Origin of the sequence: Pseudoalteromonas peptidolytica (assembly GCF_012641745.1) — a bacterium.
Lineage (GTDB): Bacteria > Pseudomonadota > Gammaproteobacteria > Enterobacterales > Alteromonadaceae > Pseudoalteromonas > Pseudoalteromonas peptidolytica.
On sequence record NZ_WEHZ01000022.1, the window covers coordinates 1 to 57,671 of the forward strand.

The following is a 57,671-nucleotide window of genomic DNA, read 5'->3' on the forward strand; positions in this document are numbered from 1 at the left end:
TCTTCAAAAGCTGAATGAAGAGCTTGTTCTATATTCACAAAAAATCCGTAGTTAGTTGCCTAGCTACGGATTGTGCATGATCATTTTGATCGGTCAACCGATCAACTTCTTAACTGATCAGCATTAGGCTAGTGCCCGTTTTGCTAAATTTCAGCCAATTGGGTGGATTGTGCCTTTGCTTGTGAAGGAGATAATACCGCGGGTTTGTATGTGCGGTTTCTGGTTTTCTTCGGCATTTCCACTTTTTGTCCTAACTTGAACAAGATAGCAGCTCTGACTTCTGCGCTTTGGTAGCCGCTTTTGATCTTCATACGAATGTGCGGAATACCAGCTGACTCTAACGCGCCACTGACAAACCAATCCTTTTGCGCTTTATGGCCGTTTTTATTGGCGTTATTAACCAAGTCAACAGCGGCAACAATTTTCAGTGTTTCTTTATCTACAAGCACGTAATCAAGCTGCTTGTTTTTTGCTTTAGTCACCGCGGCACGGCGTGCTTTTTGTGAAATACCAGGTTTACATTCAATTACATCAATTAGCTTTATCCGACTTACAATTTTATACTTGTCGCCAACAGCACGTTCTAGTAAATGCAGAAACGACGCTTCGACAGTAGTAAAAACAGATTCTTTGCGGTTGAACGGATAAGGATTGCCACCCACATCGGTGTACTTAGAAGCGACAATGGAAGCAACGACCACTAGAGCCAAGATAGCAAGTAACGCAAATTCCATAAAAAACTCCAAATCAAAAAAATGACATCTGTGTTTTTATAAGCAATAGCTGTGCCAGAAAAGAGCCGAAATTCGTAGGTGATAAATATTTGGGCGGTGAGCAAGTCACTGAGAATAAGCAGCTATGGTGTCTTTCTGCTGATTTATGTGGCATAACATACACTGTATTAGCGCTATGTCGCTCAAATACATGATAAATTACTGTAAAACCAACCCGACTTTTAAAAATTAACGTACCTTAATAAGGTATTTTTTTATTAAGTTTCTGTATATCGCTAAGTCATGTAGGGTTGTCGTTTTTTCAGTTATGTTTTGAGAATATTATTTGGCGACAAAGTTACTTTTCAAGAAGTTCGATTCAACACACATACAATTATCAAAAAGTAAATAAAGTGTACGATAATAAGAAAGGATATTTATATGATAAAGCGTAAAGCAGTCGCTAAAATAGGGTTATTGATTTCCGCAATTTCTGTGCATTGGTCAGTACAAGCTGATGACAAGTTAGCTATGATTTTAAACAACCTAGAGCCAAGTTTATTTGCGCCAAACATCGTATCGACGAATCAATTTGAGTACGGCTCTAGTTTGTCTCCAGATGGTAAAAAGTTTGCGTTTGTTAGAGCGTTAGCCCAATTTTCACACAGTGCTCTAGTCATTTCTCATAAACAAGGGGGTGCTTGGCAAACCCCAACATTACTTCCTTTTAGTGGCGAATTTCACGATACTAATCCGTACTTCTCCAAAGACAGTAACACATTTTATTTTACTTCCAGAAGGCCGGTAGATAATGTGGAAAATGGCACCTTTCAGATGTGGCAAGTCAGCTATGATGGTGATAAATTTGGCCAACCCGAGTTAGTGCCTGGCAAAATTAACGGAGATCATACTGTGATCTACCCAACTGTACACACTAATAAAGATATCTACTTCTCATCTATTATAAAAGGAACGACGGGCAGCGTAGACCTTTTCCTTTCTAAGTACCACCCCGATGGATATCAAGCGCCAATTGAGATTTCAGAGCTCAATTCCACAGCAAGTGATGCTGACCCTGAGGTTTCAACGGACGGAAAACTACTATTTTTCACGTCAATGAGACCGGGGGGCTTTGGTCACTACGATTTACATGTATCGGTGAAACAAAAAGAGGGTAAGTGGGGAAAACCGATAAATCTAGGCGATAAAATCAATTCGCGCCGTATGGACTCAGATCCGATTCTATCAGCTGATGGTAATACTTTGTTTTTCTCCAGTGATAAAAACCCAGATGTGAAAGCTGTAAACAATTATGATGAATTGCTTCAGCGACAGGGAAGGATCCATAACGGCCTTATGAATATTTATAGCGTTGATATAACTGAGTTAAACCAACACCTTCGCGAGAAAGGCTAATTTGTTAGCGCAATTGCAGGAAAATGCTAAGCGCTACAAGCGCTAGGCTGCCGTGTCTTAGAACTGCGCTGCCTAGCACCATTATACCAACTAGCCTCGATACTTGCTCAACTTGAAGGAGTAAATCTGACGCTAACTGCGTTATAAATTTCTTATTGAGAACAAATAAATAGCATAGTTTTTGCCTTGCCTACATGGATGTAGGCACTTCAGCGATAGCAGGGCGCGATAGTGGTGTTATCAACGATACTTTCTCGCCTAAAAACAGATCAATTAATTAAGGTAATTAGTGGAATGGACTCTCTACTCCCCATCGGCGTCATGATGCGCCATATTAGTTTGGGGTAAGTTTTCGCATAAACAAAGCATAGAGAGTCACATGAATAAAGTAACAATAGACTTAGATATCGCCAAGGACATTTTCACCTAGCTTGGTTAGATAGTTATAATTATGCGCAGCCTCACGATGCACTATCTTGAGGCAACGTAATTCTACCAATGAGCTTTACAAAATCTGGGGTAGTTATAGATTAACTTGACTATTCAACAGTTAGATTTTGCCTCTCTACTATATAATCAAAGGTTATTCCGGATAAATTTTGTCCACCAACGGTTACATCCCAAGCGCCATGTCCAGCACCTTCTAAAGTAACAAGCACGTTATGAATACTTAAAGAATCATAGATTCCTTGTAATTCTATTGCTTCAGAATATGGTGTAGATGGATTCGCATCATTAGTACCATGCGCCATGAAAAGTTCAGGGTCGTCACTGTCATATAAATACGCTCCATACACATCTTCGAACAGGTCTAGTTTTACATTTGAACCCCAAAAATAAACCATGTTTTTTACGTCATAGGCCTCTTGTATGTTTGTTGTTGCAAGTGTAGGGTCGTTATTAATTGATATTTCGTCTCTAAAATCTTCTAGGTTTGATATACCTAGTGTAATTGCTGTAATTGCCCCTGCTGAGGCTCCGCCAACAGTGATGTAATCAGTGTTTATGTTGTAGATGCCCGCATTTGCTACTATCCAACGAAGAGCGGCTTTTGCGTCTCTTTGAGCCATATACATAGCGACAGCTTGTTCAAACTGTTTTATCGTTTCAACACCTTGGAGAGCATGTTCAATCCACTCTTGCGGTGCAAGGCCTTTAAAGTAAGAGAGTAACTCATCTTGAGGCATGCTTGTTCTCGTAATTAACGCTTCGGCTGTTCTATAATCTATTGAAATAAAAACCCACCCTCTTGAAGCATAGTAACTTGCCATGTCTACGATTTCTGGTTTAGTCTTTGTGCCCCCGGTAAATCCACCACCATGAATAAACATAAAAACAGGTCTGTTGGTAGAGCCATTACTAGGGTAATAGACATCTAATTTAAGCGGAGTTGCAACAGCTGTTGTACTTGAACTCTCGTGTCTAAGCCCTTCTGCATATGTAACATCTTCATCTACAAACGTTACATAAGTCGATTCAGCTTTAACGATAGGAATACTATTATCTGGTTCGGGAACAAATAAAAAAGGCGGAGAATCTATAGCATCGCTGCCTCCACTGCCGCAGGCAGTAAGTGCAGTTAAGAAGAAGAAACTACACACCAATAGTAAACGATTACTGAACATAAAGCCCCCCAACTCAACTACAGATTGATCAAATCATAGCTCATAATAATTAAAGCTGCTTGGGGGAAGGTTATTTACATAACTTTACTCGTCTCATTTTTTAGGTGCTCTTCCCCTGAAGAATATGAAATCTGATGTCAATCGGCTAGCAGGTGCCTAGTATTAGGGGAAGATCGCAACAGCGCAAAGTTTCCCCTTCATGGTCATAATTAAAATTAACGACAAACTTAATCAAACAAAAATGCAGCTGTTATCACATAGATTGATGCCCACCTTTTAGTGGGCACTTTTTATTGAAAGTTATTTCTTTTTGGCTTGCTCTTTCAGAATTTCATTTATGAAGCTCTTGCGGCCATATTGGCGAGTGATAATACATTTATCTAAGTCAAAGCCTCTTGCAGGGCAATATTCTCTGCCATAGTAAATGATTTGAAGATGAAGGTCGTTCCAACGTTCTTTTGGGAAAAGGCGTTTTCCATCTTTTTCTGTTTGCTCTACACTTTTGCCATTAGATAGGCCCCAACGATACATTAGACGATGAATGTGTGTATCGACTGGGAAAGCTGGCACGTTAAAGGCTTGTGCCATTACCACTGATGCCGTTTTGTGACCTACACCTGGCATTGCTTCGAGATCTTTAAAATTCTGCGGCACTTCACCATTATGCTGATTGATAATCATCTCAGAAAGGTGCCAGATACCTTTTGATTTCATTGGTGATAAACCACATGGCTTGATGATTTCTTTGATGTCATCGATACTCATTTTTATCATGTCATAAGGGTTATCAGCTTTCGCAAATAGTTTTGGCGTGATCTGATTTACACGTTCATCAGTACACTGAGCAGATAGTAATACTGCAACTAATAAGGTGTATGGATCTTTATGATCAAGAGGGATAGGAACTTCAGGATAAAGTTTGTCTAGAATTTCGATAATAGCCTGAACTTTTTCTTTTTTTGTTATTGACTCACTCATCATTTGTTTCCTGATTCGTATGTTACTTTATGAATATAGGTTTTTACTATTCAAGCAGTCTTGTTGCTTAACATTTACAGATTCTTCTTAGTTATTCCGTAATTTGGTTTTCTAAGCAGCTTTGTCTTTAAACTCACATAGATCTTCAATGAGGCATGAACCGCATTTCGGCTTGCGAGCTGTACATACGTATCGACCGTGAAGAATAAGCCAGTGATGGACATCGACTTTAAACTCTTTGGGAACGACCTTCTCTAGCTTTTGCTCTACTGCAACGACATCTTTACCCATCGCGAACTTGGTGCGGTTAGAGACGCGGAAGATATGGGTGTCTACGGCAATAGTTGGCCAGCCAAAAGCGCAGTTTAATACTACGTTTGCGGTTTTTCGGCCCACCCCTGGCAATGCCTCTAAGGCTTCTCGATTTTCAGGGACTTCGGAACCGTGTTTGTCGACAAGAATTTGACACATCTTATAGACGTTATTGGCTTTTGAATTAAATAAACCAATAGTTTTGATATAGTCTCGTAAGCCCTCAAGGCCCAGTTCCAAGATTTGTTCAGGCGTGTTGGCAACAGGAAAAAGCTTGCGAGTGGCTTTATTCACCCCAACATCTGTAGCTTGCGCTGAGAGGGTAACGGCCATGAGTAGCTCAAATGGTGATGAATACTCTAACTCAGTTTCAGGGTGCGGGTTTTCGTCCCTTAATCGCGTGAGTATTTCTATGCGTTTTTGTTTATTCATAAGATTTACTTGCTAAGCTCAATAACGGTTTTGCTAGCAGCGACAGTGACGGTGTCGCTGCGAACCTAGGGCTAATTTAGGTTTGTAACTCGTGCTCTCGGCCCTTTAACTTGCTCGGGAGCTGGCACCGCGTTTTTGGTTTTGATTTGGTGGTCGATGACATTTTTAGCGGCGATAAGCAACCCCAGACCTAAGAAGGCGCCTGGTGGTAAAATTGCAACCAAAAACTGGTGATCAAAAGAGAATACTTCGATACGTAGCACACTTGCCCAGTCACCAAGCAAAAGCTCTGCACCGTCAAATAAGGTACCTTGGCCTAAAAGTTCACGCATGGCGCCGAGCACAAACAATACCAATGCAAAGCCTAAGCCCATCATTAAACCATCCCATACTGACAATAGCGGTGTATTTTTTGAAGCAAAAGCCTCCGCTCGGCCAATGATTGCACAGTTAGTAACAATTAAGGGAATAAATATCCCAAGGGACTGATACAGACCAAAGGTATAAGCATTCATCAGGAGTTGGATCACGGTGACAAACGCTGCGATTATCATAACAAAAACTGGGATCCGAATGTCTTTGGGTACCCAGTTTCTGACAACAGAAACCGTTAAGTTAGAACCGACTAGAACCAACAATGTGGCAATACCAAGCCCCAGTGCGTTAGTCACAGTTGAAGTGACGGCAAGCAGCGGACATAGCCCTAATAGCTGCACTAATGCAGGGTTATTTTTCCATGTACCTTCCAGGTACAGTGATTTGAGTTGGCTCATTGTGATACCTCACAAGTATTTTTCGCATCAAATAAGGCGTCAAAGTGTGTTTTGGCGAACCAAGCCGCTTGATTTACTGACGTAACCACAGCGCGTGGGGTAATGGTTGCGCCAGTGAAGGCATCAAACTGACCACCATCTTTTTTCACATTCAAGTGTGGATCAGCTTCACTAGTAACGTTGACACCATTAAAAGTTGTTACCCAGGCAGACTTTGCCAGCTCAACCTTATCACCTAGCCCCGGGGTTTCCTCATGACGTGTTATACGCACACCAGAGATCACTCCTTCTCGGTTAACAGCGGTTAGAATATCGATATTACCGCTATAGCCTCTTGGCGTGATATGTCGTACCAGCAACGCCGAAGGCGCACCATTAAGTCTAGCGCGATAAATTGTATGCGGCCCTTGCGGTCCTAATTCAGGGGCGTTGCTGGTGGTACAATCAAGATAAAGTGTATTGTCATATTGATCTTTGGCAATCACTTGAGAAAGTAACTGCATAAGGTGTTGCTGCTCTTGATTTGCTATTTTATCTTTGGTGATGTCGTTGATCAGTGCTACTGCGCCCGTGGTTGCCAACGCAAATGCAGCTAAGATCAAACCGTTTTTCTGCATCGATTGAATTATCATGAATTTGCTCCGTGGCCATAGGTGCGTGGTTGAGTATAATGATCAATCAGTGGCACAGCCATATTCATTATCACGACGGCAAAAGCAACTGCGTCTGGATAACCACCAAATTGACGGATCACATAAACAGTTAAGCCAATCGCTGCGCCATAAATTAAGCGCCCAAGGTTAGTTGTTGAGGCTGAAACAGGATCGGTTGCAATAAAAAATGCGCCTAGCATAGTTGCACCGCTAAACAGGTGGAAGAGAGTACCAGGTTCTGATTGCGGCGCAATAATGTAGCCAACTCCGCTGGCAAGGCCAAGGCTAACGATAAAAGATACTGGGATGTGCCAATTGATCACTTTGGCCTTTAAAAGATAAAGCCCACCAAGTAAAAAGGCTAAGTTAACATATTGCCAGCCCAACCCCGCGATTTCACCAAAGCCGATATAGCTCATTGCTTCTGTTACCGTATACCCTTGCGATACAGAAGTTTTTACTGAATCTAGCGGTGTGGCACTAGTCGCGCCATCAATGACGCTTGTGCTCCACTTATCTAAAGTCACGCCTTGAGAAGTTGCTTCAGTGAATATCATCGCAAACTGATCAGCCAAGCTTAGTGTTTGGGTTACTATCTCTTGAATCGGAGACCAAGAGGTCATTTGTACAGGAAAAGAAATCAGCAATAGTACGTAGGCAGCCATGGCTGGGTTAAATAGGTTAAACCCGAGTCCACCGTATAATTGTTTTACGATGGCGATAGCAAAGAATGCACCTATTACTGTCACCCACCAAGGTGCCAGTGGTGGCACGCTGATGGCAAGTAGTAGTGCTGTCAGCCAAGCGCTACCATCACTCAAACTTGGCCATATTGCACGGCTTCTTAGTTTCAGTACGGCAGCCTCGGTAAGACTCACAGTAATCAGGGCTAACGCTAGCTGGATTAATACGCCAAAACCAAAAAAGTAGGTTTGCACTAGGATCCCAGGAATACAGGCAGCCATAACCGTCATCATAATTTTGCTGACTGACTTGTGGCTATGGTTATGCGGGGATGAAGCCATGGTTAATTTCATGACGGTTCATTTCCTTCTTGTTCTTTGGCTTGCTTTTTCGCTTTTGCTTTTGCAATTGCGGCTTTAACTGCGGCTTTTTTACGGGCCTCGGGAGTTTGGGTATCAAGCTGCGCCTGCTCTGTGTCCGTGCTTTGTTGCTCCTCTAACGGTTCAACCGTGCTGTCGTTTGCTTCTTCAGCTTGTTTAGCTGCTTTTTTCGCTTTAGCACGTGCAATGGCGGCGGCCACAGCGGCTTTACGAGGGTCAGCTACGTCATCAGTACTTTGCACAGCCTCGCTCGGTTCAAGCGTGTTGTCGTTTGTGTCTTCTGCCTGTTTAGCAGCTTTTTTCGCTTTAGCACGGGCAATGGCGGCGGCCACAGCGGCTTTACGAGGGTCAGCTACGTCATCAGTACTTTGCACAGCCTCGCTCGGTTCAAGCGTGTTGTCGTTTGTGTCTTCTACCTGTTTAGCAGCTTTTTTCGCTTTAGCACGGGCAATGGCAGCGGCCACCGCGGCTTTACGAGGGTCAGCTACGTCATCAGTACTTTGCACAGCCTCGCTCGATTCAAGTGTTTTGTCGTTTGCTTCTTCAGCTTGTTTAGCAGCTTTTTTCGCTTTAGCACGGGCAATGGCGGCGGCCACTGCGGCTTTACGAGGGTCAGCTACGTCATCAGTACTTTGCACAGCCTCGCTCGGCTCAACTGTGTTGTCGTTTGCTTCTTCTGCTTGTTTGGCAGCTTTTTTCGCTTTAGCACGGGCAATGGCGGCGGCCACAGCGGCTTTACGAGGGTCAGCTACGTCATCAGTACTTTGCACAGCCTCGCTCGGCTCAACTGTGTTGTCGTTTGCTTCTTCAGCTTGTTTAGCTGCTTTTTTCGCTTTAGCACGGGCAATGGCGGCGGCCACAGCGGCTTTACGAGGGTCAGCTACGTCACCAGTACTTTGCACAGCCTCGCTCGGCTCAGCTGTGTTGTCGTTTGCTTCTTCTGCCTGTTTAGCAGCTTTTTTCGCTTTAGCACGGGCAATGGCAGCGGCCACAGCGGTCTTTTTGTCTTCAGGTGCTTGATCAGAAGAAACCTGTTCTTGAGCGGCTGCTTTTTTCGCTTTGGCACGAGCGATAGCGGCGGCTACAGCATCCTTTTGGTCAACACTACTTACTTGCTCGGTTTTCGCTTCTTTATATTTACGTGCCTGTGCTTTACGTTTCTCTCGCTCCTGCATGATAGCGCTGTTATCAGGCTCAAGTTCGCCGTTTTCCCCACGCTTGGCTTTAGCACGTGCTATGGCAGCTTGTACTGCGGACTTGTCTGATTGTTTATCTTTTACACGAGCCAGTGCTTCTTGCACTTTTTCTTGCTCTGCTGCTTTTGCTGGTGAGCTGGGTGAGCGGCGTTTGTGTTTATTCTGTCGCTCTTCTTGTTCTCGCTCTAGTCGCGCTTTTCTTGCTTCAAAGCGCTCTTTAGCACGCTCAGCTTTAACCTGCTCAAGTTTTTGTTCGCGAATATCAGCTTTCGCTACTCGGTAATATTGCACCAAGGGAATTTCGCTTGGACAAACGTAAGAGCAAGCTCCGCATTCAATACAATCAAACAGGTTATACTCTTCTAACTTTTCATATTCTTTACCTTTGGCAAACCATTGTAGTTGCTGAGGTAGTAGGCTCTGTGGACAAGCATCGGCACAAGCACTGCAACGAATACAAGCTTTTTCTTCCCCAGGAATGGCCAACTCTTTATTGTCTGGTGCAAGAATACAGTTTGTTGTTTTTACGACAGGGATCCTAACCGAGGGGAGGGTAAAGCCCATCATGGGACCGCCCATAACTACCCGTTGTGCGTCAACAGGAGAGAAGCCTTGTGAGTCTAGAAGATGTTTTATTTCTGTTCCGAGTAAAGCCCAGACATTATTTGGCTGGCTGATAGTATTGCCTGTGACAGTAACAACACGCTCAATCAAGGGTTTCCCTTCAAAAACGGCTTGCCAAATAGCAAATAGTGTCCCCACATTTTGCACCAGTACCCCTATATCAGCTGGGATCCCTGTACTTGGCACTTCTTTTGATGTGAGTAGTTTAACCAGCTGTTTTTCACCGCCAGATGGATACTTTGTTGGAATGCTACGAACTAAAATATCTTGATTGTGCTTCGCTGCGGCTGATACGGCTGCAATGGCTTCAGGTTTATTATCTTCAATACCAAATAATATTTTTTGAGGCTTTAGGATCTGTTGTAAAACCTCTATCCCTGACACAATTTGTTGCGCATGGTCACGCATCAGGCGATCGTCAGCGGTAATATAAGGCTCACACTCAACACCATTAATAACCAAAAACTCGATTGGCTTGGGGCTATCGGCTTTTACATAGGTTGGAAAGCCTGCACCGCCCATTCCTGCAATACCGGCTTGGTGAATTATTTCAATAAGCTGGGCGTTATCGAGAGAGGAAATATCACGGATAGGTGTTAATTCTATCCATTTATCCGCACCGTCTGGACGTAAAATAATACTTAATTCAGGTATAGCTGAAGGGTGCGCAGATGGCATCGGCGTAATGGCTTCAACCACGCCCGACGTCGGCGCATGAACCGGCAAAGACCAATTGGTGCCTGGAGCAGTTAGCGCTTGTCCTTTTAATACGTGATCACCGACATTTACCAGCAAGCTGCCATTTGCCCCTATATGTTGCTTTAATGGCAAAATGAGTTTTTCAGGCAGGGGCAAGCGCGAAATAGGGTGTTGGTTAGATTGCGCTTTTTGCTCTGGTGGATGAATGCCGCCTGGGAACTGCCACAGTTTTCCGCTTTCTATTTGTTCAAGTAATGTTTCCACTTAAACCTCTTAATCAATCTGTGTCACAGGAATGGCATCAAGTTGCCACTTCCACGTTTGTTTGGTCTGTGCAACCGGTACCATGTCGATACAATCTACTGGGCAGGGTTCAACACACAGATCACACCCTGTGCACTCGTCAATTAGTACAGTGTGCATTTGCCTTGTTGCACCAACGATTGCATCGACAGGGCAGGCCTGAATACACTTGGTGCAGCCAATACATTCATCTTCGCGAATATATGCTACTTTCTTAACCGGCTCAGCTTCTTCGCCACCGGCCAGTGGTTTAGCTTCGACACCCATTAAGTCTGCAAGTTTCTTGACGGTTGCCTCGCCGCCTGGAGGGCATTTATTCACCTCATCGCCATTCGCAATCGCTTCAGCATAGGGGCGACACCCTGGATAACCGCATTGTCCACATTGTGTTTGCGGTAAAATCGCATCGATTTGTTCTACAATTGGGTTGCTTTCAACTCTATATTTTACCGCGGCGTAGCCCAGCACGATCCCAAATACCAATGCTAGCGCCCCTAGCGCAAGTAATGCATACATTAACGTCATATTTTAAAACTTAACTAATCCAGAGAATCCCATAAATGCAAGAGACATCAAACCTGCGGTGATCATCGCAATAGATGCGCCCTTAAATGGACTTGGTACGTCAGCCACCGCTAAACGTTCACGTAAAGCGGCAAATAATACTAACACCATAGAGAAACCAACCGCCGCACCAAAGCCATACACTGCTGATTCCAAAAAGGTATGATCTCGCTTGATGTTGAGTAAGGCAACACCAAGCACTGCACAGTTTGTGGTGATAAGGGGTAAGAAGATCCCGAGTAAACGGTACAAAGTTGGGCTAGTTTTTCTCACAACCATTTCAGTAAACTGCACCACTACGGCGATAACAAGAATAAAACTCATGGTTCTTAAAAAAGTTAAATCGAGCGGTAGCAAAATATATTGATTTACAAGGTAGCTGGTAACTGAGGCAAGTGTAAGCACAAAGGTTGTCGCCAAAGACATACCCACAGCAGTATCTAACTTACCAGAGACCCCCATAAATGGGCACAATCCCAAAAATTGAACTAAAACGAAGTTATTCACTAGCACGGTGCCAATGAGCAACAAAATGTACTCGGTCATTCTTGCCTCTATAACTTACTCACGATTCAAAGCTTTTTGCACTATGATATTGCCGTGATAGTTAATCATAAAAAGAACCAGCTTGATGTAATACCAATGAGTCTTAATACTTGCTCAATTTGAAGGAGTAAATCTGACGCTAATTACGTTAAAAGTTTCTTATCTAAAACAACTAAATAAGAAGTTTTCTCACCTCAAAATAGTCACTTAATCAAGCGAATTGGTATAAGTGCAGACTCTGTTAGTGTTTTAGGTATATTCCTTAGAACAATACCACCTCTACTCAATATCATTGCTGTGTTTATCGCTGCCAGTTCGCACTACAGCACCATATCTTAGTCTACGTCTATTGCCACCCTTGGGTTTAGCTGGTTTACCAAAACTGTGGTAAGACCTAGTTTTAAAAAGTGTAGCTAAAAGTTAAAAGCTATTAAAATCATGGTGTTATTTTCTGCACTTGCTGACAATCTAGTATTAAACACATTGCTTTATCTTCCATGTTTATCTTGTTGATTTAAAAACATGCGAGGATAAATTGAAATGATAATCCTTGCCAATAATAACACAGAATGTATCTGCTTTGGCAAATTGTCGCTCATTAGAGGGGAGGGCAAATGTTGCCCTCATAATTTGAAGACAGTAGAGTCTAAATTTCTTTTGGCTTTTCTATATAATAGCCTTGCACACCATCGAGACACAATGTTTCAACAATATGCTTTTCTTCTTGACTTTCAATACCTTCCGCGAACACATTAACACCAATTCGGTGGGCAAGATCGACCATCAGGCGCATAAAGTATTGGTTGTTTTTATCTTCTTCAAGTCCTCGAGTATAGCTAGCATCCATTTTTATATAATCAGGTTTCAAGTCTCTGAAGAATTTAAATGATGTCAAACCGACACCAAAGCGTTCGACTGTGATCCGAGCGCCTGCTCGATGTACCATGTCAATGAAGCGCTTACTGGCTTTGATATTTTGTTGCAAACCAAATTCACTGACCTCAAATACCAATTTGGAAGCAAGATTTGTTTCTTTAAGGAGACGACGCTCTAACCAGATCACAAATTGATCGTTATGGGCGCTTGATGCAGTTACATTGATACCAAAGTATTTTTCATTGAAGTTTCGGGTCTTTATCGTTTCCAAAGAGGTATCAATGATCAACTGATCAATCTCGATAGCCATTTCTAGTTTTTCTGCCATGGCAAGAAAGGAGGCCGTCGGTAGCATTTGACCTTCCTCCGTTTTAAAGCGAGATTGTATTTCAGCATAAGCTTTTGAATTTTTGCCAATTGGCATAATGTTCTGCATCATCAAACTGACACGTTTGCTGGCTATTACATCACGGATCACACGACGCCAGTTTTGGTTGCCAAATCCAGCGCTAACATTATTCACCAGATCCGACTCTCGTTGTATATGCCACGCGTTGGCTTGCTTGCTTTGTGCCATACTCATGGCGTTATCAACAACAGACAGAAGTTCACCTAATGGTTTACCGTTTTCGTATGGAACAATTCCTGTATTTGCAACCGAAGACAGTTCTTGATTTTGTTGGAATTGAGTGAATCGTGATTGTAACGTGTCGCCAAACTCTTCTGCTTCTTTACTTGGCACATTGGGTAAGATAACGGCAAAGTCAGAGCTATTTAGTCGAAAGACTTGGCTGCCAGCATAAGTACCAGTGACATGCTTGATAATATCCGAGACTGACTTAATGTATTCATCGCCTTTTTGATAGCCACGAGTTTGGTTTATGACTTGTAATTCGGAGCAGCGTATCATTGCTAACGATCCAAACGCTTTTTTGGATGAAGACTCTATATATTGCTCATAATACTCAACAAACATGTTACGGTTACCAAGCTCTGTAACCACATCTTTATAAGCTTCTTGCTTGATTGAATGTGCTGCATTTTTGATGTCTTCTTGTTTCGACTTTAAAAAGCTCGCCAGACGCTTAAAAGAAGGGGTTAGCTCTTGGCCAAGTTCTGCTACTTTGCCATCATTAAAATCAAACTCTATGTTGTCAGTGGCTTGATTTTGCGTGATATACGAGTCAACAGCACTCGCCACTGTCATACTGACATTTCGGTTGAGCTTTTTGTACACACCTTGCATGAAAAAGACAGGAATAAAAGCAAGCAAAGCTGAAATAACGAGAAGCAGCAAAAGTGCTTGTTGCAATAACTGCGCCTGGCTCTGTGCATTTATTAAAAATTCAATCTTAATGTCTTTACTATCATTGACTGCAAATTGTGGACGGATCGCATTGATGTAGGTTTCTATAAAGTCAGCAACGAAAGGAAGGTTCGTCGGTGTATTAACTTGTAGAACGGTATTACCATCAAAATCTCGTACAATGAAGGTTGAAAATACCTCGCCGCTGTTTAGGGCCTGGCTAATGTGCTCTGGTGTTACTTCTGATAGCTTTTTGTCTTTTATGTATTCTGTCACCATGGCATGTGCACTTTGTTGTGCTTTACTAATTGCTGAGTCGAAACTAGTGGCGAAAAAAAAGCTACTAATCAAAGAGAGTAATAACCATGAGGTGACTTGGAGTATGATGAGTTTTCTAAAACCAGCCATAGTACGCTTCTTAAAGAGGATTATTCTGATAGTATCGGGTGTAGTGCCAAATTCTTTATCAAATTCATCAATTTAATTATATATTTTTGATGTGTTTAGAGAGTTATTGTTATATAAGATAAAGCACTGAAAATAATGATTGTAGGGTAGTGTAATTAGGCAGAAAAGTCTAATAATTTATTGGAAGTGGCTCCCCCTCCCCGACTCGAACGGGGGACCTGCGGATTAACAGTCCGTCGCTCTAACCAACTGAGCTAAGGGGGAATCTTAAGTAGATAATTATTGTATGGCTCCCCCTCCCCGACTCGAACGGGGGACCTGCGGATTAACAGTCCGTCGCTCTAACCAACTGAGCTAAGGGGGAAATACAATACAGACTAACCAAGTTTAATTTGGCTCCCCCTCCCCGACTCGAACGGGGGACCTGCGGATTAACAGTCCGTCGCTCTAACCAACTGAGCTAAGGGGGAATAGTCAAAAATGCGAGAAATTGGCTCCCCCTCCCCGACTCGAACGGGGGACCTGCGGATTAACAGTCCGTCGCTCTAACCAACTGAGCTAAGGGGGAAGCGTGTCTCTCAACGGGGCGAAATATTAATGACGACATTGCAAGGTGTCAACTACTAAAATCACAGAAACGTAAAAAACTCTATTAAGCGATGAATTTATGCACTATTTGAGGTCTTTTTGTGACTTTATGACATTGCAACGTACAAATTTGCGCTATGAGTTTAACGCTATTAGCAGTGAAACTGTTAAATTATCACGCGCCCGTATTTAGCTCTTCATATCTCTTAGGTCATTTCTTGTTCTGTGGCTTCAATTTTACGATAGAATTTATGAGTGAAGAAAATTAACATATCTCAACGGTGTTGTATGTATATACAGTATCGAGTGGGGTTTTATGTATTTTTTGAGCGTTTTGCTTGAATAATACGCTTAACAGCTTATTTTATGATGTTTACTTACGATCTGTGGTTGTAGTCAGGAAGCCAAAGTTGTGATCATAATAATCTATGTGAGGCGCGGTATTGGCCAAGGTAATGAATGCAACCATATGTAGTTTGTTATCCCCACCTTGTGAGATTAAAAATCAAAGGGTTACACTTAATCCTATAAAAAACAATGTGTTGTGTGGGTTTCCCTTCAAGTTTTTGCTGAATATTCAATAATGTTGAATCAAGGTTAGTATAGAGATCCAATTTGATCCAGTTACGATTTTAAATGCGATCATTTGGGAGAGTGGTAGGATCGCATTTTGGATAGGCTGGATGCCTTTATTCTATTGGCTTAGCGAGACTTATCCACGGAATCTGTGGATAACATTGTTTATTATTATTTGAGAAGTATTGCAAGACTATGAAATTAGGGCGCTATAGAGGTTGCAAGTAAATTTTGAAAAATATTTAATATTTTAAATATCAATGGGTTATATTTATTTGGAAGTTTTTGTTTATTTGTTGTTCAGTATGAAGCTTTTATGAACTTTCAAGCCATAGGGCTGTGCAAAAAACATGCTGCTTTAGCGCTGGTATTGTAACTTTTTTGTCAAAACTAGTGGATTCGTAATTCTTAGCAAGAAAAATCACTCCCTTAATATTTATTTAGGTTTTAATGGCAAATATTCGCTATTTTTATTTTGCAGAACCATGTTGACGTATCCTGCATAGCGTCAACGTGTTGAATAGCATACAATGAGCCGCTTAACATATCAGAAATAGGTTGTTATGACTCAAGCTAAGTCTAATTTCAATGGTAATGATATCCTTCATGGTGATATTGGGGCAACGTTAAAGCGCATGACGATCCCAATGATATTCGGCATGATCACCTTAATGACCTTCAATCTTGTTGATACCTTTTTCATTAGTATGCTCGGCACCGAGCCGCTAGCCGCTATTAGTTTTACGTTTCCGGTCACTTTTACCGTAATTAGTTTGGCCATCGGATTAGGAATAGGCACTTCCGCTGTTATTGCTAAAGCGCTGGGTAGCAACTTGCTAGAGGAGGCTAAGTTTGACGCTGCCGTTGCAATCATCATTTCGGCGTGTTTTGTTTCGATGCTTTCACTGTTGGGTTTCACCTTTGTTGACGAAATATTTATCTTGCTAGGTGCAAGTCCGGTCGTCATGCCTTTTATTCATGATTACATGTCGGTGTGGTTTATCGGCTCTATTTTGCTAATTACGCCAATGATTGGTAATTCGGTTTTACGTGCCAGTGGCGATACCAAGACACCGAGCCTCATCATGGCTCTTGGCGGCTTAGTAAATGCAGTGCTGGACCCGATATTAATCTTTGGCCTTGGGCCTATTGAGCCGATGGGGGTTAAGGGGGCAGCGGTTGCAAGTGTGTTGTCGTGGAGCTTGGGCGTTAGTATTATTCTATACTTACTGATTGTTAAAAAGCGCTTGATTTCTTTATCTGCAAAATACGCGAGTTTTTTTGCTGTGGCGCAAAAAATTCTAAAAATAGGATTACCAGCAGCGGGGGCGAACATGTTAACGCCATTAGCGATGGCGGTGATGACGGCGGTGATAGCCAGTTATGGGCCTGAAGCGGTTGCAGCTTTTGGTGTGGGCAGTCGTATCGAGTCGATAGCAAGCCTTGTAGTGTTAGCGTTATCAATGACGTTACCCCCTTTTATCAGCCAGAACTTTGGCGCTAAGCACTATCAACGTGTTCGCGATGCGTATACACACACGCTTAAATTCGTACTCGGTTTTCAATTTTTTGTGTATATCTTATTGGTATTGAGCGCCTACTATATTAGCCATACTTTTGGCAATGAGCCCGCTGTCGTTGAAACTATCCAGTTATTCATTTACATCATGCCATTAGGATATGGCTTACAAGGGGTGATCATTTTAACCAACTCATCGTTTAATGCTTTGCACAAACCAATGAATGCACTCATGCTTAGTATTATTCGATTGTTTGTGTTTTATGTACCTATTGCCTATCTAGGCTCCCAGCTCGCGGGCTTACCTGGGCTATTTGCAGGGGCTGCTTTAGGTAATCTGTTTACGGCAGTGATAGCTTATAACTGGTTTAAAAAAGCAATTGATGAGATTGTGCAAAGTGAGCTTCAAAAGGAGGCGTAATGGAAGATAAATTTCAGCTGGTTTCTGAGTTTAAGCCAAACGGCGACCAACCAACGGCGATAGCTCAGCTTTGCGATGGTCTAGAGAGTGGGCTTGCGCATCAAACTCTGCTAGGTGCCACAGGAACTGGTAAAACGTTTACCATGGCTAATGTGATTAATAATCTCAATCGCCCGACGATTATAATGGCGCATAACAAAACTTTGGCTGCACAGTTATATGGCGAAATGAAAGAGTTTTTTCCTCATAATGCCGTTGAATACTTTGTCTCTTATTATGACTACTACCAGCCAGAAGCCTATGTGGTTGCGAGTGATACGTTTATTGAGAAAGATGCTTCGATTAATGAACATATTGAGCAAATGCGACTTTCGGCAACGAAGGCACTACTTGAGCGCAGAGATACTATTATAGTGGCGTCTGTTTCAGCTATTTACGGCCTTGGCGACCCCGACTCATATATGAAGATGATGTTGTTACTCAAAGTCGGGGAGACGATTGATCAGCGTGATATGCTCAGAAGGCTTGCTGAACTACAGTACACACGAAATGATATGGATTTTAGTCGAGGCACATATCGTGTTCGTGGAGAGGTCATTGATATTTTCCCTGCTGAATCAGAAACCATTGCCGTTAGAGTGGAAATGTTTGATGATGAAATTGAGCGGATCAGTCTATTTGACCCGTTAACAGGTGCTGTTGAAAAGCATTTGATCCGAGCAACTATTTACCCGAAAACACACTATGTGACACCGAGAGAAAAGATCCTTGATGCCATTGAACGGATCAAGCTTGAGTTAAAAGAACGTCGAGCGCAACTACTGGATAAAAATCGCTTAGTAGAAGAGCAGAGAGTTGCTCAGCGTACTCAGTACGATATTGAAATGATGACCGAGCTTGGCTATTGTTCTGGTATTGAAAACTACAGTCGTTATTTATCGGGACGAGCTCCGGGTGAACCACCACCGACACTTCTAGATTATTTGCCGGACGATGCGTTGATGATAATTGATGAATCTCATGTTACCGTCTCGCAAGTTGGGGCTATGTATAAAGGCGACAGAAGTAGAAAGGAAAACTTAGTCGAATATGGCTTTCGATTACCTTCAGCACTAGATAATAGACCATTAAAGTTTGAAGAGTTCGAGGCGATTTCACCACAAACGATATATGTGTCAGCAACGCCTGGAGATTATGAACTGGACAAATCCAGAGGGGATGTTGCGGAACAAGTGATCCGTCCTACTGGTTTGCTGGACCCTGAAGTGGAAGTGCGACCAGTTGCAACCCAAGTCGATGATCTTTTGTCAGAAATCTATCAGCGTGTAGGTGTTAATGAGCGAGTACTGGTCACAACATTGACCAAAAGAATGGCCGAAGATCTCACCGATTATTTGAACGATCATGATGTTAAGGTACGTTATTTACATTCAGATATCGATACGGTGGAGCGAATGGAGATCATTCGAGATCTGCGCAAAGGCGTGTTTGACGTGTTGGTAGGTATAAACTTGCTACGGGAAGGCTTGGATATGCCTGAGGTTTCCTTAGTCGCAATTTTGGATGCGGATAAAGAAGGGTTTTTGCGTTCAACACGTTCATTGATCCAAACCATAGGCCGCGCAGCACGTCATCTTCATGGCAAAGCCATCTTATATGGAGACAGAATCACCAATTCAATGCGTCAGGCCATTGATGAAACTCAAAGGCGCAGAGAGAAGCAACAAGCCTATAATGAAGCGAATGGCATCATACCGACGGCGTTGAACAAAAAGATCACTGATGTGATGGATTTAGGCGAAGAGGTTGCAGACGATCAGGTTGTAGATATTGACGTTAAGTTCAAGCCTGGCATGCCAGCCATGGATGCAAAAGAAATAGCAAAAGAAATCGATAGGCTAGAAGCCCAGATGATGAAGTTTGCCAAAGAGCTTGAATTCGAAAAAGCGGCTCAAGCACGAGATCAGGTGCAAATTCTACAAAAACGTTTGATTAAAGCGTAGTGAGGGGTTGCTGCTACAGAGCATAAAAAGCATGTGAGAGTCACATGCTTTTTTATTGGTCGGGGAGTTACTTTAGAATCGATAGCTTATACCTAACGCTAAGTTAGAGGTATCTAAATCACCCATATCAAGGTATTTGTAGCCAAGGTTAACTGCCATGCCATTGTCCCAGTCATATTGCCAGCCCGCTTCTGCAACAAATCCTATCCCATCATCGCTGACCAATTTGGTATTACCTTGAGTGATCTCGTAGTCATAATAGTTGGCACCTAATTTACCGTAGAAGTAGCTATTGTCCGAGACTTGATAATAGCCTTTCGCGGCAACGACAAAGTTGTCAAAGTCGAGGTTGTTTGCACCTAAACCGAACAAGGTTTTATTGTTTTGGGTGCAGATGAATTTGCGGTCGTTTTCATCCTTACATTTCCAGTCATCAAGATCTTCTCCACTGTTGTATCCTACCTCTAAAGCGAAAATTGGGGTGAAGTGATAGTTATAATATAAATAGGCTTGACCAACACCATCACCGTCTTGATTGGAACTTTTATAAGAAGCTGAGCCACCAGAAATATCCAAACCAATGCGATGAGTTTCATTACTTTGTTCAGCAAACGAAGATAAGCTTGTTGCTAGCAATGCAACAGATAAGAGCGCGTTAAATTTCATAATCAATGTCCGTTGTAGTTAACTTGAGGACAGTATAAGCAGAGCGGTTGTCAAGGTCTGTTGTAGGGCTGTCATAAAATGTAAGAAGACGTCTGTTTTTATGGCCTTTATTTTACAAATAGCGACAGTCTTAGTTGGCTAAATGGCATTTTGTTGGGCTTTTAACTGGAGATAATTCACTATCGTCATAACTGTTAATGTTGCTGCTATAAATGCACTCCACACGTGATGGATCACGATATGGCTGGCTATAAATAAAGGAAGGTCGTGCCAACCGTCAATAAGTAGTAATTTGGCGAGCAAGATAACGTACCCGAATAGCTGGGTGATGAGCGCGATTTGATAGAGTTGACAAAACTTGGTCTTAACCGCTGAGCGCAGCTCAATAATATTGCGCTTAATAAGTAATAAAAAGCAAGCTGCAAGCACTATTGTTAAGCCACTTAGCCCCAGTAATGAAGTCTTAATTAACACGATAGAAAAAGCGAAAGCAACCAGCATAACTAAGCTCACAAGTTATTGAGTGGTAAGCTTATATGCAGTTAGGTTTATAGTCTATTCGATTTATTCTAAGGATTTGGTAGTGATTTTCTGAATGATCACTCTATACTAACCCTCGATTTTATCAATAGTTTGTAAACCGATGTAACATTGCTATATATTTTAGTTGTCTGTTTAGCTATAAATGCAATGCTATGTTGTAGCACACACAAATAAAACAATAATTATTACAGTTATTAAGACCAAGTTGGGACTAGGGAAATGAAATTCGCTTTTAAGGATTTTTTGTTTGATAGCAAAGAACTTAAGCTTTATAAAGATGATCGAAAGCTAAACCTAAAACAAAAACCCGCTCAGATTTTAGAGCTATTTTTATCTGCTCCACAAACCATTCACAGCAAAGAAGACATACTAGAAAAAGTATGGCCAGACAGAAAGGTGACTGATCAGGTTGTTTTTCAAAATATAGGCCATTTAAGAGCGCTGTTTGGTGATGATGCGATCAAGACTTTTTCGCGTAAAGGGTATCAGTGGCAAATCCCTTGTAGCGCTTTCGATGGAACCGTTGAGCCAGAATCACAACCAAAAACAACGGAAACAAGTGAGCCAGCTTCGGATGTTTCTGAATCTGCTGACACACCAAAAAATCAACATGATAGTCAAGTTGACACGATAACAGTAGCGAAGCCTAGCAATAAGTTACCATTGTATGTTGCAGCGACGGTTGCAATCGTTGCGCTGGTTGCATACTTTGTTTTAATCTAATCAAGTTTGTGATAACTCGTGTTTAGGTTGAGTCGATTTTTACAGATGGTAAACCAATGAAAACGTTATATATCACCGGAGCAGGGGTCAGCGCGCAAAGCGGTATTCCAACATTTCGAGGTGAAGATGGCTTTTGGACAATAGGTTCTGCTAACTATACACCTCAAGAAATGGCTACTCGCGCGATGTATAAATCCAATCCCGGAGAGTTTCTAAAGTGGTATTACCATCGTTTTGTTAGCTATCGCAACCATGGGCCAAACCCTGTACATCAGTGGCTGAGTGATAAAAATGTTATCACGCAAAACATTGATGGTCTTGATGGTAAGGCAGGAAACAAACAGTATATCGCTGTGCATGGTCGAGTAGATCAAGTAACGTTGTTTCATACTCAAGGTGAGTCGGTTGAGCGTTATTCTGCACCTTGGGATGACGTTGATGAAAGTCAGTTAGCTGAGTCATTGTTAGCGGTGTTTAAGATCCCTAAGAATGGCCCGCAAAAAGGTCACTCACTAAAGCCTTATGTGTTGTTATTTGACGAATATTACACTGACCTTTATCAGATCAGCGAAGCACAACGCAGAATGTATAGCGCAGAACGGATAATATTTATGGGTACTTCGTTTAGTGTGAACATTACGCAAATGGCATTAGATATTGCTAGACAAAACAACATTCCAATTGAAGTGGTTGATCCTAACCCCGTTCATCTATTTCACAACAACGTTACTTATCACCGTATGACAGCAACGGAGTATATCTCAGGCTAATCTGTTAATGGTTTGATTTATAGTATGTCGCCAAGAGAAACTGTTTATAGTCACTTAATCGATTTTGCTGTCGTAAATGTGACTCAATGACCTTGGCATTACTAGCTTGAATGTCGGTTTGTCTGCGTTCCACTTCAATTAATCCCAATAGCGCACTTAGCTCTTGGATTGCGAGTGCATCAATATTGGCATTAAAGGCTAAATAACACTCTAGCGGGGTCAACTGCTTGTCATTTCTATGACTAATGGCGTTTTGTAAGATTTCTCGACTTTCGAACAGTAGCAGTGTTTTTAGATAGTTAAGGCCATTTTCCGATGCCGCAACGGTTGATAAGAATATATGCAAAATGGTATTTCCCTGTTGGTTGCTGCACATAATTTGCGACGATAGGATAAGAGGAGACGAGAAAAAAGAGAACTTTTCCAACGAATTGATTGCACCTAGTAGCGGCGTTGGAAATTCGCCACCTTGGAGACAAAGCGTTGCGATATCTTGGTAATGGCCGTACAAGGCATCATTATTTTGTGCGCTTTGAAATAGAAATTTGAGTACTTCTACTTTTCCCTCAGTAGTGGACTGACAATACATCGCTTGTATTTTGGTGATATCTGCGCTTTTCAAAGCCAGTAAAAACGGCGTTAGGCTGTTTTTCGACATCAATTGTAACCTTGTATCATTATTTTCGTCATATCATAGTTTAGCAGCTGTCTAGTTTGCGCCAAAGCCTAGTGATTTGTACAGAGATACTGCAAATATTTCTTGATGAACTAAACTTTGGAATATCTAAGCTGAGGTAGCCCAATGATCGATATAGACGACAAAGTGCTAAATGATTTACGTGGTGGATTTAACCTACCTGCTAAACCTGAAATTCTGCAAGCACTTCAAAATGAATTATCAAAATCAGAACCTGAATTATTTGCTGTTGCAAACATAATTGCTGCAGATGTCGGTGCGTCTGCTGCGGTATTAAAAGTGATAAATTCACCGGCCTATGGCCTTGCTCGTACTATTACAGATATACGACAAGCGGTGATGTTTTTGGGAGTAACTTGTATTACGCAGTTGGTAACAGGGTATTTGCTTAAAAACGCATTTGAGCAATCAAAGTGCTGCATTTCGCTGCAGCAATTTTGGGACAATGCAGCTGATATATCAAAGGCTGCACTTGTCGTCGGTCACTACTTAAAGTCTTCATTACCTTTAGAGAATTTACAATTACTGGGGCTATTTCATGATGCAGGGATCCCTGCAATGGCGGTAAAATATCCTGACTACGCTGAGGTGATAAAGCTATCAATAGAAAGGCCAGAACGAACACTGATTGATTATGAGCAGCAGAAATATCCAGTGCCACATACAGTGGTTGGGTATTTTTTAGCAACCTCATGGCACTTACCCAGAGAAATATGCCAAATGATTTTGCGTCATCATGATGTCAGTTACCTTGAAGAATCAGAAAAAAATCCACAGCATGCACAAACATTTGCTGCTTTAAAGCTCGCCGAAAACCTATGTTTTGAGGCAAAGCACTTTAGAAGTTCAGCAGATTGGCACTTGTTTAAAGACAAAGTCATGATTGAACTAAATATTCATGAAGACGAATATCAAAACTTAAAAGATGATGTTGATGAGGTATTTATCGGGTGAGTATATTTTGTCTGGGCAACAAAAAAGGCGCATATAGCGCCTTTTCTCTGAATAGCAGGGCTTATAGACCTGCTGCTGCACGTAGTGCGTCAGCCTTATCTGTTGCTTCCCATGGGAACTCTTCACGACCAAAGTGGCCGTAAGCAGCAGTAGGTTGATAAATTGGACGTTCTAGGTCAAGCATTGTGATCAGACCATAAGGACGTAGGTCGAAGTGTTCACGGATAAGCTCGATTAGACGAGATTCCTCAAGCTTAGCTGTACCGAATGTTTCAACGCTGATAGATGTAGGCTCTGCCACACCGATTGCGTAAGACACTTGGATCTCACACTTGTCTGCAAGGCCGGCTGCAACAATGTTCTTCGCAACATAACGTGCCGCGTACGCTGCAGAGCGGTCAACTTTTGATGGATCTTTACCAGAGAATGCCCCACCACCGTGACGAGCCATGCCGCCGTAAGTATCTACGATGATTTTACGACCAGTTAGACCACAGTCACCCATAGGACCACCGATAACGAAACGGCCAGTTGGGTTGATGAAGAACTTAGTTGCTTCAGTGATAAGCTCAGCTGGTAAAGTCGGCTTGATAATAGTTTCCATCACTGCTTCTACTAGGTCGTCTTGCGATACTGAATCACAATGTTGAGTAGATAAAACCACAGCGTCGATACCAACCGCTTTACCATTTTCGTACGCAAATGTTACCTGAGACTTAGCGTCAGGGCGTAGCCAAGGTAATGTACCGTCTTTACGAACTTGTGCTTGGCGTTGCACTAAACGGTGTGAGTACGTAATTGGCGCAGGCATAAGTACGTCAGTCTCGTTACACGCGTAACCAAACATTAGACCTTGGTCACCAGCACCTTGCTCTTCAGGGCGAGTACGATCAACACCTTGGTTGATGTCTGGTGATTGCTTACCAATGGTATTTAGGATTGCACATGAATCCGCATCAAAACCCATGTCAGAGTGGGTATAACCAATTTCACGCACAGTTTTACGAGTTAATTCCTCGATATCAACCCAAGCGCTAGTCGTGATTTCACCACCAACCATAACCATACCGGTTTTAACGTAAGTTTCACACGCAACACGTGCTTTTGGATCTTGCTCAAGGATGGCATCTAGAACCGCATCAGAGATCTGATCGGCGATTTTATCCGGATGACCCTCAGAAACAGATTCAGAAGTAAATAAATGTTTAGCCATTGTATTTATGCTCACAAATATTGCGCTTCACAAACATCAGGAACAGCGCGAAAAATTAAGGGGCGTATTCTAACCAAAAAACCTACCCATTGACTAGTTATTTTACGCCTAGACGTCCAAAATTGTTCAATCTTTTTTAATGGTCAGAAAAAGTCAGTCTGTACCTGTTTTTTTATGGTCTTTGCCGTTGCAGTAGGCCATATAAATAAGTAAGAATGGGCTCAACCCCCGCGAAACACATTTAAAGGTAGGAGAATTCATGCCATCTCGCAAAGAACTTGCTAATGCAATTCGCGTTCTTTCCATGGACGCTGTACAAAAGGCCAAGTCTGGCCACCCAGGAGCCCCTATGGGCATGGCGGACATCGCAGAAGTACTTTGGCGCGACTTTCTAAAACACAACCCAAGTAACCCTGAATGGGCTGATAGAGATCGTTTTGTATTATCAAACGGTCACGGCTCAATGCTTATTTATTCATTGCTACATTTATCGGGTTATGATTTATCAATCGATGACATTAAAAACTTTCGTCAGTTACATTCCAAAACGCCAGGTCACCCAGAGTATGGCTATGCACCAGGAATAGAGACGACCACCGGCCCACTTGGTCAGGGTATCACTAATGCGGTAGGTATGGCGATTGCTGAAAAAGCCTTAGCTGCGCAGTTTAACCGCGAAGATTATGACATCGTAAACCATTACACCTACACCTTCTTAGGTGATGGTTGTTTGATGGAAGGGATCTCACACGAAGCATGTTCGTTGGCAGGTACACTTGGACTTGGCAAACTCATTGCGTTTTGGGATGACAACGGCATTTCAATCGATGGTGAAGTTGAAGGTTGGTTTAGCGACGACACACCGAAGCGTTTTGAATCGTACGGCTGGCATGTTATTGCTGACGTTGATGGTCATGATAGCGACGCGATTAAAGCTGCAATTGAAGCGGCTCAAGCTGAATCTGACAAACCAACGCTTATTTGTTGTAAAACCGTTATTGGCTATGGCTCACCAAATAAATCTGGCAGCCACGATTGCCACGGTGCACCGCTTGGTGATGATGAAATCAAAGCTGCTCGTGAGTTCCTTGGTTGGGAGCACGGTGCATTCGACATTCCTGAAGATATCTACGCGAAATGGGATGCAACAGCGCGTGGTCAGAACCAACAAAGCGAATGGCTAATCAAGTTTACTGAGTATCAAATGCACTACCCAGAGCTTGCCGCTGAATTTGAACGCCGTATGAAAGGTGATTTGCCAGCAGATTGGTCAGAAAAAACAGAAGCGTATATCGCTGAACTTCAAGCGAATCCGGCAAATCCTGCAACGCGTAAAGCATCACAAAATGCCTTAAACGCTTACGGTCCAATTCTTCCTGAGTTTATGGGCGGCTCTGCTGACTTAGCGGGTTCTAACTTAACGCTTTGGGATCAGTCAAAAGGTTTAACAGCCGAAGACGCAGCGGGTAACTATATCTTCTATGGTGTACGTGAATTTGGTATGTCTGCCATTATGAATGGTATTGCGCTACACAAAGGCTTTATCCCTTATGGTGCAACATTCTTAATGTTTATGGAATACGCACGTAACGCGGTACGTATGGCTGCATTAATGAAGCAAAGAAGTATTTTTGTCTACACTCATGACTCAATTGGTCTTGGTGAAGATGGTCCAACGCACCAGCCTGTTGAGCAAATAGCAAACTTACGTACCACCCCAAATCTTGCAAGCTGGCGTCCATGTGACCAAGTTGAGTCTGCAGTAGCTTGGCAGCAAGCAATAGAACGTGCCGATGGTCCATCTGCCCTAGTGTTTACCCGTCAAGGGCTAGAACAGCAACCTCGTACTGCTGAGCAAGTAGCAGCTATTAAGCAGGGTGGTTATGTACTGTCTTGTGATGGTGAGCCGGAAATCATCCTGATTGCAACGGGTTCAGAAGTACAACTTGCGGTTGAATCTGCTGATAAACTACGTGCAGATGGCAAAAAAGTACGCGTTGTGTCTATGCCTTCAACGGATATTTTCGATGCACAATCTGCAGAGTATAAAGAAAGCGTTCTACCAAGCTCAGTAACACGCCGTGTTGCAATTGAAGCAGGTATTGAAGACTTCTGGTACAAGTATGTAGGGTTGAATGGGGCAATCGTTGGTATGACTACCTTTGGTGAGTCAGCACCAGCAGGTGAGCTGTTTAAACTGTTTGGCTTTACTGTCGAAAACATCGTTGAGAAAGCAAACGCATTATTTGCATAAGCGATTAAAAAGAAATAAAAAAAACCCATGCATTGCATGGGTTTTTTTTATTGTTATAGCAATTCTATTCAGTAAGTCGTGCGTCAATTATACCAATTTTCTTAATTAAGTGGTCTATTTTGAGGCGAGAAAATCTTGTCGATAACGAGGCAAAAATTTTGCTATTTAGTTGTTCTAAATAAGAAATTTTTAACGCTGTTAGCGTCAGATTTACTCCTTCAAATTGAGCAAGTATTAACTCAAATTGGTATTAAACTTTAAATTGATCGACTGACAAGCGCAGCTCTTCTGCGAGTTTCGCCACTTCAGAGCTTGAAATTGATGTCTGGCTTGCACCTTCAGCCGTTTGCTCAGCAATCGTAACAATAGACTCTAAACGTTCACTAATTTCTTGTGCTACTTGCTGCTGCTCGTTTGCTGCATTAGCGATTTCTTCACTTACATCATGCGCTTGTGAAACGGCTGCGGTAATAGAGTTCAATGCTTCGTTGGCAAGGTCGCTTTGGTTCACACAAGACTCAGCCTGCTGTTTACCTTTCGACATTGCACTTACGGCTTCTTCCGCGCCTGCTTGTAAAGACTCGATCATCGCCTGAATTTCTTGTGTAGACTCTTGAGTTTTACTTGCTAAAGAGCGTACTTCGTCAGCAACTACCGCAAACCCTCGACCTTGTTCTCCAGCTCGAGCTGCTTCAATTGCAGCATTAAGCGCAAGTAAGTTAGTTTGCTCGGCGATGCCTCGTATAACATCCAAAATACTTCCGATAGAAGCACTATCTTGATGTAGTTTATTGATAACACGCGATGCCTCGTCGACTTCTTTGGCGAGTTGCTCAATGGTGTGTTTATTTTCGTGTGAGATACCTTTAACGCGCTCAGCTTCTTTGTCAGCATTTTTGATTTCTTGCAACGCTTGGTGTGCGCTGTTGCTTACACCATGAGAAGTGCTACTCATCTCGGTTGTTGCTGTAGCTGCTTGCTCAACTTGTGCTTGCTGATTTTTAATCGCTTGACTCGATTCAGTGGTAATCGTCGATGTTTCTTCAGAGGCCGCTGCCAGTTGTGTTGAACGAGAAATAATACCGGTGATCAGTTCACGTAAACTCGAGATTAACGTATTACAGCTTTTCGAAAGTTCTCCAAACTCGTCTTTGGCGGTATCATCTAAGCGCTGCGTCATATCGCCACTGGCTACGATATTCAATACTCGATTTACTTCAGAAAGAGGTTTGGTAATGCGACTCACTGTAATGTATGCAACACCGACAGCCATAATAGTCGCCACCATCATACCTATCCAAGTCCATAAATTAGCTTTACCGACGTCACTGCGCACACCTTGTTGCAAATTGAACGCGACTTGGCTTGCTTCTGACAACAAATCGTCAAGCTGAGAAAGCGCCGCTTGTGTTGTTTTTTCAGCGTCTGCAAGTTCTTTTTGGGTTTCAGCAAGGGCGAGTATCAGGCGCTTTTGGTTTTCTGCAATACTGTTACTACCGGTTACTGTATCTTTTAGAGCCGTATAATATCCCTCAAGATCTGCGAATAGTCCGCTATCAAGTGCTGTCACTGGACCACGGATCAAGTCGATATTTCGTCCTAGCTCTTCAACTAAATACTTTTGCTCGTTTCTAACGATTTCTAGCGTGTTGGTGTCTTCAACAGTGACTAAATCGTTTGCACTAGTAACCACAGAAGAAAAGTTGTTCTCAAGACTATTTGCTGCTTGAAAAGCGCGTTTGTCGCTATCTTCTAATCCATCTAAATCGATGATGTCTACCGTTACCATGGTGGCATCCTCGGCAGCCATATCAAGATCAGATAACTGTTCTTTGAGCTTATCGCGCAAAGAAAGCTCTGACGACTTCTCAGTGACTAGGCTATTCATGGCTTTTACAAATGCGTCGTAACTTTTACCAACATCGCTGCTGCTTGAAGCAAGTTTATTGTTAGAAGCGACCACCTGTTGGAGTTCAGAGTATGTTTTATCAAAAATCTTCTGACGCTCAGAAAACATTTGTCTCAGCGTCGCAAGCTCTGTTTCTGAGCGCGCATAAAAACTACCTTGCGCCATCTTGCTCATTAATGTGAACTCAACTTTGAGTTCAGAGCTTTTTGAAAGTGCAGGTAAGGAGAGGCTGTTTACCTGCTGAGTTGAGTTGTCAATGTTTGCAATCCTAATTAAAGAATTACCCCCGATAAGAAGAAGCAACAAGGTGATGGTAATAAACCCACCCCAAATACGTTGGCTAACAGTCAAATTCATAGCTGTCCTACAAAATTTACAATGCAATACGGATACTTATCGGATTTATTGCGGATAAGTTAAGTATTTTATAGCAGATGTGACGAAAAAATTCAGCAAAAAAGGTCGGATTACAAAAAATAGCGACTATTTTGCCACAAGGGTGGTCTGTTTATCGAATATAGTTTAGTCAATAGAATAAAGATAGAGGCGTTTATGTTTGTAACTTGATGGCCTTTGGTGTTCAGGCTGGTACTGTACATACAAATTTGTATCTTGGAGAACCTGAAAAGGGGCCGTTCAAGTCGGTGTTTTCACTATGCTTGAGCAGATTAAGAGTAAAGCATTACATGGGTTATGCGTATGAGCCGCTTTGTTCTGCTAGTAACATCTGGTTAGTCGAGTTCTCTGGGCTTTGAGTTGACACTTTTACCGGACAATATCTCGATTTAATTGCATTGCAGGTGTTTTGGTCGGCTACGCTTGTTGGTACTTTTCACCGGTATCGATGTTAATCATGGTCATTGCCCCTCCCCAAACACATCCTGTGTCGAGTGCAATCACATTTTTTTGGTGTGTTTCACCCTCTAATGCCGCCCAGTGGCCAAAAAGTAATGTCGTATTTGGTGGTATTTGTCCATATTCAAACCAAGGGATAAGACCATCGTTATCTTTTAACCCAGATTTATTTTTTAGGTCTAGTTCACCATTTTGCTTAAGAAAGCGCATTCGAGTGAAGACGTTAACAATGGCTTTAAACTTATCTTGTTCACTGAGCTTATCGAGCTCAAGTCCGGGGTGAGCGCCGTACATATTGGCGTAAAACTCAGGGGCTTTTGTAGATTGATAATTGGCTTCGGCAAAGTGTGCATAGTTTAGCGCTTGTTCTATGCTCCAGCTTGGATGAATACCTGCATGAGAAATCAAAGTTTGCTGCTGTTCTAGCCAGATAGCCAGTGGCTGTGCACGCAATAAGTCAGCATACTTTTGGCATTTAGGGCTGTTAAACACTGCGTCTAATTTGTCTTTTGGATTGGGTGGCATTCCTAATGCTAGACAGGCTAAAAAGTGGAGGTCGTGATTGCCAAGTGTAACGCTAATGGAGTCTGCATGTTGATATAGAAACTCTAGGCAAGCAAGCGGATCAGGGCCTCGGGCGATGATGTCGCCGACAAAGTACAAATGGTCTTGGCTTGGATTAAAGTCGACTTGATCAAGTAGCGCGATGAGTGGGGTGAAGCAGCCTTGTAAATCTCCAATTGCGTATTTTGCCATGCTTTACCTATAGCCTATTTTATAACTCAATGTGTTTATTCTAATGCTGAGCCTCAATGAGGCAAGCAGGCTAGCCAGCTTGCACTGAATAACAGCGTCCTTATCCCAATTTACTTAACTCAGCTGCCTATTTTGAGGAGCTTGTACTACCCTGATGTGACCTTATCACCAAGGTAACTACACCCGTGTCGGCGAGGCAAGAATGTTCCTACTTCACTTGTGATCTATTGCCGAACTCTGGTTACCTAGTTGCTTTAGATAAACCGTTGACGAGGTCAGCGTCATACTTGCCCACTTATATTGAGCAAGTATTAAAACACATTAGCATTAATGCAAAATATTTGGGCAGGAGAGTCTAAATACATTAATTGGTGCTTTAAACTCGGTGCCAAATTCATTACGCATAACGTAGTAGCCTTCCATTGTACCTAAAGGGGTATCGAGAACAGCACCACTGGTATACTGATAGCTTTCACCAGGGCGGATGGTAGGTTGTTCACCTACGACTCCATCACCTTCCACTTCCGTTTCTTTGCCGTTAGCGTCGGTAATTAGCCAATAGCGGCTCTCTAGCTTGGCATTACACAAGCTATGGTTTTTGATAGTTATAGTATAGGCAAACACATATTTTTCCTTTTCAGGCTGTGATTGCGCTTCAACATAAAAGGTTTCTACCGACACTTTTATCGGTGAGCCAATTTTAGTTTGAGTTGTCATATAGCCAATTTGCAATTTCGATAAACTGGTTCAGCGACAGATTTTCAGCACGAAGTGTAGGATCTATACCCAACGCTTGTAACTGCGCTTCACTTAACAGGTTAGATAAACTATTTCTCAGCGTCTTACGACGTTGGTTGAATGCTTCAAGACATACAGTATTCAGTAGCTTAGTACTTTTGGCTGTACGTTGAGAAGCCTCTTTGGGGATCAATCTGACAACTGCTGAGTCAACTTTTGGTGCAGGCTTAAAGCAATGCGGTGGCACTTCAATGACGGGAATGGCATGGCAGTAATACTGCGTCATTACACTTAAACGACCAAAAGCCTTACTCCCAGGGCCTGCAACCATGCGATTAACGACTTCTTTTTGAAGCATAAAGTGCATGTGTGCAACCTGATCTGCAAATTCAAACAGGTGAAATAACAAAGGGGTTGAAACGTTATAAGGTAAGTTACCAAAAATCTTCAACTTCTCTCCTTCTTTGATTAAAGAAGAAAAGTCAAACTTCATTGCATCGCCTTGATTAACCGTTAATTTAGGTCCTAAAAACGGATGATGGATCAAGCGCTCAGCAAGATCTTTATCAAGCTCTACAACGGTTAAATGGCCACTTAAATCACACACAGGCTCAGTGATAGCACCTAAACCAGGACCAATCTCAACCAGGTTATCCTCTGGTTTTGGGTCGATGGCTGTTACTATCTTGTCGATAATACTGTTGTCATTTAAGAAGTTTTGACCAAAGCGCTTACGGGCTCTGTGTCCAAGATGTACTTTATCTGTCATGCATTCTGTGCTTTTTTGGTTGCGAGCTTAATTGCCTCGCGGATCGCTAATTCAAAACTACCTACTTCAACATCGCCCGAGCCTGCTAAATCAAGAGCAGTGCCGTGGTCAACCGATGTACGAACAAAAGGTAATCCCAAGGTGATGTTTACTGAATTTCCAAAACCTTTATATTTTAACACAGGTAAACCCTGATCGTGATACATTGCAAGCACTGCATCAGCATTATCTAAATATTTTGCTTGAAAAAGCGTATCAGCAGGCAATGGGCCAACTAAGTTCATGCCTTGCTGATTGAGTATTTCTAGAGTTGGCTCAATCGTGTCTATTTCTTCTCGGCCAAGGTGACCACCTTCACCGGCATGTGGGTTGAGCCCACATACCAGTACTCGTGGTTGTTCAATACCAAACTTTGTCTGTAAGTCGTGGTTGAGTATATGTATCACTTTGCTCAAACGCTCAGGGGTTATCGCTTTTGATACATAAGCCAACGGAATGTGAGTGGTTACTAAAGCAACGCGAAGCCCTTCCGTTGCAAGTAGCATAACCACATCGGCAGTATCAGACTGCTGCGCAAAATATTCAGTGTGGCCACTAAATGAAATACCCGCTTGATTGATAATGCCTTTATGCACAGGGCCGGTAACAACTGCAGCAAAAGTACCATCCATATTTTTTTCTGAGGCAATACGAAGCGTTTCGAGCACATAGTGGCCATTGGCTTCATCTAGTTGACCGGCAACCACCTCAGCACCTTTATCTACTTGTAGATAGTAGATAGCGCCTGCGGGGGCAGGCTGTGGTGCTTGAGTGCTGTCAAATGGCAATAGGACGATTTGCTCGTTGAGCTCTTTAGCGCGTTTTTCTAGGATACTTTTATCAACTACCGCAACTAACTGAGCAGGCCAAGCATGCTGAGCCAATTTGATAACAAGATCTGGACCTATGCCAGCAGGCTCACCCGGTGTAATTGCGATTCTGAGGGTCATGGTCGTTATTCCGTTTCCATTATTTCAATATGTGCTTGATCACGCATTTCTTTAATCCATTTAAAGCTTTCTTCTTTAAATTTACGATTAAATAGTAGGCGATGAGCGCGGTTTAATTTAGCCTGCTCTGTTTTGTCTGCAACGCGCTTATCAAGCAGTTGCACTATGTGCCAGCCAAAAGTACTTCTAAACGGCTCACTGATTTGATCTTTTTCTAGAGATAATAAAGTATCTCTAAATGCTGGTACGTAAGTTGTTGGATCTGTCCAGTCGTACTCGCCGCCTTTAAGGGCAGAGCCTGGATCTTCAGAGTGTTCTTTCGCTAGTGCTGCAAAGTCTGCGGTACCAGCTCGTAGGTCCTTAACAAAGCCAGCAAGCATTGAGCGTGCTTTTTCTTCACTTAAAATGATAGAAGGTTTGATTAAGATATGACGAGAGCGTACTTCGACTGTCTCCACCACTTCACGGCCGCGAATATCTTGTACTTTCAGAATGTGGAAACCCGCGCCTGAGCGCAGTGGACCGACGATGTCGTCTTTTTTCGCTCCCTTTATTGCTTCTGCAAACAAAGTTGGCATCTCGTTGATACCCATCCAGCCTAATTGGCCACCATCTAGCGCCTTTGAACCACTTGAAGAGGCGATAGCAATACGCTTAAATTCTTTGCCTTCGTTCAAGAATTTGATTACGTTATCAGCACGCTGACGGGCATCCTCAATTTCTTCAGGCGTCGCTTTTGTTGGTATCTTGATTAAAATGTGGCCAATGTCATATTCCTCGGAGTTGCCAGTTTGCTCGCTGAGAATTTTTTGTAAATTCGTCACTTCTTGAGGGCTGATATAAATACGGCGGTCGACACTGGCTCGGCGTACCTGGCTTGTGGTGATTTCTTTGCGGATCTCTTCACGGTATGCTTGGAAACTTTCTCCGCTCGCTTCTACCGAGCGACGTAGATCAGCAATAGTGCCACCTTGGTCTTGCGCGATATTGGCAATGGTTTGGTCAAGTTGTGCATCAGATATTTGCATACCCATGCGCTCACCTAGTTGTAGCATCAGCGATTGCTCAATGAGCTTGTCAATCGCTTGCAAGCGAAGTGTCCTGTCACTTGGAAGCTCGGTCCCTTGCTGGTCGGCTTGTTCCTTTACACGGTTAATTATTTGGTTAACTTCACTTTGTAAAATAACGCCGTCGTTGACGGTGGCAACAACAGTATCAAGTTTTACACGCTCAGCATGTGCTTGAGTAAATAGGCCTGCACTCAATGAGGCCACTAATAACAACTTTTTTAAATTCATACGGCTTTCTAAATTCTATTTATTCAAAAAATACGGTCTACGGTAACCAAAAATACCCTGTTGAAGGAGCTTACTTGCATCACCACTGCGTTGACTTCCAAGTCCTGAAAGAACAAATTTCAGGCTAAAGCCAGAGTCAAACACTGCCTCATCATGAGTGAGTGTTTGGTTTAAGTTTGTTTCAATTTGTCGGTTTGCTGTCACTTGAATCGCCCAACAACAAGACTGGTATTGAACGCCGACAAAGGATTCAACGCTTCTGTTTGCTGTCATATCACGGTGATAGCTTGCTACAAACTGCCAGTTATCGTCAATTGGTAAACTCGTGAATAAACCGACTTGGTCTATTTCATAGTCTGAGACATCATTTACATAGCGATGGTTCAATTGCACAAGCTGCTTGTCGTCACCTTTGTAGTCTAAAGTAAAGTGAGACTGTACCAAATCTTTGCTATCGACATCGTATTGAATACCACCAGATAGATACCAGCGTTTGTGCCAATGTAGCATGGATTCAGCTGCAAACAGCGAATTATAATTTGTATCGTCGCTGAAGCGTTGTGCAGATGGCTTTACAGAGGACTCTAGATAGATGATTTGACCGGCACTAAAGTTAAAGCGCTCGACATTGCTACTATCAAAAATTCGTGTGGTTGCACCAATAGTGAATTGGTTTGCTTCTGCGATACGGTCGTAACCTGAATATCTGCGGGCGCGAAAGAGACCAATGAAGTCATCTTGTAACTTAGCAGTATCATACCAACCGATTTGACTTTGTTCTCTATGTGGAGTGTATAAGTACTGTAGCTGTGGTTCTAATGTCTGTACCCCTTGCTCGAAGAAAAACTCTGTACTGCGTTCAAAGTTAAGCTGGCCGTGCATACGGACACTTGGTAACGTCCGGCTGACAGACTCTGCATAGTCCGAATTGAGTTCTTTGATGTTCTGATCATAGCGAGTATGAAGTAAGCGAGCCTCTGAGGTAAAAGACCAAGCATAATCACTGCGAGAGAATGAGACTCTGGGTTCTAAATGTAGTCTTGACGCTTCAGTGATCGCTAATGAATCATTTTGAAAATAAGCAAATTCACCCTCAAAATCCCAATCAACGTTGGCAAACTCGTAACTTTCACGGGTACGGAAGCTAATTTGCGGTAACGTGGTATAGGACTCTCTGTGGTCGCCAAGGACTTCAAAGTCTTGCAGTTTAATGTCGACCAACCAGTCCTCGCCTAAGTAGCTAACACTACCAGTGCGATACAGTTGAGTGTCTGTTTCATTGGCGTATTCTGAGGTTAAGTCAGTCAGGTAGTTATCATCGCTGACATTGGTAATATCAACGAACGCACGCCAGTTATCGCTCAAGTAACTTTTTTGCTGCCAATGCACTAAATATCGGTCATCTAGCTGTGGCTCTGAGTCATCTTTACTTAAATATTCAACAGCAACTTTACCTTGGTGTTGCTCAGTCAAATATCTGAACTCAGTGTTAAGCTGGAAGCCTTTATTGGCCATATATCGTGGCGTTAAGGTAGCATCGTAATTTGGTGCTAAGTTCAAGTAATAAGGAGTGATTAACTCCAAACCAAACTTATTTGAGCTAGAGATGGTTGGTGTGAGCAGCCCTGACTTGCGCCTACTGTCGATTGGAAAGGTAAAATAGGGGAGGTAAATCACCGGCGTGTCCAAAATTTTGAACACCGTATTATATGTTTCTCCCCAGCCATCCTCACGAGAAAGCACGATACTACTTGCTTCTATTTTCCAAAAGGGATCATCGCTTGGACAGGTAGTGAAGCTAGAGTTATCGAGTGATATTTGATTTCCAGACGCGTGTAACTTTTCAGCACCACCACGACCTAACTGCTCAGTAAGCTCATATTCAGCACCAAGCAAGCTGACCGTGTTAGCATTTAAATCAGCGAAGAGACCATTACTATGTACTTTGGTAAATTGATCGCGATAAAGGAGCGGGCCTGAAGCACTTAGTAGCCCTTCTTTTTTATCAATCAGTGCACGTCGGGCTGCTAAGCTCATGGTTTCGGTATTAATAATGACATTGCCTGAAAACTCTGCGCTGTCAGCGCCTTGCAGTTCCAAGTCATCAGCAACAATATCAATGGCGTTTTTGGGCAGCGAGGCTATTGGCTTCCAGCTTTCTGGCTGCATATAGTCTTTACATTGTGCCGCGACAATGTTCGTATTAGCAAAAGCAGTAGAGTGAATAGCAGACAATACAGCTAAGCCCAAAATTTTGCGCATTTAATAACCTATTAGCTGAGCATTTAATAATAAGCTCATCATGATAAATGAAAACTGTCGGAAATACAGTAGCATTTAAATATTTACAAGTAGAAGGTGTAATAGTTAATCCATGAGTAGTCAAAATCAGCGTGTAGAATTTATACAGCGAGCATTGCAAACCCATCAATTCAGCTGTGAACCCATCACCTCAGATGCTAGCTTTCGCCGCTATTACCGCGTAACAAAAGGTACAGAAGCATCATGGGTGCTGATGGAAAGTCCGGTGGATAAAGTGGATAACACCCCATTTGTAGCATTAAACAGTGTACTCACACAGCAAGGGCTAAATCTGCCAAGCATTATTGCACAGGATGAGCAGTGCGGTTTGGTATTGCTACAGGACTTGGGCTCTACTCACCTTGCTGACAGGCTAGATACACACGCCCGATTGCATGACTATCAAGCGTTGCTAGATTTGCTACCAAATATTGCTCAGACGCCGACCAGTAAGTGGATGAAACCCTATGATGCTGACTTTATTGCCATGGAGCTGGAAATATTTCATGAGTGGCTGGTGACAAAGTGGCTAAAAAGCTCGCTGACAGAGCATCAACAGATACAGTGGCAAAACGTCAAGTCAAGGTTGGTTGAGGTTATGCTCGAACAGCCACAAGTGACGATGCACCGAGACTTCCACAGTCGCAATGTTATTTTTCATCAGTCAAAGTGGTATTTGATTGATTATCAAGATGCCGTGCAAGGGCCTGTTACATATGACAGTGTGTCTTTACTAAGAGACTGTTACACGCGATTGCCCACAGATGAGTTTGCAATGTTGCAGCGATATAGTTTTGATAAATTACATGCCGCAGGTCTGTTAGCTGATATGGATTTTAGTCGATATCAATATTACTTTGATCTTACAGGGTTGCAGCGACATCTCAAGGCTGCGGGAATATTTACGCGGCTATTGCAACGAGATGGGAAAGGCGGGTATCTAGATAATATTTTGCCGACGCTCGATTACATTCTTGAAGCTGCTCAGAAGTATGATGAATTTCAGTGGCTTGCAAGCTGGATTAGGCATGACATAATGCCTAAAGCAAAAGTCAAACTGAGCGCCAAATAAAGCGAATATGAAAGCAATTATTTTATCAGCAGGTCGTGGTAAGCGGATGATGCCACTTACAGCGACACAGCCCAAACCGATGTTGAAAGTAGCGGGTAAGCCACTCATTGAACATCACATTGAACGACTAAAGCTAGCTGGTATTACCGAGGTTGTAATCAACCTTGCATGGCACGGTGAGGTGATTAAACACTACTTTGGTGATGGTAGCCACTTTGGGGTAAATATTACCTACAGTGATGAACCAGAAGGAGGGCTTGAAACCGCAGGAGGAATTATTCAAGCACTACCGTTACTGTGCCAGGATAGCGACCGCTTTGTGGTTATAAATGGCGATGTTTTTACCGATTATGATGTGCGTAGCCTTATTCAGCTGCAACTTGGAAAAGCAGCCGCTGGACATTGTGAAGCACATATTGTGTTAGTGGAAAATCCAGCACATAACCCCAATGGTGACTTTTGTCTCGCTCACCAGCCTTTGAACCAAGAGCAATATACATTTTCTGGGATAGGTATCTACCATCAATGTTTTTTTGCTGGGCTAGAGCGTGGCTTTGTTAAGTTAGGGCCACTACTTCGCAGTGCACTTGCAGAGCATAGAGTGTCAACAGAACTGTATCTTGGTCAATGGGACGATATTGGTACTCCTGAGCGACTAAGCACAATAAATAAAAAGTTAGGATATAGCGATGTGGGGTAAATTATTAGGAACCATGTTTGGTTTTTTGTTTGGTCGGTGGTTGGGTGCGATTCTAGGCTTTTACCTCGGGCATTTGTTTGACAAAAGCTTACGTCAAGATTTTGATAAGGTCGGTGGTTTTCAGGGCTTTATTAAAGGAGATGAGCTGCACGAACGACAAGCACTGTTCTTTTCCAGCTGTTTTGCTGTTATGGGGCATATTGCTAAGTCTAATGGCCGTGTTAGTGAAATTCATATTCAAGCCGCATCAGCATTTATGACCGAAATGGGGTTGCAAGGAGAAGACCGAAAAGAAGCGCAGCATGCTTTTACCGCAGGAAAGAGCAGTGACTTTTCAATCAAAGAAGCAGTAACAGATTTTAAAGAAGCGTTTGCTCGGCGCTATGATCTAAGGCAATTATTCTTAGAAATTCAAATCCAAATGGCATTTTGTGATGGTCATGTATCAGACGCTGAAAAAGCGTTACTAAAGCAAGTCAGCAAATATTTAGGTTTCGCTGAAACGCATTTTTTGTTTCTGCTAAAGCGTTACCAGGCTGAGTTTGAGTTTCGTCGTGCCCAACAAGCTGGAAAGTCACAGCAACAGCATCAGCATCATGGACACCAAGGAGCACCGCAACCGAGCGGGCTTACACGCTCAAAAGCCTTGGCTGTGCTTGGCTTAGGTGAAAGCGCAAGCGCGAGTGAAATTAAAAAGGCGTATCGCAAACTGATGTCACAACATCATCCGGATAAGTTGGTATCGCAGGGGCTGCCGACTCATATGATGGAAGTAGCTAAACGGAAAAGCCAAGATATTCAGTCTGCCTACGAGTACCTTAAAAAAAGCTAAAGTATCCGTAAAAAACCGAGTAGTTCCTTGCGTAAGCGCTGGTGCTGGAGCGGATCGGTTTTTTCCCCAAATAGCTCTCTTTGGCGGTAATCTAGCTTACTATTTTTTCTTGCCCACCTTACTCTGTCAGCGGTGCTATCGACTACCATTGGGTTATCAAAGCTGTAGTAAATATCCAAAAGAGCGGGGCTTATCAAAGACAGGTTTGATGCTAGGTGCTTTTGTCGCATAGCATTAGGCAGCTGGGGGCTGACGACGGTGTAAGCATCAATACGAAGGTTGGGTAAGGTTGCTAAATGTTCTGCGAACACACCAGCACTATTGCCAAATGCAACAACGACAAGCTTCTCTGTTTGTGTCATTGACAATGTATTGTAAAGTGCTTTAAAACGACTGACTAACGCGGCTTTATAGTTGTCTAGGTTTATCTCTGAGACAGGCTCAACGGATTGCGGCTTTGGCTCAGCTTCTGGTGTTTCAATATCTTGATCTAAGAGACTTACAGCATAGGACAAATCTGGTGGCGTGATGGTATACGTATCATATCCATCATCACTCAAACGCTTAGCAAGGAAACTGATCCCGCTGTTATTAAGTGGCGGCATTTGCATATCAGGCAGGAAAATGACAATACCTGCCCGCATCGAAGCCATGTGCTCTTGATGAAAAACGTAAAACACTTCTTCTTCATTGTTTAGCTCCAGTAACCCCGCAGGTTCATAAAAACGCTGTGCATCTTGTTGAAAAAGCGCTGTTAGCGGTGCTGGGGCTATATGTTCGGCTGCGAAGCAACTTACTGATATTGAAATTAATAATGTAAAAAGTGCTCTGCTTAGCATAATACGTGTACATGATTTTCCATGGTTTAGTATCGGCCTACTTGGCAAAAGCTTTAGCAGTCGCCTTTATTTATGGTTTTAAGGTAAACTGCCGCACAGAGAAAATAAATGGAGAGTATGCGTGCAATACAAAGATAGCAAACGAGACTATCTCTTTATGTTTTTAAAAGGGGCTGGGATGGGTGCTGCTGATGTTGTACCCGGAGTATCAGGTGGTACTATTGCCTTTATCACTGGTATCTATGCGCGTTTTTTAAATGCAATAAAAAGTGTTAATTTGCAAGCATTAGGGTTGTTGCGCCGTGAAGGTATAAAAGCTACATGGCAATATATCGATGGTAGCTTTTTAGTCGCGGTGTTTTCAGGGCTACTTATCAGTGCAGCATCTTTGGCTAAAGTTATTACTTACTTGCTTGCGCACCACCAAATACTGGTATGGTCATTTTTCTTTGGCCTTATTGTCGCTTCTTTTATTTACGTAGCCAAACAGGTCTCGAGCTGGAACGGTAAAAATATTGCGGCCTGTGTAATTGGCGCTGTGGTTGCTTTTGTCATTACGTCATTGTCGCCAGCGGAAGCGCAAGCATCTCACTGGATGTTTTTTATCTCCGGTGCGATCGCCATTTGTGCAATGATTTTACCTGGAATTTCGGGTAGTTTTATCTTGTTATTGCTGGGCATGTATGGACATGTACTGAGTGCTGTAAATCAACTTGAAATAACACTCGTTGGTCTTTTTTTACTTGGATGTGTTGTTGGGTTGATGTCATTTTCGAGGCTGTTGAGTTGGTTATTAAGTCATTATCAACAAGTCACATTTTCGGTATTGGCAGGATTTTTACTCGGATCACTGAATTTACTATGGCCTTGGAAGCAAGTGCTGACCACGTATGTTAATTCTAGCGGTATTGAGAAGCCCTTGACGCAAGCAAATATTTTGCCGCAGCAATACAGTACGCTGTACGGGCAAGACCCAAATACTCTGGCCTGTGTGTTACTTGCCATTGCCGGACTTGCCCTGATTTTAGCAATTGAAAAACTGAGTGAAAAATATTAGCTCAGGCTATCGTTCTAAACCACCCAGTGACAGAAAGGCGCGGAGACTTTGCAAATGGCGCAACGTAGGTTACTGAGTGAATTTTGTTGACATCAAACACCACCAAAGAATTAAACTTGGGGGCGTAACTATGGGTTGGTGTGCCATCTGCTTCAAAAAACTGTAGTAGCCCACCCCAGTCGGGGTGCCAATTTTTGCTTAAGCTGAGGACGTAGGCATATACTCGTCCTTCGGCCTCTACAACGTCATTGTGGCGTGTTAAGTACTGACCTGCGATAAATCGAGTTGCTTGAGCCGAGGTACGCACGATTTGTTGTTCTGAGATATGTGAAAAGCAGGATTGCACCACCTCGCTATTTAAATCTTTATACAGACTTTGCAGTAATTCAGGGCTTTGTGCATCGACCGAGTGACGACCATACATAAAACCTACGCCGCGCGACGCGTAGTGATGAATGTCTTCAAGTAGCGCCTGTTGTTCTTGTGGCGTCAAGGCTAAAATATCGCTGTCTTTAACTGATTTGGCTGCACCATTGTGGAAAAGTGCCAGTTGATAGTTCAGTTCAGATAAGCATTGGTGTAATTGTTGCGCTTCCGTTTGTTCGAGAATGTTTTCAATTCGGGCAAATCCCTTCTCGCACAAATCCTGCTGTAATCTTTGTTGTTGTTGCGTTGAAAGTTGGAGCATAAATTCCTGCCGCTGATGTATAGCCATTTAGTGTGTTCATGGCATGCCTTAGACTTCTGTCCAATGCTGATTATTTTTTACCTATGCTAAAGTGAGTTTGGTTGAAATGCCATCCCTCTGCACTCATCAATAGGCAAAAAAATGAAAATCAATGGATTACTTTTACTCTGTTGCGCATGGGTCATGTTGTTGATCCCGTATCCATCCTTGGCTGCTCAAGGCTCCTTAGATCTCACAAATTCTACTTTGGGTTTCGTCTGTATTGTGATTTTTGTCATGGCTTACACTTTGGTCATGCTGGAAGAAAAAATCCATATGCGAAAGTCTAAACCTGTGTTGGTTGCGGCGGGGGTTATCTGGCTGTTAATTGGTGCATACTATGTAAACCAAGGCCAGACAGACGTGACTGAGCATGCGTTTCGACATAATCTACTTGAGTTTGCTGAGCTAATGCTCTTTTTGCTCGTTGCTATGACTTATATTAATGCGTTGGAGGAGCGGCGTCTTTTTGATGCGTTACGCGCGTGGATGATTCAAAAGGGTTTTAGTTATAAAAACCTATTTTGGATCACTGGGTTTTTATCATTTTTTATCTCGCCTATTGCTGACAACCTAACGACGGCACTGTTGATGTGCGCTGTTGTCATGAAAGTAGCGGAAGGAGATAAAGAATTTATCAACTTAAGTTGTATCAACATTGTAGTTGCAGCCAATGCTGGTGGCGCATTTAGCCCTTTTGGAGATATAACCACGCTCATGGTATGGCAAGCAGGCATGGTGCACTTTAGTGAATTTTTGGTACTGTTTGTTCCTTCACTCGTAAATTACGTCGTTCCTGCTTTAGTGATGAGTTATTTTGTGGCAGATAAAAAGCCGAGTGCTGTCTATGAGCGGGTTGAACTAAAGCGTGGTGCATTAAGGATCTTAACCTTATTTTTATTAACCGTTGCAACTGCCGTACTGGCTCATAGCTTATTACACCTACCCCCTGTGCTTGGTATGATGATGGGATTAGGTTACCTGCAATTTTTTGGCTACTTTTTAAGGATGACACTACCAGGTTCATTGGCAAGAAAACGCGCGATGGCGCAGCGAGAAGGAGACAAAGAGCGTCTCGAAAAACTCGGTAGTGTTGTTCCGTTTGACGTTTTTAGCAAGGTTTCTCGGGCAGAGTGGGATACCTTACTGTTTTTCTATGGCATCGTTATGTGTGTGGGGGGGTTAGGTTTTCTGGGCTACCTTAGTTTGATGTCAGAAGTGCTGTATGGTGAATGGTCAGCGACGTATGCCAATGTTCTACTTGGGGTGATCTCTGCAGTTATCGATAATATTCCAGTTATGTTTGCAGTTTTGTCCATGCAACCTGAGATGTCACATGGCCACTGGCTACTTATCACGCTTACAGCTGGTGTCGGTGGAAGCTTACTGTCTATCGGCTCAGCTGCCGGTGTCGCTTTGATGGGGCAGGCTAGGGGCTATTATACCTTCATGGGACATTTAAAGTGGGCGCCTGTTATTTTAATTGGATACATTGCAAGTATTTTATGTCACCTGTGGCTCAATAAGTCAGCATTTGATGTTTTTGGCTAGTGAGTAATAATACCAATTTGACTTAATACTTGCTCAATTTGAAGGAGTGGATCTGACGCTAACCGCGTTAAAAATTTCTTATTTAGAACAACTAAATAGCAAAATTTTTGCCTTGCCTATATGGATGTAGGTACCTTAGCGATAGCAGGACGCGGTAGCGGAGTTATCGACACGATTTTCTCGCCTCCAATAGACCACTTAATTAAGAAAATTGGTATAAAGGGAGCTAGTCTCCCCTTCGGCTAAAAAATCTCGATAGCGTTTTACCCAAGAGTCCGGAACCGGTTTCTGTCGTGTTAACACTGTCGAAATTGGGGTAGATGTTAATACGCCATTGATTTTACCTAGCATGAACGTGGCTGCTCGAAAGGTGTCATGCTGTATTGCTTGGTACACAGTTTCAACAGCTGCTACGCCTAACTCCGTGGCTAACATTCTATTTTCTGCTGAAGGGGCGCCACCGCGCTGAATGTGTCCTAATACGCATAACGCACAATTAATATTACTTTGCTCATTAAGTGCGTCTCTTAGCGCATGGGCTCCACCTGGCCATAAATTCTCAGCAAGTATAATCAAAAAGCTACCATGTTTATGCTGCTGCTCAGTAATGGCACGCTGCAATTGTTGTACTAATTTTGCGGTGTCGCTTTTGGTGTAGTTTTCAAATGAAAGTATGGCTTCAGCACCGGTGGCGATACCTACGTTATAAGCGATATGACCGCTATGGCGACCCATTACTTCAGTAATAAAAACACGTTCAAACGCATTTGCGGTATCACGAATTTTATCAATTGCGACAGTTGCTGTATTCACTGCGCTAGAAAAACCGATGGTGTGATCGCACCCCGCTAAATCATTGTCTATGGTGCCAGGAAGCCCAATAAGTTGGCCGTGCCAGTGTGCCGATAACGCATGAATGCCGCGAAAAGAGCCATCACCACCTATCACGATAAGGGCATCTATATGGAGTTTGCGAAGCGCATTTGCTGCTTGCTGAACACCTGTATCTTCTAACATAGCATCGCAGCGTGCACTTTTAAGCAAAGTGCCCCCGCGCTGTGTAATGTCAATCACACAATCTGGTGTGAGTTCAATATATTCTTGATTGATAAGGCCATTATAGCCATGCAAAAAACCAACACATTGCAGTCCTAGCTTAGCGGAAGTTAAGGTTATTGCTCTGATTGCAGAGTTCATTCCGGGTGCGTCACCGCCACTTGTGAGAATTGCTATCCTTTTGGTCATAAGATCACTTGAACGATAGTTTGGTTACTGAATGTATACTATCAGTGCGGGTTGCTAGCAAGTTGAACGATATTAAAAAAAGCGAGATCAGGAAGGAAAAACGGCATTTAGTGTAACCAAATGCCGTTCTTTTTATTGCTGTGAGATCTTGCTAGCAAGTTCTTCACGTTGTGCTGTAGGTAGGTTATCGACAACAATTTGATACGAATCATCGATCATTTTCTTTATTTCGTCTTCTGGAATAGTGCCGTCTAAAATAACCGTATTCCAGAGGCGCTTATTCATATGATAACCAGGTACAACAGACGAGTACTTGTCTCGAAGCAATAACGCTTCGTCAGGGTCGCATTTTACATTCAACCACCAAACAGGCTCACCATTTTCGTCTACTTGCCCTTCTTTCCCTTCGGTAAGAGTGGCAAACATCTTATGCTGAACTTTATACACATCGACATCTTGCGCAAAAGGTTTGGTGATAAAGGTTGCAGGCTTGGCCTGCAAATATTCATGTACGCTTTTCTGATCCATAGCCCGTGTCCTTGAAGTAACAGTTAATACAACATGAAGGTAAGTTTAGCAGCTCTTGTGATAATACTGTAATCGTCTATCAGTAAAAACTATCAGAAAGTCTATACCATGGCGTTATAACGCAGACAATTATTGAATAACTGAGAGTTTTATATCGGTTTCACTCACAGTTGACGATTAAAATAAGTACAGTGTTTAAAAGCACTACAATTTCAGTCATCTACAATATTAGAAAAGCTAACTTTCAAAATCCAATTGAGGATCAAGCTGGCTTTACAAGTTGTGCTAAGTATTCCTCCATAACCTAGGTGGACTAAGCTAGGAAATCATTGCTATTTGAGCGTTAAAAATTTCCCACTTGTCACTGTTTCCTATTGCTAGGAAAAGTTATGACACAGCGACATTAAATAACGCCATGCCTGTAAAGAGTCCGCTATTAAATTAAATAATACAAAAATATGCAACAATAATTTCCATGTTGATCAAATAATGGACGTTGTGTAGACTCCATGACCGCTTTAGTAAATGGTATAACAATGCCATGTTTCTTCAACATCATGTGCCCGGCTATTTTTTTGGTAGGATAAAAACTTTAGGAGTATCAGTGGCTTTTGTAGTTATTTCAATCTTGTGTATGTTTGCTGTGTATCTTCAAGCCCTCTCTACGGGCATGCCAATTAAGCGCTGGTTGGGCTTGGCATTATTTACAGGACCCGCTGCCTTGGTACTATTTCGAGTGCACTACCGTCGAGCTTGGATGCGTCGCTGTGCCAATCTAGTGATGTGGAAGGCGTAATACCAATTAGACTTAATACTTGCTTAATTTGAAGGAGTAAATCTGACGCCTAACTGCGTTAAAAATTTCTTATTTAGAACAACTAAATGGCAAAATTTTTGCCTAGCTTACATGGGGGTAGGTACCTTAGCGATAGCAGGACGCGTTAGCGAAGTTACCAACAAGATTCTCTTGCCTCAAAATAGCAAGCTTGAGTAAGCGCAGTGGTATAACTGCAAGCGATACTACTGAACAAGCTGTAGGTTGGGCTTGTCGCTGGGAATATGTTGCTTCAAAAACTGCTCAAACTCGCTACTAGATAACGGCTTTGAGTAATAATAACCTTGCACTGTTTGGCAGTTTAGCTCTTCTAAAATACTCAGTTGCACTTCATTTTCTACGCCTTCGGCTACAACATGTAAATCGAGGTTGTGGGCTATGGTGACAATAGAATCAACCATATTTTTTCCGCGTTCGTTGCCCATGTCGTCAATAAACGCCTTATCCACTTTGAGTGTATTGAGTGGAAATTGTTTGAGATATGCCAGTGAAGAATAGCCTGTGCCAAAGTCATCCATCGCCAGGTGTATGCCTCTTGCACTTAATGAACGCATTATTGAAATTGCTTCTTTTGGATCATCCATCACCGTACCTTCTGTGATTTCTAATTCCAAAAAATAAGAAGGAAGTTGATTTTTTTGCAAGATAATATCGATGCGAGTAGTGAGATCTGGCAAGCTAAACTGTTTTGCTGATAAGTTAACCGCGACTCTGCCGTTGAAAAGCCCCTTATCAATCCAGCGTTTCACATCTTGGCACGCTTTGTCTAAAACGACTTCACCAATCTCAATTATTTGTCCTGTTTCTTCCGCGATAGGGATAAATACACCGGGGCTGATAACCCCTTTCTTTGGGGTAATAAAGCGCACTAGAGCTTCCATTCCAACTAGTTCACCTGTTTTAATATTCATTTTCGGCTGATAGTAGACGACAAAGTGATCTTCTTTTAGGCCGTAGCGCATTAGGTTTTCTATTTGTAAGCGTTTTACCGCTTGTTCGTTCATAGAATCGTTGAAGAACAAATAATGATTACCTTTTTGCTTGGCGTGATACATCGCGGTATCTGCGTTTTTCAACAAGCTTTCTGGCGACTTGCCATCCTCGGGGCATAGTACAATACCCACAGAAGAGGTGATAACTAACTCGTGGTTAGCAATTTTAAACGGGGTCGCAATCGCTGCTAAAAACTGCTTAGCAGTACGTGTAATAGTATGAATATCATTGGTACCAGATATGACCAAAGCAAACTCATCACCGCCAAGGCGATAAAATGTATCTTGTTGACGCGCTAGTTTGTTTAAGCGCATAGCGAGTTTTGCAAGCAGGGTATCACCAAGCTGGTGTCCAAGAGAATCGTTGATTTTTTTAAAGTTGTCTAAATCAAAAACCAAAAGGGCATGGTGTGTGCCTTGCTGTGAAAGTTTTTGTAGGTTAGTAAAAAATAGATTCCGGTTGGGTAAACCTGTGGTGCGATCGCGGTTAGATAAATTATGAAGCTGTGATTCAGCTTTTTTGCGCTCTGTTAAATCTGAATACACCACTACATAGTTACTAATTTGACCATGGTTATTTTTAATTTCATCTATGGTAATTTCAATGGGAAGTAGCACATCAGCTGCATTTCGAAGCTTTAATTCTTCTTGCCAGTGTTCCGTTTGACTAAGTTGCGATTTTACTTGCGTAACAAATTTATTGTCGTAGCCAGGTAAGTTAAAAGGCTTATTGATATAGTGCTCACGTTGTCCCCCAAATAATTTTAGATAGCTTGGGTTGAGATCAACTAAGTTATAGTCTTTGTCATATATTGCAATGGCATCCGTAAGGGATTCAACGCACTTAGCGAATAAATTAAGCCTTTCTTCGGTGCTCTTAAAGTGGCCAATATCTCGAACCGTACCTGTCATTCTAAGTGGATTTAGGTTCGTGTCTTTTTCAATAATTTTACCTCTATCTAAAACCCAATGATATTGTCCTAACTCATCCTTAATACGATAGCTGGCTTCAAAAAATGGGGTTTTTTCTGCGAAATGTTGCTTCATTAACTTTTCAACAATTAACAGATCTTGAGGATGGATCCGATGCTGATTGGGAATGATGTTACCTGGTTTTGCTGAGTTCATCCCATATTTGTCATTTATCCGAACAATCTCACCAGATTGGATATTCCAATCCCATAGAGTATCACCGCTACCTTCTATGGTACTTTTAAATCGTTGTTCGGTATGTTTTAGTTCAATGGTGGACTTTTTTAGTTGATGATTAGCCCAGACTAAATAAGGGATACTGAGCAGTGCAAGAATAAAAGGGATGAGCCAAGCAAGTTGAGCATACGTCAATACACTAATGTCACTGGCGACCGCAGTAAACGGTGTAAGAGTGAATAGTATTGTACTGATTATTATTGTTTTTATTTGTTTGCTCATAAAATGCGTAACTCATCATTGCGATCTCTAATCTAAATCAAGCCCGCGTAGTAGTCAAAAAGAAAACGTTGATTAAGGTAAAATTCAGGTTGATTCTGCTTTTTAACATTAGATAAACAAAACTTTGGATGAAATTCATTACGATAGGGGATTAATGCGCACACTTTATTGCATAAAATGTACGCTTTGAGGTACCAAATAAATGAGAAAAGTCACAGTAAGTATGGCAACAAAGCTCTAGTTACATTGTAAAACTAACCTTGGAGAGTCTGGTTTGAGCATATTATCAACATAAGCAACCACATCTGAGCGCTCCAATTTGTCTAAAGCTGCAATTAACCGGCATTGCATATCAAATTGGTGGAAGTCATTAGTGATCGAGATCCACAATCGCTGTGCCCTTAATCGTAGGTTTTTATCTTTTTCAGAGATTTGTAATAGTAAGCTCTCTTTTGAACGTTGCCAGCTAGCTTCGTCACACTCTCGCAGCTGTTTAGCAAACGTTTTTAAAAACGCGCCATGTCTAGTAAGTAGATGCTCACTATTGAAGTTTGGTGATTGAATATAAAACGCCACACCTGCACGGGTATTAAAGGGGGCATAGCCTGCACCAACTAAGTAACCAAGTTGTTCTTTTGTTCTTAATTGCTCAAAGTAATCTTGATTTAGTAAGTTGTTGATCGCCATCAAGGTTACTTTTTCTTCTACGGAATTAGTTTGTGATTGAAAATATTCAATGAAGGCATGATCGTTGCCTTCACGTTGAATTTGTATACCCTCAACACGGTTAATCTCATTAAGCGGACGTTTTAAGTCATCCAGAATTTCACTATTGGAAAATAGCCCATGAACAGAAGTTTTTAGTTTTTCTGCATGGCGACGTTGCCAGTTGCCATGCATAAACGCTTTTACGTGAATGGCAGAGAAAAACTGCTTTCGAAACAATTGAAACTCATTGAAGCTTGCACTTTTTAAAGCGATGGCTAGGTCTTCAGGGCTTGGATTCCATGGCATTAAATGTGCTCCAAGGCAGCTGAAGAGTTCACTCACAGGTTTGTTTTTATTATGATTTTTCCAGTGCCGAATAAGCTGCTTTTTGTACTCGGCAAAGCGGGCTGCATGGATAGGTTGATGAAGCAAAGCTTCAACTAACTCAAGCACTAACGTGATCTGATTACCTGTTAGCCCCGCAGTGTGTAATGTTAACCCACCTTGATGAGAGTTGATGTGATAACTGAGCCCAGCGAGTTCAGCACTGTAAAATCGTTCAGCGACGGCATCCATAAAAAGGTCTGCAAATAGTCTCGAAAGCGCCATATGCTTGTGGCAGGTCACTGACGGTGCAGAGTCTATTTCGAGATAGAAATGTCCTTTTGTAACCCTAAAGGTGGTATCTTGTTTAAACCAAAACTCAAATCCTGGTTGGTCGGCTAATCGAACGGGTTTGTCTTGCTCGTATTCCACAGCATGAAGTGGGTTTTTAGCACTGAGGTATGGATTAATCGAAGGCAGTGACATTTGAGGCAATGGCATATGCACATTATATAGTGATTCAATCCATTCTTTCGCAATCGTGGTGACGCTGTACGGTGTGTTGTACCACTTTGCCTTGTGACTGACTTCAACATCAGGGTGGATCAGCACTAACCGCATGTTTGTTGGACACAAATACGAGAGTAGCTTTTCATGATGCGCTTGACTGAAGCCGTCCATACGATAATCACCGTATAAGAAGTCCGCTTCAGAGTAATGATGCATGTTAACGCTAATTGAGTTAACCCAATCTAGCATGCGTCCTACTTCTTGGTTATCGAATGCAATATCTAATAATGTACTTTTATCCTGGTAAAGGCGTGGTAGTGCAGCGGTGTTTTGTTTGATTAATGCCAAATACTCGAACAGCATTTCAACGATGTCTTCATAGTACTCTATTCCCTCATCGGTGAGTGCAAAGCTGATGTTGAAATCACGAAAATTACTACCTGTGATCCCACCGCCCGCAGACAAGGCGTTGATCCACCCTTGGGATTTTAAAATGGAATATAACGATCCCTTTCCCTCGTAACCCAATAAGTGTGCCAGAAAGCTAACGCTTTTGTGTTTGTATAGATCTTCAGGGTTTGGCATTGCAAAACTCACAATAAGCTTCTGCATGTGCTTTCGCGGCTTTATTTGTAACTCGAGTTGTAAGTCACTCTGACGGTACATTGGTACTTGTATGGCTTGTTTTTGCTCCTGTGAGCCAACAATATTACCAAAAGGAAGGCTATATTGTTTTAAGGTTGCTAATGGTTGAGGGGCAGCAATAACAAGCGTCATCCATTGTGCTTGATAGTGCGCATTAAAAAATGCCCTGAGTTCGGATGCGATATTATCCCCTCGGTCAGCTAGCGTATCTCGGGTACCTACTGAAAACTTAGCGAAAGGGTGGGCTGGATTGATGGTTTCTTTATGTACCTGGTAAATACGGCGGCCATCGTCTTTGATTTTCATTTTGAATTCAGCGTCAATGGCTTCACGTTCCTTTTCTGTATCACCTTCACTTAATAAAGGAGACACAAAAAACTGACTAAAGCGCTCTAAGGCTTCTTCTAATCGCTCCGCATCGCAATCGAAATAATAGCTAGAGTGCTCGGTTCCTGTCCAGGCATTGCTCTGACCGCCATATTGGCTAATAAACTGAGAAAAGCCACCCGAGTCAGGGTGCTCAATAGTTCCGAGAAATAGCATATGCTCTAAAAAGTGAGCCATACCTTGACGGTCTTCAGGGTCATCAAAATGGCCAACATTAACTGTTAACGATACGGCACTCTTGGCTGTTGACTCATCATTAATCAACAAAACTCTAAGACCATTGTCCAGTGTTAAGAATTGGTACTGCCGACTATCATTATTACTCAGTTTCAATATGCTGCTGCCGATAAATTAGTTAAAAGAAAGGTGAAGGTGATGCAAATTTCATTTCATGTTAATCCTTCATTTGTTTTAATATAGCGAACAAACTGGCTAGATAGCTACTGGTTTCAAGAAAATAATGTTAGCCATCCTAACGTTGGCATTGTTTAGACCAAGGTTTAAGTAGTGGTCTAGAGAAATATATTTTACAGAGTCATCAGGCCTAGCTGTATTAACTAACACAAAAGCGAAAGAAGAGCATGCTTTGTGTTAAAAGACGCCGAAACTGAAACGGGTATGGTGCAAGTGTTAATACGTATAAATGTAGAGTAGTGCAGAAAAGGTGCTAAATAGTATGAAGACTATCTTGATTATGCGTCATGGTGAAGCGCAAGCTATGCAGGCTGATGATGCCAGTAGGGCGCTGACACAGCTAGGTTTAAAACAAGCAAAAGACATGGGGCAATGGCTGGAACAGCACTTTAAGATTGATGCGGCCTTGGTTAGTCCATATACACGAGCCCAGCAAACGGCCGAGCAGGTATTTTCCTTCCAGTCGCCGCAATTTGTTGAAACCTGTGCAGATATTGTTCCCAGTGGTTCTGCAAACACAGCTACAGATTATCTCGAAACACTCATATCCATGCACCCAGAACATCAGACTTGGCTGTTGGTCGCACATATGCCGATAGTCAGCTACCTTGTTGACTGTTTGTGTCCTGACACTATGCCTATCTTTTCTACCGCAGCGGTCGCTGTGCTGGAGTATAGCGAAGAAACAGGTCGAGCAGAATTCATTTCCATGCAGTTGCCATAGCAAGGCGATTTGTCACTGACGCAGAAAAGTTAGCAATAATCGGTCTAATGTCCTCTTTTTAATTTTTATTGAACCTTATCATAACGGCAGTGTCGTAGTATTTGCACTGCAAAGCACCCGTTTGGTCAATATATTTTGTTTGGGCGCAAACTATATTGTACAAGTAATCTGCATAGTCTCGACCGCTATGTTATGGTTCTGTTATCGGTAAAGTTGTTTTTTAGAACTAGCATTGCTTTAATTTAAAAGGACAAATGTCCTCATTTTTTGGTTTTTTGTTGCTAAATGTTGTAAACTGTCAGCTAACATCGCTAAAAGTTGCAAAAAAATTGATTTTTTAGTCCGGTTTAACAAGCAAAGTAAAATTTACCTGCTATAATTACCGCCGTCTCGTTCAGCCTTGCAAAGTTGTATCGCACTCTCGACTGCAAGGTCCGCGTTATCTTATTCGAATCGCGAAAAATTGAACGTTCACGCCAAAGTGAAACGGCGCCCAAATTTAAACCGTTGAACAAAGAGTGCACTAAAAGGTCGAAAACCAACATGAAAGCAATGAAAAGATCCACGTTAGCTACGCTTATTAATGCTACGTTGTTCTCTGCTGTGGCAGGTACTTCATTCTCTGCACTTGCTGAAGAAGAGCAAGCCAAGTCTAATCAATTAGAAGTTATCCAAATTACTGCTCGTAAACGTGTAGAAAATGCACAGGAAGTTCCTGTGTCAGTATCTGCGCTGCAAGGAGATAATTTGAATGCTTACAGCTCCGCGGGTATGGACATTCGCTTTATGAACGCCAAGATCCCGAGCTTATCGGTAGAATCTTCATTTGGCCGTACTTTCCCACGATTTTATGTCCGTGGTTTAGGAAATACAGATTTCGATCTGAATGCTTCACAACCTGTGTCTTTGGTTGTTGATGAAGTTGTTCAAGAAAACCCAATCTTAAAAGGTTTCCCTGTATTTGATATTGCTCGTATCGAAGTATTACGTGGCCCACAAGGTACCTTGTTTGGTCGTAACACACCTGCGGGTCTAGTGAAGTTTGATACAGTAAAACCAAGCCAAGAATTTGATGGCTATGCAGCGCTTTCGTATGGCAGCCGTGGTGCTGTTGACTTTGAAGGTGCTGTTGGTGGCTCGGTAACTGACCGCTTATCTACTCGTATTTCTGCATTATGGCAGGAGCAAGAAGATTATATCGATGTTAAAGCACCTGGCTTTGAACAAAATGACGTCCTAGGTGGATATAGTGAGCAAGCGGTACGTTTACAGTTTTTATATGAAGGTGATGATTTCACCGGCCTCCTAAACTACCACTACCGAGACCTTGATGGTCGTCCAATTGCATTTCGTGCTAACTTAATCGAAGCAGGCTCAAATAATATTAACCCGCTTTACGACAATGACGTTGTTTATCATGATGCTGCATCTCGTTCGACACAACAAGTTGAAACACAAGGTCTAAGTTTAAAACTTGAGTGGGATCTCCCGGAGCACACAGTGACTTCGATCACAGCATGGGAAAGTGCAGAAATCTACTCTCGTGCAGATGTTGATGGTGGCTATGGTGCCAATCTTGATTTCGTTGGATACCAAGGGCCAGGCTTAATACCGTTTGCTTCTGAAACTGCTGATGTTATTCCAGATCATAATCAGTATACACAAGAGCTTCGCTTATCAAGTAACTTCTCTGGTGACTATAACTATCAAGTTGGTCTTTTCTTATATGAAGAAGATCTCACTATTGAAAGTTACAGCTTTGATACATTCGCGTATGATCAAGGCTTAGGCCAGTATGGCGCGCAAAATGGCTACGCCTATCAAGATCAAGACACGTCAGCATGGGCGATATTTGGTTCATTCGACTACACGGTTTCGGATGATTTAAAAGTAACAGCTGGCCTACGTTACTCTGATGATGAAAAAGAGTTTTACGCTAAGCGTACTAAAAACCCAACGCCTTGGAATGGTTCACCAGACGTACTTGACGATACTGCCAACCCAAGTGATAGTCATGTGAGTTGGGATTTAAGTGCGACATATAAACTGACTGACGACGTTAACTTATTTGGCCGCATTGCAAATGGCTTCCGTGCACCAAGTGTTCAAGGTCGTATCTTATTTGGTGATGAAGTAACAGTTGCTGAATCAGAAACAACTAATTCAATCGAAGCGGGTATTAAATCTGACGTGTTAGATGGTCAAGGCCGTGTAAACGCGACGGTTTTCTACTATCAAATGGATGACCAGCAGCTTACCGCTGTGGGTGGTGGCGCTAACTTTAACCGCCTTATCAACACTGACAAAACCACAGGATACGGCTTTGAGTTGGATACTGAGTGGGTACTAACTGACGAGCTAAATGCTACCTTTAACTTGAGCTACAATAATACCGAGCTTGAGGATGACAGTTTAGCTGTTGCGGTTTGTGCACAGTGTACGGTAACTGATCCAACTTATATGGTAAATGGAGCGAATGGCCCTGAAGCTCGTGCTATTTTGGATGGCAACAGCCTACCACATGCACCAGAGTGGATTGCTAACGCGACCCTTCGCTACACGAAAGAGTTAGAAGGTGGTGAGTTCTTTGTATATGGTGATATGTCTTACCGTAGCGAGATCGATTTCTTCTTGTACAAATCGGTAGAGTTTGAAGGTGAAGCTCTATTTGAAACTGGTTTACGTACAGGCTATCTGTGGTTCTCTGGTGATAATGAATACGAAGTATCAGCGTTTGTTCGTAACTTATTTGACGAGCAAGTTGTTATTGGTGGTGTAGATTTTAACAATAACACGGGTATGCTGAATGAAGCGCGCTTCATTGGAGCTGAATTCAAAGTGAAATTCTTCTAATTCATGCTACAGTGATTATAATAGAATAACTAAAGCCCGCATTAAGCGGGCTTTTTTAATGAAATTTTTATGATAGGAGTGGATATGTCAGGTTTTTGGAACTATCGAGTGATATATTGTGAAGCGACCAAAGAAGAGGCGGCTTTATATCAGATCCATGAGGTAGAATATAATCTCAACGGTAAAGTTACGAACTGGTCTGAAACAGGCGCAGCACCTTTTGGGCGCACATTAGAAGAGCTACAAGCAGATGCAGAGCGACTCAAGTCAGCATTTGATAAACCAATTCTAAAAGTAATTCGACAGCCACGTGGGTATACCTTAGTAGAAGTTGAAACAGGCGAAGAAGCCACTGCTGAGCCTCCTGCGGGTCTAAACAGCTAAATAATCTATTAGGAGTGTTGTGATGCGCTATCAGGCAGTTTTATTTGATTTTGACGGCACACTGGTTGACTCAGAAGCACTCCATTATCAAAGTTGGATGACAGTACTTACTCAGGACAATATTCATTATACTGAGTTGGAGTTTTGTGATGAGTTCTCAGGTGTACCAACATTAAAAGCAGCTCAGACGCTGAAATTACGGCATCAACTTCAGCCATCACCTCAAGCTTTGTGCGATCATAAAAATCGTATATTTGTGGCTCGGGCAGCAACTGTTTTCCCCAAGTTGATGCCTTATGCGAAACAAATACTTGAACTTACCGCTAAACGGGTGCCTATTGCACTTGTGACAGGAAGCAGCAAAGCCGAAGCACTTCCTGTGCTGGATCACTATCAACTCTTAGGGCTGTTTTCAGTGATAATTTGCAAAGATGATGTTACGCAGCCAAAGCCCCACCCAGAGCCATATAACAAAGCACTTAGTGCATTAAATATAGCACCGCATCAGGCTGTTGCAATCGAGGACACTTATACTGGGCTTACGTCAGCCAAAGAAGCAGGGGTAACTGCGGTCGTAGTACCAAACGTACATTCAAGTAAGCAAGATTTTATTCATGCTGATCATTTGTTTACCGACTTAGAAGCGGTATTTAAATGGCTCAGTGCTAGCGAATAAACCGGCTCAATAGGTTGTGAATCTAAATTTACTCTGACTCGGTTTTACAAACGCCAAGTTATATGTAATCTTTAAATTAGAAATGCCAACACCATAAAGTAAATTAAGGGTGTGAAGTACCCGGTGGTGTCAGGTGTGCTCCTTCAGATTGGGCAAGAATTACGGCTAATTGGTTTAAGGGGCTACTTTGAGCTTTTTCGCCTAGAATTATGTGTTTACTGTAGTAAGTGAACTTAACTTAATATCCACTGCAAAGGAATGTGCTATGAGATGTTACCTATACGTACTATTTTTCCTACTTTGTTTTTCTCAATATATACATGGAAGTGAAGTCCATAAAAAAATCCAACTTGCTTCGATATATCAAGGTGATGAGGATATCTCTGCATACCTGGTAAGTGAAAAGTTTGATGGAGTTCGAGCCATTTGGAATGGTCATCAACTACTTACTCGTGGTGGTCATGTCATTAATGCGCCAAAGTGGTTTACCCAAAAGTTACCGAGCGTTTGGTTAGACGGTGAGTTGTGGGCAGGGTATAACAACTTTGCATTTGTCAGTGCAGTGGCTAGGCGACACGCTCCAAATGAGGAGCATTGGCGTCAAGTTACCTATTATGTGTTTGATGCGCCAGATCCTAAAGAGGAATTTCAAAAGCGGAACGAGCGCTATGTTAAGCTAATAAACGATATTCAAGTGGCACATGTTAAGCCAGTTGAACAACACGTGTTTACCTCTGTTGAAATGCTTAACGACTATTATCATGGCGTGTTAAAACGCGGTGGTGAAGGGGTTATATTACACTCGAAAACAGCAAAACATGAAGATGGGCGAACGAAAAATCTATTGAAATACAAACCTCACTTGGATGATGAGGCGATAGTGATTAAACACCTACCTGGTAAGGGAAAATATCGAGGGATGATGGGGTCTTTGTTAGTGAGAGATGCTAATGGAAATGAATTTAGAATAGGGTCAGGCTTTAGTGACGAGCAAAGGGCATCGCCGCCTCCAATAGGCAGTCAAGTGACGTATCGATATCAAGGCTTTACAAAGTTTGGTAAGCCCCGTTTTGCACGCTTTTTAAGAGTGAGACCAGTTATAACACCATGAAATATGGTGGCATTTGTGGCATAACAGATAGTAGAAAATAGTAGGGAAGATAGCGAGGGTAGCTCGCTATCAAAGCAGTTGGCTTATTCTGCGCGG

The 57,671-nt window shown here is 42.4% G+C and carries 47 protein-coding genes and 4 tRNA genes (1 of these 51 running past the window's edge); 18 read left to right on the top strand and 33 right to left on the bottom strand.

Annotation, left to right across the window (positions count from 1 at the left end):
* Positions 1-143: 143 nt before the first annotated feature.
* Positions 144-734 carry a DUF2726 domain-containing protein gene (locus tag F9Y84_RS14390; RefSeq protein WP_125251563.1) on the bottom strand — a complete coding sequence of 197 codons (591 nt, stop codon included), beginning with the start codon at positions 732-734 and terminating at the stop codon, positions 144-146.
* A gap of 420 nt (positions 735-1,154) precedes the next feature.
* On the opposite strand from F9Y84_RS14390, the gene F9Y84_RS14395 reads away from it, so the two are divergent.
* Positions 1,155-2,129 carry a PD40 domain-containing protein gene (locus F9Y84_RS14395; protein WP_147391234.1) on the top strand — a complete coding sequence of 325 codons (975 nt, stop codon included), beginning with the start codon at positions 1,155-1,157 and terminating at the stop codon, positions 2,127-2,129.
* 539 nt (positions 2,130-2,668) lie between these two features.
* Here the strand turns inward: F9Y84_RS14395 and F9Y84_RS14400 are convergent.
* The 14 genes from F9Y84_RS14400 to F9Y84_RS14465 all read right to left on the bottom strand — a co-directional run bounded on the left by F9Y84_RS14400 (position 2,669) and on the right by F9Y84_RS14465 (position 15,056).
* Positions 2,669-3,754, bottom strand: a complete 1,086-nt coding sequence (locus tag F9Y84_RS14400) for an alpha/beta hydrolase (protein ID WP_147391233.1) — start codon at positions 3,752-3,754, stop codon at positions 2,669-2,671.
* 300 nt (positions 3,755-4,054) lie between these two features.
* Positions 4,055-4,735 (bottom strand): endonuclease III, encoded by a 681-nt coding sequence (gene nth, locus F9Y84_RS14405; protein ID WP_208723425.1) that lies wholly within the window; start codon positions 4,733-4,735, stop codon positions 4,055-4,057.
* A 108-nt stretch (positions 4,736-4,843) separates the two neighbouring features.
* The gene (gene nth, locus F9Y84_RS14410) at positions 4,844-5,476 is read right to left on the bottom strand and encodes an endonuclease III (RefSeq protein WP_147391232.1); all 633 of its coding nucleotides are present in this window, start codon (positions 5,474-5,476) and stop codon (positions 4,844-4,846) included.
* Between the two features lie 71 nt (positions 5,477-5,547).
* Positions 5,548-6,249 (bottom strand): electron transport complex subunit E, encoded by a 702-nt coding sequence (locus tag F9Y84_RS14415; protein WP_147391231.1) that lies wholly within the window; start codon positions 6,247-6,249, stop codon positions 5,548-5,550.
* A complete protein-coding gene (rsxG, locus tag F9Y84_RS14420) occupies positions 6,246-6,881 on the bottom strand; it encodes an electron transport complex subunit RsxG (RefSeq protein WP_147391230.1) in 636 nt (211 codons plus the stop codon). Before rsxG ends, F9Y84_RS14415 begins: the two co-directional genes overlap by 4 nt.
* The gene (gene rsxD, locus F9Y84_RS14425) at positions 6,878-7,939 is read right to left on the bottom strand and encodes an electron transport complex subunit RsxD (RefSeq protein WP_147391229.1); all 1,062 of its coding nucleotides are present in this window, start codon (positions 7,937-7,939) and stop codon (positions 6,878-6,880) included. Before rsxD ends, rsxG begins: the two co-directional genes overlap by 4 nt.
* A complete protein-coding gene (gene rsxC / locus F9Y84_RS14430; protein ID WP_168756768.1) occupies positions 7,936-10,749 on the bottom strand; it encodes an electron transport complex subunit RsxC in 2,814 nt (937 codons plus the stop codon). The genes rsxD and rsxC overlap by 4 nt, the downstream gene beginning before the upstream one ends.
* A 9-nt stretch (positions 10,750-10,758) precedes the next feature.
* A complete protein-coding gene (gene rsxB / locus F9Y84_RS14435; protein ID WP_125251571.1) occupies positions 10,759-11,313 on the bottom strand; it encodes an electron transport complex subunit RsxB in 555 nt (184 codons plus the stop codon).
* 3 nt (positions 11,314-11,316) lie between these two features.
* Complete coding sequence (rsxA, locus tag F9Y84_RS14440; protein WP_128730139.1) at positions 11,317-11,898, bottom strand: electron transport complex subunit RsxA; 582 nt, start codon at positions 11,896-11,898, stop codon at positions 11,317-11,319.
* Positions 11,899-12,544: 646 nt separating this feature from the next.
* Positions 12,545-14,488, bottom strand: a complete 1,944-nt coding sequence (locus tag F9Y84_RS14445) for an EAL domain-containing protein (RefSeq protein ID WP_125251573.1) — start codon at positions 14,486-14,488, stop codon at positions 12,545-12,547.
* Positions 14,489-14,675: 187 nt separating this feature from the next.
* Positions 14,676-14,752, bottom strand: a tRNA-Asn gene (locus tag F9Y84_RS14450).
* 23 nt (positions 14,753-14,775) lie between these two features.
* Positions 14,776-14,852: transfer RNA gene (locus tag F9Y84_RS14455), tRNA-Asn, on the bottom strand.
* 29 nt (positions 14,853-14,881) lie between these two features.
* Positions 14,882-14,958: transfer RNA gene (locus tag F9Y84_RS14460), tRNA-Asn, on the bottom strand.
* Between the two features lie 21 nt (positions 14,959-14,979).
* Positions 14,980-15,056 (bottom strand) — tRNA-Asn (locus F9Y84_RS14465).
* Between the two features lie 1,159 nt (positions 15,057-16,215).
* On the opposite strand from F9Y84_RS14465, the gene F9Y84_RS14470 reads away from it, so the two are divergent.
* Both F9Y84_RS14470 and uvrB read left to right on the top strand, forming a co-directional pair.
* The gene (locus F9Y84_RS14470; RefSeq protein ID WP_128732452.1) at positions 16,216-17,592 is read left to right on the top strand and encodes an MATE family efflux transporter; all 1,377 of its coding nucleotides are present in this window, start codon (positions 16,216-16,218) and stop codon (positions 17,590-17,592) included.
* Positions 17,592-19,595 (top strand): excinuclease ABC subunit UvrB, encoded by a 2,004-nt coding sequence (uvrB, locus tag F9Y84_RS14475; protein WP_125251575.1) that lies wholly within the window; start codon positions 17,592-17,594, stop codon positions 19,593-19,595. The genes F9Y84_RS14470 and uvrB overlap by 1 nt, the downstream gene beginning before the upstream one ends.
* 72 nt (positions 19,596-19,667) lie before the next feature.
* On the opposite strand, the gene F9Y84_RS14480 is transcribed toward uvrB, so the two are convergent.
* Entirely contained in the window at positions 19,668-20,261 is a 594-nt protein-coding gene (locus F9Y84_RS14480; protein ID WP_125251576.1) for a porin family protein, read from the bottom strand.
* Between the two features lie 138 nt (positions 20,262-20,399).
* The gene (locus F9Y84_RS14485) at positions 20,400-20,762 is read right to left on the bottom strand and encodes a hypothetical protein (protein WP_147390684.1); all 363 of its coding nucleotides are present in this window, start codon (positions 20,760-20,762) and stop codon (positions 20,400-20,402) included.
* A 261-nt stretch (positions 20,763-21,023) separates the two neighbouring features.
* Between F9Y84_RS14485 and F9Y84_RS14490 the strand changes: the two genes are divergently transcribed.
* Both F9Y84_RS14490 and F9Y84_RS14495 read left to right on the top strand, forming a co-directional pair.
* Complete coding sequence (locus tag F9Y84_RS14490) at positions 21,024-21,527, top strand: winged helix-turn-helix domain-containing protein (RefSeq protein ID WP_147390683.1); 504 nt, start codon at positions 21,024-21,026, stop codon at positions 21,525-21,527.
* Positions 21,528-21,583: 56 nt separating this feature from the next.
* Positions 21,584-22,297: an SIR2 family NAD-dependent protein deacylase gene (locus tag F9Y84_RS14495; protein WP_147390682.1), complete on the top strand. Its 714-nt coding sequence runs from the start codon at positions 21,584-21,586 to the stop codon at positions 22,295-22,297.
* 4 nt (positions 22,298-22,301) lie between these two features.
* Here F9Y84_RS14495 and F9Y84_RS14500 read toward each other — a convergent pair whose 3' ends face one another.
* Complete coding sequence (locus F9Y84_RS14500; RefSeq protein ID WP_125251580.1) at positions 22,302-22,955, bottom strand: hypothetical protein; 654 nt, start codon at positions 22,953-22,955, stop codon at positions 22,302-22,304.
* A gap of 144 nt (positions 22,956-23,099) precedes the next feature.
* Between F9Y84_RS14500 and F9Y84_RS14505 the strand changes: the two genes are divergently transcribed.
* Positions 23,100-23,948: an HDOD domain-containing protein gene (locus tag F9Y84_RS14505; protein ID WP_125251581.1), complete on the top strand. Its 849-nt coding sequence runs from the start codon at positions 23,100-23,102 to the stop codon at positions 23,946-23,948.
* A gap of 61 nt (positions 23,949-24,009) precedes the next feature.
* Here F9Y84_RS14505 and metK read toward each other — a convergent pair whose 3' ends face one another.
* Positions 24,010-25,161 carry a methionine adenosyltransferase gene (metK, locus tag F9Y84_RS14510; protein WP_125251582.1) on the bottom strand — a complete coding sequence of 384 codons (1,152 nt, stop codon included), beginning with the start codon at positions 25,159-25,161 and terminating at the stop codon, positions 24,010-24,012.
* A gap of 259 nt (positions 25,162-25,420) precedes the next feature.
* On the opposite strand from metK, the gene tkt reads away from it, so the two are divergent.
* The gene (tkt, locus tag F9Y84_RS14515) at positions 25,421-27,415 is read left to right on the top strand and encodes a transketolase (protein WP_147390681.1); all 1,995 of its coding nucleotides are present in this window, start codon (positions 25,421-25,423) and stop codon (positions 27,413-27,415) included.
* A gap of 250 nt (positions 27,416-27,665) precedes the next feature.
* On the opposite strand, the gene F9Y84_RS14520 is transcribed toward tkt, so the two are convergent.
* From F9Y84_RS14520 to lptD, 7 genes are all read right to left on the bottom strand, one after another.
* Positions 27,666-29,681, bottom strand: coding sequence for a methyl-accepting chemotaxis protein (locus F9Y84_RS14520; protein ID WP_125251584.1), 2,016 nt, complete (start codon positions 29,679-29,681; stop codon positions 27,666-27,668).
* Positions 29,682-30,137: 456 nt separating this feature from the next.
* Entirely contained in the window at positions 30,138-30,935 is a 798-nt protein-coding gene (locus F9Y84_RS14525) for a symmetrical bis(5'-nucleosyl)-tetraphosphatase (RefSeq protein WP_147390807.1), read from the bottom strand.
* Positions 30,936-31,262: 327 nt separating this feature from the next.
* Positions 31,263-31,652, bottom strand: coding sequence for a Co2+/Mg2+ efflux protein ApaG (gene apaG / locus F9Y84_RS14530; protein WP_125251586.1), 390 nt, complete (start codon positions 31,650-31,652; stop codon positions 31,263-31,265).
* Positions 31,636-32,442: a 16S rRNA (adenine(1518)-N(6)/adenine(1519)-N(6))-dimethyltransferase RsmA gene (gene rsmA, locus F9Y84_RS14535; protein ID WP_147390808.1), complete on the bottom strand. Its 807-nt coding sequence runs from the start codon at positions 32,440-32,442 to the stop codon at positions 31,636-31,638. Before rsmA ends, apaG begins: the two co-directional genes overlap by 17 nt.
* Positions 32,439-33,431, bottom strand: a complete 993-nt coding sequence (pdxA, locus tag F9Y84_RS14540) for a 4-hydroxythreonine-4-phosphate dehydrogenase PdxA (protein WP_125251588.1) — start codon at positions 33,429-33,431, stop codon at positions 32,439-32,441. The genes rsmA and pdxA overlap by 4 nt, the downstream gene beginning before the upstream one ends.
* A gap of 5 nt (positions 33,432-33,436) precedes the next feature.
* The gene (gene surA / locus F9Y84_RS14545) at positions 33,437-34,729 is read right to left on the bottom strand and encodes a peptidylprolyl isomerase SurA (protein ID WP_147390809.1); all 1,293 of its coding nucleotides are present in this window, start codon (positions 34,727-34,729) and stop codon (positions 33,437-33,439) included.
* 15 nt (positions 34,730-34,744) lie between these two features.
* Positions 34,745-36,991, bottom strand: a complete 2,247-nt coding sequence (gene lptD / locus F9Y84_RS14550; protein WP_125251590.1) for an LPS assembly protein LptD — start codon at positions 36,989-36,991, stop codon at positions 34,745-34,747.
* 112 nt (positions 36,992-37,103) lie between these two features.
* Between lptD and F9Y84_RS14555 the strand changes: the two genes are divergently transcribed.
* The 3 genes from F9Y84_RS14555 to djlA are packed head-to-tail and all read left to right on the top strand — an operon-like array spanning position 37,104 to position 39,634.
* Entirely contained in the window at positions 37,104-38,102 is a 999-nt protein-coding gene (locus F9Y84_RS14555; RefSeq protein ID WP_147390810.1) for an aminoglycoside phosphotransferase family protein, read from the top strand.
* A gap of 7 nt (positions 38,103-38,109) precedes the next feature.
* The gene (gene murU, locus F9Y84_RS14560) at positions 38,110-38,802 is read left to right on the top strand and encodes an N-acetylmuramate alpha-1-phosphate uridylyltransferase MurU (RefSeq protein ID WP_125251592.1); all 693 of its coding nucleotides are present in this window, start codon (positions 38,110-38,112) and stop codon (positions 38,800-38,802) included.
* Positions 38,792-39,634: a co-chaperone DjlA gene (djlA, locus tag F9Y84_RS14565; RefSeq protein ID WP_125251593.1), complete on the top strand. Its 843-nt coding sequence runs from the start codon at positions 38,792-38,794 to the stop codon at positions 39,632-39,634. The genes murU and djlA overlap by 11 nt, the downstream gene beginning before the upstream one ends.
* Here djlA and F9Y84_RS14570 read toward each other — a convergent pair.
* Positions 39,631-40,473 (bottom strand): DUF3530 family protein, encoded by an 843-nt coding sequence (locus F9Y84_RS14570; RefSeq protein ID WP_147390811.1) that lies wholly within the window; start codon positions 40,471-40,473, stop codon positions 39,631-39,633. The two genes, djlA and F9Y84_RS14570, sit on opposite strands and share 4 nt — an antisense overlap.
* Positions 40,474-40,594: 121 nt before the next feature.
* On the opposite strand from F9Y84_RS14570, the gene F9Y84_RS14575 reads away from it, so the two are divergent.
* Entirely contained in the window at positions 40,595-41,530 is a 936-nt protein-coding gene (locus tag F9Y84_RS14575) for a polyprenyl-phosphate transporter (RefSeq protein ID WP_125251595.1), read from the top strand.
* Between the two features lies 1 nt (position 41,531).
* On the opposite strand, the gene F9Y84_RS14580 is transcribed toward F9Y84_RS14575, so the two are convergent.
* The gene (locus tag F9Y84_RS14580) at positions 41,532-42,218 is read right to left on the bottom strand and encodes a 2OG-Fe(II) oxygenase (protein ID WP_147390812.1); all 687 of its coding nucleotides are present in this window, start codon (positions 42,216-42,218) and stop codon (positions 41,532-41,534) included.
* A 141-nt stretch (positions 42,219-42,359) separates the two neighbouring features.
* On the opposite strand from F9Y84_RS14580, the gene nhaD reads away from it, so the two are divergent.
* Positions 42,360-43,808: a sodium:proton antiporter NhaD gene (gene nhaD / locus F9Y84_RS14585; RefSeq protein ID WP_147390813.1), complete on the top strand. Its 1,449-nt coding sequence runs from the start codon at positions 42,360-42,362 to the stop codon at positions 43,806-43,808.
* A 198-nt stretch (positions 43,809-44,006) separates the two neighbouring features.
* Here the strand turns inward: nhaD and F9Y84_RS14590 are convergent, their stop codons facing one another.
* Together F9Y84_RS14590 and F9Y84_RS14595 are read right to left on the bottom strand one after the other, a co-directional pair.
* Positions 44,007-45,053 (bottom strand): 6-phosphofructokinase, encoded by a 1,047-nt coding sequence (locus tag F9Y84_RS14590; RefSeq protein ID WP_147391463.1) that lies wholly within the window; start codon positions 45,051-45,053, stop codon positions 44,007-44,009.
* 132 nt (positions 45,054-45,185) lie between these two features.
* Positions 45,186-45,581: an MmcQ/YjbR family DNA-binding protein gene (locus F9Y84_RS14595; RefSeq protein ID WP_125251599.1), complete on the bottom strand. Its 396-nt coding sequence runs from the start codon at positions 45,579-45,581 to the stop codon at positions 45,186-45,188.
* 604 nt (positions 45,582-46,185) lie between these two features.
* Here F9Y84_RS14595 and F9Y84_RS14600 point away from each other — a divergent pair.
* Entirely contained in the window at positions 46,186-46,377 is a 192-nt protein-coding gene (locus F9Y84_RS14600) for a hypothetical protein (RefSeq protein WP_125251600.1), read from the top strand.
* Positions 46,378-46,601: 224 nt separating this feature from the next.
* Here F9Y84_RS14600 and F9Y84_RS14605 read toward each other — a convergent pair whose 3' ends face one another.
* Positions 46,602-48,839, bottom strand: a complete 2,238-nt coding sequence (locus F9Y84_RS14605) for a putative bifunctional diguanylate cyclase/phosphodiesterase (RefSeq protein ID WP_147390986.1) — start codon at positions 48,837-48,839, stop codon at positions 46,602-46,604.
* Between the two features lie 237 nt (positions 48,840-49,076).
* Complete coding sequence (locus tag F9Y84_RS14610; protein WP_147390985.1) at positions 49,077-51,746, bottom strand: insulinase family protein; 2,670 nt, start codon at positions 51,744-51,746, stop codon at positions 49,077-49,079.
* Between the two features lie 343 nt (positions 51,747-52,089).
* Here F9Y84_RS14610 and sixA point away from each other — a divergent pair, with 343 nt between their 5' ends.
* The 5 genes from sixA (at position 52,090) to F9Y84_RS14635 (ending at position 57,575) form a co-directional block, all read left to right on the top strand.
* Positions 52,090-52,551 carry a phosphohistidine phosphatase SixA gene (sixA, locus tag F9Y84_RS14615; protein WP_128731635.1) on the top strand — a complete coding sequence of 154 codons (462 nt, stop codon included), beginning with the start codon at positions 52,090-52,092 and terminating at the stop codon, positions 52,549-52,551.
* A gap of 543 nt (positions 52,552-53,094) precedes the next feature.
* Positions 53,095-55,404, top strand: coding sequence for a TonB-dependent receptor (locus F9Y84_RS14620; protein WP_128731636.1), 2,310 nt, complete (start codon positions 53,095-53,097; stop codon positions 55,402-55,404).
* Between the two features lie 84 nt (positions 55,405-55,488).
* Positions 55,489-55,788 carry a hypothetical protein gene (locus tag F9Y84_RS14625; protein ID WP_125251605.1) on the top strand — a complete coding sequence of 100 codons (300 nt, stop codon included), beginning with the start codon at positions 55,489-55,491 and terminating at the stop codon, positions 55,786-55,788.
* Between the two features lie 22 nt (positions 55,789-55,810).
* Positions 55,811-56,464 carry an HAD family hydrolase gene (locus tag F9Y84_RS14630; protein ID WP_147390984.1) on the top strand — a complete coding sequence of 218 codons (654 nt, stop codon included), beginning with the start codon at positions 55,811-55,813 and terminating at the stop codon, positions 56,462-56,464.
* Positions 56,465-56,729: 265 nt separating this feature from the next.
* A complete protein-coding gene (locus F9Y84_RS14635) occupies positions 56,730-57,575 on the top strand; it encodes a DNA ligase (RefSeq protein WP_147390983.1) in 846 nt (281 codons plus the stop codon).
* A gap of 83 nt (positions 57,576-57,658) precedes the next feature.
* On the opposite strand, the gene efpL is transcribed toward F9Y84_RS14635, so the two are convergent.
* On the bottom strand, positions 57,659-57,671 hold the 3' end of the coding sequence (gene efpL, locus F9Y84_RS14640) for an elongation factor P-like protein EfpL (RefSeq protein ID WP_099641735.1). The gene runs 557 nt beyond the window's last position; the window shows 13 of its 570 coding nt (coding positions 558-570); its start codon lies off the right edge, out of view; its stop codon occupies positions 57,659-57,661.

Coding starts and splice junctions, on each gene's coding strand:
- F9Y84_RS14470 (WP_128732452.1), top strand. CDS start 16,216: ATGACTCAAGCTAAGTCTAATTTCAATGGTAATGATATCCTTCATGGT.
- F9Y84_RS14620 (WP_128731636.1), top strand. CDS start 53,095: ATGAAAGCAATGAAAAGATCCACGTTAGCTACGCTTATTAATGCTACG.
- rsxD (WP_147391229.1), bottom strand. CDS start 7,939: ATGAAATTAACCATGGCTTCATCCCCGCATAACCATAGCCACAAGTCA.
- F9Y84_RS14630 (WP_147390984.1), top strand. CDS start 55,811: ATGCGCTATCAGGCAGTTTTATTTGATTTTGACGGCACACTGGTTGAC.
- F9Y84_RS14555 (WP_147390810.1), top strand. CDS start 37,104: ATGAGTAGTCAAAATCAGCGTGTAGAATTTATACAGCGAGCATTGCAA.
- F9Y84_RS14625 (WP_125251605.1), top strand. CDS start 55,489: ATGTCAGGTTTTTGGAACTATCGAGTGATATATTGTGAAGCGACCAAA.
- F9Y84_RS14495 (WP_147390682.1), top strand. CDS start 21,584: ATGAAAACGTTATATATCACCGGAGCAGGGGTCAGCGCGCAAAGCGGT.
- F9Y84_RS14480 (WP_125251576.1), bottom strand. CDS start 20,261: ATGAAATTTAACGCGCTCTTATCTGTTGCATTGCTAGCAACAAGCTTA.
- tkt (WP_147390681.1), top strand. CDS start 25,421: ATGCCATCTCGCAAAGAACTTGCTAATGCAATTCGCGTTCTTTCCATG.
- F9Y84_RS14400 (WP_147391233.1), bottom strand. CDS start 3,754: ATGTTCAGTAATCGTTTACTATTGGTGTGTAGTTTCTTCTTCTTAACT.
- F9Y84_RS14570 (WP_147390811.1), bottom strand. CDS start 40,473: ATGCTAAGCAGAGCACTTTTTACATTATTAATTTCAATATCAGTAAGT.
- metK (WP_125251582.1), bottom strand. CDS start 25,161: ATGGCTAAACATTTATTTACTTCTGAATCTGTTTCTGAGGGTCATCCG.
- murU (WP_125251592.1), top strand. CDS start 38,110: ATGAAAGCAATTATTTTATCAGCAGGTCGTGGTAAGCGGATGATGCCA.
- F9Y84_RS14500 (WP_125251580.1), bottom strand. CDS start 22,955: ATGTCGAAAAACAGCCTAACGCCGTTTTTACTGGCTTTGAAAAGCGCA.
- rsxB (WP_125251571.1), bottom strand. CDS start 11,313: ATGACGTTAATGTATGCATTACTTGCGCTAGGGGCGCTAGCATTGGTA.
- F9Y84_RS14605 (WP_147390986.1), bottom strand. CDS start 48,839: ATGAGCAAACAAATAAAAACAATAATAATCAGTACAATACTATTCACT.
- djlA (WP_125251593.1), top strand. CDS start 38,792: ATGTGGGGTAAATTATTAGGAACCATGTTTGGTTTTTTGTTTGGTCGG.
- F9Y84_RS14415 (WP_147391231.1), bottom strand. CDS start 6,249: ATGAGCCAACTCAAATCACTGTACCTGGAAGGTACATGGAAAAATAAC.
- uvrB (WP_125251575.1), top strand. CDS start 17,592: ATGGAAGATAAATTTCAGCTGGTTTCTGAGTTTAAGCCAAACGGCGAC.
- F9Y84_RS14580 (WP_147390812.1), bottom strand. CDS start 42,218: ATGCTCCAACTTTCAACGCAACAACAACAAAGATTACAGCAGGATTTG.
- F9Y84_RS14505 (WP_125251581.1), top strand. CDS start 23,100: ATGATCGATATAGACGACAAAGTGCTAAATGATTTACGTGGTGGATTT.
- pdxA (WP_125251588.1), bottom strand. CDS start 33,431: ATGACCCTCAGAATCGCAATTACACCGGGTGAGCCTGCTGGCATAGGT.
- F9Y84_RS14390 (WP_125251563.1), bottom strand. CDS start 734: ATGGAATTTGCGTTACTTGCTATCTTGGCTCTAGTGGTCGTTGCTTCC.
- rsmA (WP_147390808.1), bottom strand. CDS start 32,442: ATGACAGATAAAGTACATCTTGGACACAGAGCCCGTAAGCGCTTTGGT.
- lptD (WP_125251590.1), bottom strand. CDS start 36,991: ATGCGCAAAATTTTGGGCTTAGCTGTATTGTCTGCTATTCACTCTACT.
- nth (WP_147391232.1), bottom strand. CDS start 5,476: ATGAATAAACAAAAACGCATAGAAATACTCACGCGATTAAGGGACGAA.
- F9Y84_RS14525 (WP_147390807.1), bottom strand. CDS start 30,935: ATGGCAAAATACGCAATTGGAGATTTACAAGGCTGCTTCACCCCACTC.
- surA (WP_147390809.1), bottom strand. CDS start 34,729: ATGAATTTAAAAAAGTTGTTATTAGTGGCCTCATTGAGTGCAGGCCTA.
- F9Y84_RS14520 (WP_125251584.1), bottom strand. CDS start 29,681: ATGAATTTGACTGTTAGCCAACGTATTTGGGGTGGGTTTATTACCATC.
- F9Y84_RS14490 (WP_147390683.1), top strand. CDS start 21,024: ATGAAATTCGCTTTTAAGGATTTTTTGTTTGATAGCAAAGAACTTAAG.
- F9Y84_RS14395 (WP_147391234.1), top strand. CDS start 1,155: ATGATAAAGCGTAAAGCAGTCGCTAAAATAGGGTTATTGATTTCCGCA.
- nth (WP_208723425.1), bottom strand. CDS start 4,735: ATGATGAGTGAGTCAATAACAAAAAAAGAAAAAGTTCAGGCTATTATC.
- sixA (WP_128731635.1), top strand. CDS start 52,090: ATGAAGACTATCTTGATTATGCGTCATGGTGAAGCGCAAGCTATGCAG.
- F9Y84_RS14635 (WP_147390983.1), top strand. CDS start 56,730: ATGAGATGTTACCTATACGTACTATTTTTCCTACTTTGTTTTTCTCAA.
- F9Y84_RS14590 (WP_147391463.1), bottom strand. CDS start 45,053: ATGACCAAAAGGATAGCAATTCTCACAAGTGGCGGTGACGCACCCGGA.
- F9Y84_RS14595 (WP_125251599.1), bottom strand. CDS start 45,581: ATGGATCAGAAAAGCGTACATGAATATTTGCAGGCCAAGCCTGCAACC.
- apaG (WP_125251586.1), bottom strand. CDS start 31,652: ATGACAACTCAAACTAAAATTGGCTCACCGATAAAAGTGTCGGTAGAA.
- F9Y84_RS14485 (WP_147390684.1), bottom strand. CDS start 20,762: ATGCTGGTTGCTTTCGCTTTTTCTATCGTGTTAATTAAGACTTCATTA.
- nhaD (WP_147390813.1), top strand. CDS start 42,360: ATGAAAATCAATGGATTACTTTTACTCTGTTGCGCATGGGTCATGTTG.
- rsxA (WP_128730139.1), bottom strand. CDS start 11,898: ATGACCGAGTACATTTTGTTGCTCATTGGCACCGTGCTAGTGAATAAC.
- F9Y84_RS14445 (WP_125251573.1), bottom strand. CDS start 14,488: ATGGCTGGTTTTAGAAAACTCATCATACTCCAAGTCACCTCATGGTTA.
- rsxG (WP_147391230.1), bottom strand. CDS start 6,881: ATGATAATTCAATCGATGCAGAAAAACGGTTTGATCTTAGCTGCATTT.